This is a genomic window from Mycobacterium sp. DL99, from assembly GCF_004762045.1.
Classification (GTDB): Bacteria; Actinomycetota; Actinomycetes; order Mycobacteriales; family Mycobacteriaceae; genus Mycobacterium.
In genome coordinates this window covers 2945920-3003590 of record NZ_SJOM01000007.1, presented here as the reverse complement: position 1 = coordinate 3003590, position 57671 = coordinate 2945920, and the positions used below count along the sequence as shown (strand labels likewise).

Below are 57671 nucleotides of genomic sequence, written 5' to 3'. Positions count from 1 at the left end.
ATGAGCCCAACGACTTCTTCCCGTCGCTGACGGCGATCACCGACGTCGAGGGCACCACGTACGGGGTACCGTTCTATAACTACGCGCTGGGATACATCTACAACACCGGCGATCTCAAGTCGGCCGGCCTGACCGTCCCCACCGATCTGGACGCCCTGGTCTCCACCTCGCAGAAGCTCAAGACCGCCGATCGGGCCGGCATCGCGATGCAGCCCCAGCGCGGCTACAAGATCTTCGAAGAATGGGCCAACTGGCTGTTCGCCGCCGGCGGGTCGATCTACGGCGAGGACGGCAAGCCCACGCTGAACACCGAACAGGCTGCCCGCGCCCTGAACGCCTACATCGACACCTATCGCACCGCTGCCCCGGCCAACAGCCTGGCCTGGGGATTCGACGAGGCCTTCCGCTCGATCTCCAGCGGTAAGGCGGCTTCGATGATCGGCTACAACTGGAACCTGCCCGCACTCAACGACCCCGCCGGAGCTTCGGCGCAGCGTGCCGGCCAGTTCGCCCTGGCCCCCATCCCGGGCGGCAAATCGGCTCTGGGACTGTGGAGTTGGGCCATCCCGGCCAACTCCGGCGCAGCCGACGCAGCCTGGGCGTTCGCCTCCTGGGTGACCTCACCTGAGGTCGACGCGCAGCGGGTCGCCGACGGTGGTGCCGTGATCCGGAAGAGCTCGCTGACCAATCCGAAGGTGCTCGCCGACGGGTATGGCGCCGACTACTACAAGACCGTCGGTGAGATCCTGGCCGACGCGTCCCCCCTCACCCAGGGCAAGGGCGGCGAGGAGATGATCCAGGCGGTCGGCACCGAGCTCAACGACGCCGCCGCAGGCAACAAGAGCGTCACCGACGCACTGCGCGACGCGCAGGCAGCTGCGGAGCGGATCCAGCAGTGACCGTAGGGAATCCGGCGGCCACCATGGCGGGGGTGTCCAAATGAAGTTCAAGTACGGCATGCTCATGCCGTTGCTCGCCCTGTTCGCTGTGGCCGTCGGATTCCCGCTCTGCTACGCGGCCTACTTGTCGCTGACCAACTACAAGCTGACCGATCGTAAGCAGCCTGGTTTCGTCGGCGTGGCGAATTTCACCAACGCCCTGTCGAACTCGGCGTTCTGGGAGGCGTTCGCCACCACCGCGATCTACGTGGTGATCGCGGTGACCGCGGAGCTGGTGATCGGTTTCGCCCTGGCCCTGGCGCTGCATCAGCAGCGCTGGGCCAAGGACCTGTCCCGGGCCATCGTGCTCGCGCCCATGTTCATCACCCCGATCGCGGTCGGGTTGATCTTCCGGTTCCTGCTCAACGACCAAATCGGCGCCGTTCCGGCGCTGCTGCACGCGGTGGGGAGCGACTATGACTTCTTCGGCTCAGGCCGAGCGCTACTGACTCTGGCCTTCATCGATGTCTGGCAGTGGACACCGTTCATGGTCCTGCTGATCCTGGCCGGCCTGGAATCGATGCCCAAGCAACCCATGGAGGCCGCGCGCGTCGACGGTGCCGGGCCGGTCTACCGGTTGCGCCGGGTGCTGATCCCGATGCTCGCCCCGGTGCTCACCGTGGCGGTGCTGCTGCGCGGCCTGGACGCCCTGCGGGTCTTCGAATACGTCTACGCCACCACCCGCGGCGGACCGGGCACCGACACCCAGACGCTGCAGTACTACATGTATCTCGAAGGCATCCAGTTCTTCCGGCTCGCACAGGCCAGTGCCATGGCCTTCATCGTGCTGGCGGTCGTGCTGGTGGTGATCGTGGTGGCGTTTCGCACCATGGAACGCAGCCGGGCCTCGGAAAGGACTGTCCGATGACCCGACCCCGCGGGCTGGAGATCCTGCGTCTCACCGTGCTCACCGCCGCGTTCGTATTCGTCCTGTTTCCCATCGCCTGGGTAGCGCTGGCGAGTTTCAAGACGCCCGAACAGATGTCGGAGCCGTTCCTCATCGCTTTCTCCCCCAGCCTGGCCAACTGGCAGAACGTGCTGGATTCCGGCGTCTTCGCCGCCGCGGGCCGCAGCGCGCTGGTGGGCATCATCACGGTATCGATCAGCCTGGTGGTCGGCAGCATGGGCGCCTACGTCATCGCCAAGTACCGCGCCGGTGGCTCGCTGACCCGGTTCGGCATGCTGGCCGCCCAGGTGGTTCCGCCTGCGGTGATGGTGTTCCCGTTCCTGACCATGGCGCACGCGCTGCGGTTGACCGACACCCTGGCGCCGGTGATCTTCGCGCATCTGTCCTTCGTCCTGCCACTGGTCACCTGGTTTCTAATCGGCTTCTTCGAGGCCGTTCCCGCCTCGTTGGAGGAACAGGCCCGGGTCGACGGTTTCACCCGCTGGCAGGCGTTCCGGATGGTGGTGCTGCCGCAGGTGTACCCGGGTATCGGGGCCGCGGGCATCTTCGGGTTCACCCTGTCGTGGAACGACCTGTTCTACGGGCTGATCTTGGCGCCCGGCAATGCGGCGATCCTGCCGGTGGCGATCGCGAACTTCAACACCTTCCGCGGTGTGCAGATCGGCACCATGAGCGCCGCCATCATGATCGCGATCGTTCCGGTCGTGATCGCCAGCTTCTTCATCCAGCGACGCTTGGTCCAAGGGATCAGCGGCGGCGCGGTCAAGTACTAGACAAGCAAGGATTCGGATATGGCATCGGTGAAGTTCTCCAAGGTCGGAAAGTCTTACGGGACAACGACTGTGGTCTCCGATCTCGACCTGGAATTGACCGACGGCAGCCTGACCGTGCTGGTCGGCCCGTCCGGGTGCGGTAAGACCACATCGCTTCGGATGCTGGCCGGGCTGGAGGAGATCACCTCCGGCAGCATCCACATCGGCGACCGTGATGTGACGGCGCTGGAACCCAAGGAACGCGATATCGCCATGGTGTTCCAGAACTACGCTCTCTACCCGCACCTTACGGTCCGGGAGAACATCGCGTTCCCGTTGCGGGCCAAGCGAATTCCGCGCGCCGAGGCGTTGCGGCGGGCCGATGAGATCGCCGAATCACTCGGCCTGGGCAAGCTGGTCGAGCGTAAACCCAAGGATCTGTCCGGCGGGCAGCAGCAGCGGGTCGCGATCGGCCGGGCCATCATCCGCGAACCCGCGGTGTTCCTGTTCGACGAGCCGCTGAGCAACCTCGACGCCAAGCTGCGGGTGGAGACCCGCACAGAGCTGCTGCGGCTGCAGCGAAAGCTGGGCATCACCGCCCTGTACGTGACGCACGACCAGGAAGAGGCGATGACGCTGTCGGACCGCATCGTGGTGATGCGCGACGGGCACATCGCACAGGCCGGTCCGCCCGAGGAGGTTTACCGGCGCCCAGCCGACACCTTCGTGGCCACCTTCGTCGGCAGTCCGAAGATGAACCTGATCGACGGCTCGGTCAGCGGCGGTGAGCTGCGCACCTTGTCCGGCGTGCGGATGGCCGTTGGCGGACCGGACACGGCAGCGGTGACGATCGGTGTGCGCCCCGACGATGTCATCCTCACCCCGGCCACCGGCACCGGCACCGGGACCGGCGACGGCGTGGCCTCGGTCGAGCTCGTGGAACTACTGGGGCCGCGCGCCATCGTCACGGTACGGGCCTCCGACATGCTGCTCACCAGTGTGGTGGAAGCCGCTGCACTGCCCGACATCGAGCCGGGCGCGACCGTCGCGCTCTCGGCCCGCGAGGTGCACCGGTTCGACGTGGCCACGGGGTCCCGGCTCCCAGACTGACGCCCGCGCCGGTCCCTACCGCGGGTCAGAAACCCCGGTGTGACAGCGGGCCCAGCCCGAATCGCTCAAGGGCGTCCTCCACACCGACGGCGAACCGCCGCTCAGCGTCCTCCCGCGCGGTCTGATCGAGCTGCCGGAATCCCAGTCCAGGCTCGACCAGTTCGAGTTCGAGCAGGCGGGGATCGTCCGCGCCACCGATCACGTCGACCCGGGCGTACACCAGATCTTCGGGCTCAAGGTCGAACAATCGGGTCACCGCATCGATGGCCAGGCGGCCGACCCGCCAAACCTCGTCGTCAGGGTCGGCCGGCGACAGCGACTCCTGCGCGTAGGTACCGGTTTCCTCGAACTCGGGTGACTGTCCGGCCGGAGGCAGGATCGGCCCCTTGGTGAACGCGTGGGACTCCTTGCCGCCCAGGAACACCAGTGCGGTCTCGCCGTCGGCGATCCGCGGGTCGTACGGCTGCACCAACACGGCGCGACCCTTGGCCTGCAGGGCTGCCGCGTGGGCCAGGGCCTCGGAGGCGTCGACGAACCGCTGAGCCCCGGTCGAGCCGGCACCCACCGCGGGCTTCACCACGACTTCGCCATCTGGCACGCTGACCTTGTCCCCGACCGCGAAGTACCCGGTCGGCACGACCGGAACCCCCATGCGGTGCAGATCGTCGAGGTAGCGCTTGTCGGTGTTCCACTCCACGATCTGCGGCCGGTTGATCAAGTGGGGCACCGATCGCGTCCAGGCCAGGAACTCGTCGAGACGCTCGGTGTAGTCCCAGGTGGCCCGAAGGATGACCAGGTCGGCATCGAGGGTGGCCGGGTCGTCCCAGGACAGCCAGCGGGCGTGCAGACCGCGGTTACGCAGCGCCTTGAGCAGGCCGGCGTCGTCGCCGTCACCTTCCGGCAATGCCGCGCAACCGGCCAACACGATGCGGGGATGGAACACATCCGGACGGGCGAGCTTCACCCCCGCGATGATAGGTGTGGATGATGGATGGCGTGTATGCCATCGAAGTTGCAGAGACCGGCGGACCCGAAGTCCTGAGCTACGTCGAGCGGCCCGAGCCCTCCCCGGGCCCCGGCGAGGTACTGATCAAGGCCGAGGCGGTCGGCGTCAACTTCATCGACACGTACTTCCGGTCCGGGCTGTATCCACGAGACGTTCCGTTCATCGTCGGTTCCGAGGTGTGCGGCACCGTCGCCGCGGTCGGCGACGACGTGGCCGCGCTGGCCGTCGGCGACCGCGTGGTGACCGCCAACGCGACCGGCGCCTACGCCGACTTCTGTGTCGCCCCAGCCGATTTCGTCGCCTACGTACCCGACGGTGTGGCGCCCGACGCCATCGCATCGGCGCTGCTGAAAGGCATGACCGCGCACTATCTGATCAAGTCCACCTATGCCGTGCAGCCGAGCGACACCGTGCTGGTACACGCCGGCGCCGGCGGCGTCGGCCTGATCCTCACCCAGTGGGCCACCAGCATGGGCACCCGGGTGATCACCACTGCCTCGACGCCGGAGAAGGCCGAGCTGTCCCGGCAGGCCGGCGCGATCGAGGTGCTCGACTATCCCGAGGATCCGACCGAATTCGGGGACAAGATTCGCGATCTCACCGGCGGGGCGGGTGTGGCCGCCGTCTACGACGGGGTCGGTGCATCGACGTTCGACGCCAGCCTGGCCAGCCTCGCGATTCGCGGCACGCTGGCCTTGTTCGGTGCGGCCAGTGGTCCGGTGCCGCCGGTGGACCCGCAGCGGCTCAACGCGGCCGGCTCGGTGTTCCTGACCCGGCCGACGCTGGCCCACCACACCCGCACACCCGATGAATTCTCATGGCGTGCGGGAGAATTGATCAACGCCATCGCGGACGGGTCGATCACCATCACCGTCGGCGGTCGCTACCCGCTGGCCGAGGCGGCCCAGGCCCACACCGACCTGCAGGGCCGCAAGACCGTCGGCTCGATCGTGCTGGTGCCCTAGGCCGCACCCGGCAACCGCCGATTTCTACATCAGGGCTGCGGATCCGACCGACCGATCGACAGCCCTGATGTAGAAATCAGGCTCGACGCACAGGTCCCCTAAGCCGGCTCGGCGTCGGGGAACGTCCAGGAACCGTCGAGGATCTCGGGCCTCGGCCGGTACAGCCGCACGATGTAGTTCCAGCCCTCGGTGATCGGCAGCAGGTTGGCCGCGTCGCCCCCGCCGAACTGCACCGTGGTGGAGCCGTCGGCGTCCCTGACCGCGGTGACGTTGTTCAGCGAGTAGGCGTTCTGCGGGTTCGCGGTGAAGTAGCCGTCCTTGTTGTAGACCGTCACCGACCAGAACCCGTCCACCGGGACGTCTTTCACGGTCAGGCGGTGCACGGTGGTGCCGTCGTTGCGGGCCGGCACCACTGTGAGATAGAACGCATCGCGTGCGGGATTGCCGCCCCAGGCGAACGCCGAGCCGATCAGATGCCGGACCGGCTCCACTTCGTACTTGGGGCCGAACATTCCCCTGGTGTCGGCCACGGTGGTGGACAACGCGATGAGTGCATCGCGAACCGTCTTCTGACTGACCGGATCCCACTGCGGGATCTCGAAGAATCCCGGCTCGGCCTGCGAGACGGTGATCGCGTCCTGCAACGCATGCACCGCGGCCAGGTCCGCGGTATCGCCCGGATCGACCAGGGTGCGCACCGCCGCGATCGCGTAGCGGGTGTCGACGGAGTCGCGGCTGAACGTCACCTCGCCCGGCGCGTAGGCCACATTGGTGGTGTAGTGGTCCTCGCTGATGATCTGCAGCGACATGAACCGGCCCGCGTTCTCGGGCAGCGTGATGGTGACCGGCCCGCCGTCGAGATCGAACACCGCCGCGGAATAGAGCGTGTCCCGGTTCTGCCGGATGACGAGCTGGTGGTCGATGGGGGTCAGCTCGCGGTTGTGGAAGAACTTTCCGAAACCACCGTCCTTGACTGCATTGGCGAAGTACAGGTCGGATTCGGCACGCGCGAAGTTGTCAGGGCTCACCAGTTCGGTCATGCCCACAACGCTGCCACACCAACGGTGTCGGGGGCAGCTGGACCGGATAAGCGATGGCGCCTAGTGACCGAAGATCGTCGGCAGCGCGAGTGCCGAGTCGATTGCCAGCGCGCAGAACACCACGGCCAGGTAGTTGTTCGACTGAAGGAACAACCGCAGCGGCTTCACCGGCTCGCCGCGCTTCACCCCGGAGTACAGCTGGTGGGCCATCACCAGGAACCAGGCGCCTGCCAGCAGGGCCACGGCTCCGTAGAGCCATCCGGTGGCCAGTGCGAGCACCAGCGTGGTGAGCACCGTCACCCAGGTGTAGATCAAGATCTGACGGGTGACCTCACGCTCGGTGGCCACGGCGGGCAGCATGGGCACCCCGGCCGCCTTGTAGTCGTCCTTGTAACGCATCGCCAGCGCCCAGGTGTGCGGCGGTGTCCAGAAGAAGATGATCAGGAACATCACCAATGCGGGCCACTGGATGGTGCCGGTCACCGCGGACCAGCCGATCATCACCGGCATGCACCCGGCTGCCCCGCCCCACACCACGTTTTGTGAGGTGCGGCGTTTGAGCAGCAACGTGTAGACGAAGACATAGAACGCGATCGTGGCGACTGCCAGCACACCGGACAGCAGATTCGATGTCCACGTCAGCCAGCAGAACGCCGTCACCGACAGCACGAGTCCGAAGATCAACGCGTGCCGCGTGGGCACGGACGCCTGGGCCAGCGGCCGGCGCGCGGTCCGCTTCATCACCTTGTCGATGTCGGCGTCGGCCACACAGTTGAGCGTGTTGGCGCCGGCAGCGGCGAGCATGCCGCCGATCAGGGTGTTGAGGATCAGCAGCGGGTCAACGGTGCCTCGGTCCGCCAGCAACATCGCCGGAATGGTGGTGACCAGCAACAACTCGATCACACGCGGCTTGGTCAAAGCCAGATACGACAGGAAGGTGGACCGTACTCGGCTAGGCGCCCCATGAATGAGCCGGCGCTCGCGAATGCTCACGCAAATAACTCCTCGGGTGGCGTCACGCGGCTTCTACTACACACGATGGTAGACCGCCGCCCGAGTGGCTCGGCACTGCAGGGTCCGTTCCGGGGCAACAACGGGGTAAACGACCGGGTATCGGTGTGAGAACCAGTCTGCATCCGATGAGTCCGCCCCACTAGGGTGTTTGTCGTAGCAGCATGGCAACTGCGCGCACGTGCCGGCAGATAGATGACGAGGAAGTGAGCTTAGTGACCACCGCCGAAGAGATCACCGCTCTCACCCAGCCCAACCACCCAGATGACTGGACCGAACTCGACAGCGTTGCCGTCGACACCGTCCGGGTGCTCGCGGCTGACGCGGTGCAGAAGGTCGGCAACGGCCACCCGGGAACAGCGATGAGCCTGGCTCCCCTCGCTTACACGCTGTTCCAGCGGCAGCTTCGCCACGATCCCAGCGACACCGAGTGGATCGGCCGCGACCGTTTCGTCCTGTCCTGCGGGCATTCCAGCCTGACCCTGTACCTGCAGCTCTACCTCGGCGGGTTCGGCCTGGAGCTGGCCGACATCGAGGCACTGCGCACGTGGGGTTCGCTGACCCCCGGCCATCCCGAGTACCACCACACCAAGGGTGTGGAGATCACCACCGGTCCGCTCGGCCAGGGGCTGGCGTCGGCGGTCGGAATGGCCATGGCGGCTCGCTACGAGCGCGGCCTGTTCGATCCCGACACCGCGCCGGGCGAGAGCCCGTTCGACCACTACATCTACGTGGTGGCCTCGGACGGTGACATGGAGGAGGGCGTCACCAGCGAAGCGTCGTCACTCGCGGGCACCCAGCAGCTCGGCAATCTCATCGTGTTCTGGGATGACAACAAGATCTCCATCGAGCACAACACCGACATCGCGTTGAGCGAGGATGTGCCCGCGCGCTACCGCGCCTACGGCTGGCACGTCCAGGAGGTCGAGGGCGGCGAGAACGTCGTGGGGATCGAACAGGCGATCGCCGAGGCCAAGAAGGTCACCGACAAGCCCTCGTTCATCGCACTGCGGACCATCATCGGCTACCCCGCCCCCACCAAGATGAACACCGGTGGCGTGCACGGCTCGGCGCTGGGCGCCGACGAGGTGGCAGCCACCAAGAAGATCCTGGGCTTCGACCCCGACAAGAGCTTCGACGTGCGCGACGACGTGATCGCCCACACCCGTGAGCTGGTCACCCGCGGCAAGCAGGCGCACGCCGACTGGCAGCTGACCTTCGATGCCTGGGCCGAGCGTGAGCCCGAGCGCAAGGAGCTGCTGGACCGGCTGCAGGCGCAGAAGCTCCCCGAGGGCTGGGACGCCGACCTGCCGCACTGGGAGCTCGATTCCAAGCCGGTGGCCACCCGCGCCGCTTCCGGGGCCGTGCTGGCCGCCGTCGGGCAGACGCTGCCCGAGCTGTGGGGTGGTTCGGCCGATCTCGCCGGTAGCAACAACACCACGATCAAGGGCGCGAACTCGTTTGGGCCGCCGTCGATCTCGACCGAGGACTGGAATGCGACCTGGTACGGCCGCACCCTGCACTTCGGAATCCGCGAGCACGCGATGGGTGCCATCCTGTCCGGCATCGTGCTGCACGGCCCGACCCGCCCGTACGGTGGAACATTCCTCCAGTTCTCGGATTACATGCGGCCGGCCGTGCGTTTGGCCTCATTGATGAACATCGATCCGATCTACGTGTGGACGCATGATTCGATCGGTCTCGGCGAGGACGGCCCGACGCACCAGCCGATCGAGCACCTGGCGGCGTTGCGCGCGATCCCCAACCTGTCGGTGGTCCGCCCGGGTGATCCGAACGAAACTGCCTACGCGTGGAAGACCGTGCTGGAGCGCACCGCCAGCACCGGCCCGGTGGGGTTGATCCTGACCCGCCAGGGCGTCCCGGTGATCGAGGGAACCAGCGCCGATGGTGTGGCCCGCGGTGGCTACGTGCTCGGTGGAACCCCCGACGAGAACCCTGACGTGGTGATCATCGCCACGGGGTCCGAGCTCCAGCTTGCCGTCGCAGCGCAGAAGCTGTTGGCGGACAAGGAGATCAACGCCAGCGTGGTGTCGATGCCATGTGTCGAGTGGTTCGAATCGCAGCCCAAGGAGTACCGCGATTCAGTGCTGCCGCCGGCGGTTTCGGCCCGGGTGGCGGTCGAGGCCGGGGTGGCGCAGAGTTGGTACAGACTGGTCGGAGACACCGGCGAGATCGTTTCGATCGAGCATTACGGCGCCTCGGCCGACGACAAGACGCTGTTCCGTGAGTTCGGTTTCACCCCCGAGGCTGTGGCGGCCGCGGCGGAACGATCCCTAGACAACTGACAGACGACTGGCAGGAGAAGGCGAATATGACTCAGAACCCGAACCTCGCGGCGCTGAGTGCCGCGGGTGTATCCGTCTGGCTCGACGATCTGTCGCGCGAGCGGCTGCAGACCGGCAATCTGCAGAATCTGATCGATACCCGCAGCGTCGTGGGGGTGACCACCAACCCGTCGATCTTCCAGGCGGCGCTGTCGAAGGGCACCGCCTACGACGCTCAGGTCTCCGAACTCGCCGAGCAGGGCGCCGACGTCGACGACACCATCCGCACCGTCACCACCGACGACGTCCGCAACGCGTGCGACGTCCTGGCCAAGCAGTACGAGGCCTCCAACGGCGTCGACGGCCGGGTGTCGATCGAGGTCGACCCGCGGCTGGCCCACGACACCGACAAGACGATCCTGCAGGCGATCGACCTGTGGAAGATCGTCGACCGGCCCAACCTGTTGATCAAGATCCCCGCGACCCTTGCCGGCCTGCCCGCCATCACCGCGGTGATCGCGGAAGGCATCTCGGTCAACGTCACGCTGATCTTCTCGGTCGAGCGGCACCGCGCTGTCATGGACGCCTACCTGGCCGGCCTGGAGGCAGCCAAGGAAGCCGGCCACGATCTGTCCAAGATCCACTCGGTCGCATCGTTCTTCGTGTCCCGGGTGGACACCGAGATCGACAACCGGCTCGAGAAGATCGGCTCCGACGAGGCTTTGGCCCTGCGGGGCAAGGCCGGGGTGGCCAACTCGCGCCTGGCCTACGCGGCCTATGAGGAAGTCTTCGGCGGTGAGCGCTTCGCGGCGCTCAAGGGCGACGGCGCCCGTGTGCAGCGCGTGCTGTGGGCGTCCACCGGCGTCAAGAACCCGGAGTACTCCGACACGATGTATGTCACCGAGTTGGTCGCACCGCACACCGTGAACACCTTGCCGGAGAAGACGCTGGAAGCGGTCGCCGACCACGGCAAGATCACCGGCGACACCATCAGCGGGACCGCGGCGGCATCACAGGAAACCTTCGACAAACTCAGCGCCGTCGGCATCGACCTGGTCGATGTGTTCAAGGTGCTCGAAGACGAGGGTGTGGACAAGTTCGAAAAGTCGTGGCAGGAACTGCTCGACGCGACACAGGGCCAACTCGACGCCGCCAAGAAATGAGCCCGGCCAGCGGCAGGCTCGAAACCGCCTGGCGTAACCCGTTGCGGGACAAGCGCGACAAGCGCATGCCCCGCATCGCGGGGCCGTGCGCAGTGGTGATCTTCGGCGTCACCGGTGATCTGGCCCGCAAGAAGTTGATGCCGGCCATCTACGATCTGGCCAATCGCGGTTTGCTGCCACCCAGCTTCGCGCTGGTGGGCTTCGCCCGCCGCGATTGGGCGGACGAGGATTTCGGCAAGGTCGTCTACGACGCGGTCAAACAGCACGCCCGAACGCCGTTCCGCCAGGAGGTCTGGGATCGCCTGGCCGAGGGATTCCGGTTCGTACAGGGCACTTTCGACGATGACGCCTCGTTCGAACGACTCAAGGACACCCTGCACAAACTCGATGTCGAACGCGGCACCAGCGGTAATCACGCGTTCTACCTGTCGATCCCGCCGAAGGCGTTCCCCCAGGTCTGCGAACAGCTGTCGAAGTCCGGTTTGGCGGACAAGCCGGAGGGCAGCTGGAGCCGGGTGGTCATCGAAAAGCCGTTCGGTCACGACCTCAAGAGCGCCGAGGAACTCAACGCGGTGGTCAACAGCGTGTTCCCGGAGTCGTCGGTGTTCCGCATCGACCACTATCTGGGCAAGGAGACCGTCCAGAACCTCCTGGCACTGCGCTTCGCCAACGAGATGTTCGAGCCGGTGTTGAACTCGCACTACGTCGACAGTGTGCAGATCACGATGGCTGAGGACATCGGCCTCGGCGGGCGCGGCGGCTACTACGACGGGGTCGGTGCCGCCCGCGACGTCATCCAGAACCATCTGCTGCAGCTGCTGGCGCTGACCGCCATGGAGGAGCCGGTGAGTTTCTCCCCCGCAGAGCTGCAGGCCGAGAAGATCAAGGTGCTCTCGGCAACCCGGCTCGCCGAGCCGCTGGACGAGACCACTTCCCGGGGGCAGTACGCCGCAGGCTGGCAGGGCGGAGAGAAAGTAGTCGGTCTGCTGGACGAGGAAGGCTTCTCGAAGACATCGACCACTGAGACGTTCGCCGCCATCACCCTGGATGTGGACACTCGCCGCTGGGCCGGCGTGCCGTTCTATCTGCGCACCGGAAAACGCTTGGGCCGCAGAGTCACCGAGATCGCGCTGTTGTTCAAGCGTGCGCCACACCTGCCGTTCGATGCCACGATGACCGATGAGCTCGGCCAGAACGCACTCGTGATACGGGTGCAACCGGACGAAGGAATCACCCTGCGTTTCGGGTCCAAGGTTCCCGGCCACATCATGGAAGTCCGCGATGTCAGCATGGACTTCTCATATGGCTCGGCCTTCGCCGAGGAGTCACCGGAGGCCTACGAACGCCTCATCCTCGATGTCCTGCTGGGCGAGCCATCGCTGTTCCCGGTCAACGCCGAGGTCGAATTGTGCTGGAAGATCCTGGATCCCGCACTGGAGTACTGGGCTACGCACGGTAAGCCCGATTCGTACGAGTCCGGAACGTGGGGCCCCGATTCGGCGTTCGAGATGTTGCGCCGGTCGGGCCGGGAATGGAGGCGGCCGTAATGATCGTCGATCTGCCCGAGACCAATACCGGGGCAATCAACAAGAAGATCGTCGCTCTGCGTGAGGAGGGCGGTGCGATCACCCTCGGTCGGGTACTGACGCTGGTCATCGCCCCCGATACCGAAGCGGTGCTCGAGGAGTCGATCGAGGCGGCCAACTGGGCCAGCCGTGAGCATCCGTGCCGCGTGATCGTGGTGATTCCCGGGGACCGACTGACCACCGAGGCCCGGCTGGATGCTCAGCTGCGGGTGGGCCGCGACGCCGGCGCCAACGAGGTGGTGGTGCTGCGATTGTCCGGTCCACTGGCCAACCACGCCAGCAGTGTGGTGACGCCGTTCCTGCTGCCCGACACCCCGGTGGTGACCTGGTGGCCCGACCTCGCGCCTGCCGTCCCCGCACAGGACCCTCTGGGCAAGTTGGCGATTCGCCGGATCACCGACGCCACCAATGGCACTGATCCGCTGGCCTGCATCAAGAGCAGGCTCAACGGCTATACCGCCGGTGACACCGATCTTGCCTGGAGCCGCGTCACCTACTGGCGTGCCTTACTGGCCGCGGCGATCGACCAGCCGCCGCACGAACCCATCACTTCCGCGCTGGTGTCCGGGCTCAAGGACGAACCCGCACTTGACATCCTGGCCGGCTGGTTGGCCAACCGGATCGACGGACCCGTGACCCGGACGACCGGTGAACTGAAGGTGGAGCTGACCAGGCCGAGTGAAACCGTCGCCCTGGTACGTCCGCAGACCGGCGTCACCGCCGTACTGAGCCGTACCGGCAAGCCGGATGCGTTGGTGCCGCTGGCCCGCCGCGAGGCCAAGGAGTGCCTGGCCGAGGACCTACGCCGCCTCGATGCCGACGAAATCTACTACGACGCCCTCACGGGCATCGACAAGGTGAGTTATGTCTGAACGCATCATCGAGACCTACACCGACGCAGACGAATTGGCGAAAGCGGCGGGCGCGAGACTGGTCGGGGCGATCACCTCGGCCATCGCCACCCGCGGGGCGGCGGACATCGTGCTGACCGGCGGCACCGTCGGGATCGCGTTGCTGCGCCATGTCGCCGGGGCCGAGATCGAATGGTCGAACGTCCAGCTGTACTGGGGCGACGACCGCTACGTGCCGCAGGGCGATGCCGAACGTAACGACCAGCAGGCGCACGATGCGCTGTTGGAGAGCATCAACATTCCGCCGGCGAATGTGCACCGGATGGCTACCAGCGACGGCTTGTTCGGTGACGCCATCGACGATGCCGCCGCCGCATACGAACAGGAGCTGCCGGCCCAGTTCGATGTACACCTGCTGGGTATGGGTGGTGAAGGGCACATCAACTCGTTGTTCCCGGACACCCCGGCGGTGCGCGAGACCACCCGGTTGGTGGTCGCGGTGACGGACTCCCCCAAGCCGCCACCCCGCCGAATCAGCCTGACCCTGCCCGCGATTCGACGGTCTCGCGAGGTCTGGCTGGTGGTGTCCGGCGAGGCGAAGGCCGATGCGGTCGCCGCCGCGGTCGGCGGTGCGGATCCGGTCGATATTCCCGCCGCCGGCGCCATCGGTCAGGAGAAGACCATCTGGCTGCTCGACGAGGCTGCGGCCGGCAAGCTCTGAGCCGACCGCCTAGTCATCCGCGGCACCGCCGTGCCGCTCGCTCGTCGCGTCCGCCAAGGCCTCGGCATAACCGGCCAGATAATCGGCCACCACGCGGTTGGGGGTGACCCGGTCGGCCGCACCGGCCGACCGGGCTCGGTGTTCGCAGAATTGCCGCACAATCATTCAGACGCGGTTCGTCCACGTTTGGTTCCCTACCGGCCATACTTGCTGGCATGGCAGACAAAGGAGACGGCCCTGCCCGCCCGAACTCCGGACGGCAGCGAATACGAACCTTGACGCAGGCCGCGCTCAACGCCGACATGACGGTGGAACAGGTCGACACCCTGCTCACCGATCTGAGCAGCACACTGGTCGACCTGAACAAGACGACCGGGGGCCTGGATGCCACCCTGGACCGGTTCAACGACACCATCACCCGCATCGATGAACTCGCGCCCCGCCTCATCGGCGTCGTCGAACGTCTGGAGTCGATCGTGGACCGCGTCGAAGCCATCGTCGAGATCGGAGAAGCGGTGATGTCGCCGCTGGCAGCGACGGAGAGCGCGGTGCGCGGGATGATCAGCCGGGTCCGCAAGAGCACAGGTCTGTAGGTCCGGCCCGTTCGGCACCTCCGTTACAGTGGTTGCCATGGGTGCCGAATTCGATCGCGCAGACGCACATTCCGTGCGCGTCGCTGCGTCGTTCGCACCTAGTTTGCTGGCGTCGATCTGGAACCGGGCCCGTCTGGCGCCGCTGAAGAGGATCTCGGGTTAGCTCCGCTGCCCATTTGATCCCTGCTATCAGCTTCGAGGCGTCATGAAGCCGTCCCTATACGCCGTTGCGGCGTCGCTCTACCTGACCGAATACACCCTCTACTCCAACTCGTCGTCTGCTGTGCTGTTGAACTCAGCGGTTGCCGACCAGTTCGGCATCCCGTTCTCACAGGCCGCTTACATCGGTGTGGCATTCCTGGCCGGATTCTGTCTGGCGTTGCTGCCCGCGGGCGTGCTCTCGCACCGCTGCCGGCCCAAGCCCGCGTTCTTCGCCAGTTCGGCGGCGCTGGCCGTGCTAGGTATCGCGGCCGGTCTCAGTCCCGAGTTCTGGGTCCTCATCGCGTTGCGGTTCTTGCAGGGCATCGCCTCGGCTGTGCTCGCACCTCAGATCTTTCGGATCATCCGGGCGCAGTTCTATCCGGACCACCATTCGGCCGTCCTGGGCGCCTGGGGCCTGGTGGTGTCGGCATCTGCCTTGTGCTCACCACTGATCACCGCACTGCTCAACGATCTGTGGGGTTGGCGCTCGTTTCCGTACGAGACCGTGGTGACCACCATCGTGGCGATGGTGCTGCTGGGCCTGGCACCGGGGTACCCGGCTTCGCCCGAAGAGGGCGCCACGACTGACCGGGAGACGATCCCGGTCGTCGGCCTCGCCGTGGTGCAGTTGGCGATCTTCCTGGCGATCGGCTGGTCCACCACGCTGAACACCAAGGTGGTCCTGCTCTCGGTGGCGATGCTGCTCGGGCTTGCCGTGATCGTCCTGCGCGGCCGGTCACAGCCGCGCGTGCTGTCGGCAAGCCTGGTCGTGGTCTTCGTGGCCGGCATCGCGACGAACGTGTTCACGCTGTCGGTGGTGTATGTCCTGCAACAGGTGCGAGGGCTGAATTCCTATGGCTCAGCACTGTTTCTGTTGCCGATGGCGTTCTTCGCCGGGCTGATCCCGATGTTGGGGTTCGGCAGGCCCGGGGACAATCGGAAGAGCACCCGTCTCGTGTGTGTCGGCTCGGCATTCCTGATCGTGGCCGGGCTGAGCCTGACCGCACAGCTACTACTGGTCAGTGCGGCGCTGATGGGCGCCGCGATGGGATTCCTGTGGAGTTCGTTGGCCAGTAACGTGCTGACCAATTCGACGCACATCCCGTTCGATTCCAGCCTGTACCACTATCTTCGGGCGTTGGGCGCCGCGATCGGGGTGGCAGCGGGAGCGACGATGGTCGACGGCCTTGGCCCCACACTGTTCGGCGGGACGGCCGTGCTGGTGACGGTGACCGGGCTGGTCGCGACGCTGGCGGCCTTCTCTGCCTGGCGGGCAACACAATTGGCACGGGTGCGATGATGCGCGCCCTCACGTTCGGCTGGCCGACTCACCAGCTCACCGACGATCCGCGACTGGCGTACAACAGCATCTCGAAAACGTACTGCCGGCTGATCTATGAGAGCCTGCTCGACATCGACCCCGGCACCGGGAAACTGTTGCCGTGGCTGGCCACCTCGTGGAACTACCGCGACCCGCTCACCCTCGACCTGAGGATCCGGCCCGACAGGCGTTTCTCCGACGGAACACCGCTCACACCCGAGGCGGTGGCGCAGAGCTTCTCGGGCATCACTGCCCTGAAACAGGTTTCACCGCTGCCCGCTGCCGTCACGATGCTCACCGGACTCGACCGTATCGAGGCCGGGACCGGCACGGTGACATTTCACTTCGTGCGCCACAACGCGGCGTTCCTACGGTCGCTGGCCGGCGTGAACCTGGCGATCCGCAAGGCCCCCGGCTTGGGCACCGGCCGGTGGCGGTCGATCGAGGGTGGGGTGACGGACGGATCTCGCCGGTTGATTTTCCGCAAGGCCGACACCGGTGACCTGCACGCCGGGTTGACCGATGGCTACGTCGTCGCCGAACTCCACAACCCGGGCATCAGTTACGGGTTGTGTCCCAACGCATCCCGCGGCCCGCTCACCGACAACAGGATCCGGCGTGCACTGTCGTTGTTGATCGATCGTCAAGCACTGCGTCCGATCCTGGACGCCGCCGGGTACACGGTCGCGTCCTCGGTACTCACGCCGACGGCTGACTGCTACCGCGACTGCTCGGCCGAACTCGCCTACGACCCGGCGACCGCCCACCGACTACTCGCGACGACAGGCGCGCAGCGGCTGTCGTTCGACGTGGTGTTCAACAGCACCTTCTCCCCCGTCGACGCCGCAATTCTCACCGCGGTCGCCGCACAGTGGAAGCAACACGGCATCGAGCTCACCCTTGCCGATGTCGACTTCCCCGAATTGCGCAGCCGCCAGCAGTCCGGCGACTACGACTTCCGGTTCTTCTATTTCACGGGCAGTGACCCCGATCTGTTGCGATACCAGTTCGCCGTCGGCCAGCGGAACATGAACCGCCGCGCCCGGCCCGACGACCTCGACACACTGCTCGACGCCCAGCTCACCTGCACGGATCCCGACGCCCGACGGGCGATGGTGCACGACATCCAGGGTCGGATCCTCGCGGGCGGCCTGTGGCTGCCGCTCTGCAATGTCCGCACCGTCACCAGCTATCGGCCCGGCGCGCTGTCCGGTGTCCACCTCGACGCCGAGGCCCTGGCCCGAATCCCCTGAACCTGAAAGGCACATCATGGATATCGCCATCGTCGGCGCCGGCCTCGGTGGACTCGCCGCCGCCGTGGCCCTGCAGCACCACGGCCATCGTCCCGTCGTGTTCGACAAGACCCGTGAACTCGGCGAGGTCGGCGGCCCGCTGGGCATCTCACCGCAGACCCTGAGACTGCTGGACCAGTGGAACATCGTCGACGCCTTCAACGAGATTTCCTCGGCCACAAAGTACTTCGAGAACCGCGATCAGCAGGGGCGGGTCGAGAAGATCACCGATTACGCCGCGACACCCGAGGCAGGCGGGGAACACGGCCGATTCGGATACGCCGACGCCGAGGTGTCCCCACGCACCGTGCACCGCGCCGATCTGCACAGTCTGCTGGTGTCGACGGTGGGATCGGAGAATGTCCGGCTCAGCCACGAACTCGCCGGCATCATCGAGCGTGACGATCACGTCGACCTCAGCTTCAGCAACGGTGAGGTGCAGCGGGCCGGTTTGGTGATCGCGGCCGACGGCCTGCGCTCCAGAGTCCGGAAGATGTTCAGCACCGACGACATTCACTACTGCGGTTCGGTGATCTTCCGGGCCGTCAGCCCGGCCGAATGCCTCGATGCCCCCAATGACCGGCTCCGGTCCTGGCATTCCGCGGACTACGCCAAACACGTCATCTCCATGCCGGTGCGGGCCGGCCGACAGGTGGCGGTCGACGCCACGCTCGGCGTGGACGAGCCGCCCCTGCACTTGTGGTCGGCCCAGGCCGATCTGCAGGCACTGGCCCGCCAGTTCGACGAATTCGATCCGGCGATCGGGCGGATGCTGCGTGCCGCGACGAGCCCGGTCTACATGCACCCGGTGTACGACCGAGATCCGATCGACCGGTGGACCAGCGCACGGGTGGCGCTACTCGGGGACGCAGCCCACCCGATGACGCCGTTCGGCGGCCAGGGTGCCAACCAGGCCATCCAGGATGCCGCCGAGCTGGCCGCCCAGGTCGCCACTGCGCGCGACGGCGACTTCGCTCAGGCACTGCGGCGTTATCAGCGCGTCAGAACGGAGCAGACCGCCGAGATCCAGCGTGCCGCACGGAGTTACGCCGACCGCAGGGCCACCGTATCGCTCCGGCTCACCGACATCCTGGTGGGATAGCCACCGTTCAGCCACCGTTGCGGCAGCAACAAGTTCAGCCGCTGTTGCGCAACGCGGTCGCCAGACCGCTCATCGTGAGCAGGATTCCGCGCTGCACCAGTTCGTCGGTGTCCCCCGCGCGGAACCTGCGCAGCAGCTCGACCTGAAGATGATTCAGCGGTTCGAGGTACGGGAACCGGTTGAACACCGAGCGGGCCAACGCCGGGTTGTCGGCCAGCAGGTCGTCCTGACCGGTGATCAGTTTGTACATGGCGATGGTGCGATCATGTTCGGCGACGATCTTGTCGAATACCCGGGCCCGCAGTTCTGCGTCGTCGACCAACTCGGAATACCGTGCCGCCAGGCCCATATCCGACTTGGACAGCACCTGCGCCATGTTCGACAGCACGGTGCGGAAAAACGGCCAACGCTCGTAGAGGTCCTGCAGCACGGCGACTCGGGTCTCGTCGTCGCCGATCCATTGTTCGAACGCCGTGCCGGTGCCGTACCAGCCGGGCAGCATCACCCGGGACTGGCTCCAGGCCAGCACCCACGGGATGGCCCGCAGGTCGGCTATCGAGGTGGTCGGCTTGCGTGAGCTGGGTCGGCTGCCGATGTTGAGCGCACCGATCTCGCTGACCGGTGTCGACGCCTTGAAGTACTCGACGAATCCCGGTGTCTCGTGGACCAGTTCGGCGTAGGACCGCTGCGCCAGGGCCGCCAGCTCATCCAGCAGCTGGTAGGCGGGCTCGGCGTCATCACCCAGCCCCTCGACGTCGAGCAGGGTGGATTCCAGGGTCGCGGCCAACAACGTCTCCAGGTTGCGGTGCGCGATCCGCGGCTCCGCGTACTTCGCCGCGATCACCTCGCCCTGTTCGGTGATCCGGAGCGAACCATTCACCGCGCCAGGGGGCTGCGCCAGGATCGCGTCGTAGCTGGGTCCGCCACCACGGCCCACGGTGCCGCCCCGACCATGGAACAGGCGCAACCGAATCCCGGTCTTGCGCGCGGCTTCGACGAGGTCCAACTCGGCGCGGTACAGGGCCCAGTTCGCCGCCAGGTAGCCGCCGTCCTTGTTAGAGTCCGAGTACCCCAGCATCACTTCCTGGTGCTGCCCGCGCGCGGAGACGATGCTGCGGTAGACCGGCAGCGCGAGCGCCTCCTGCAGGATGGAGGATCCCCGCTGGAGGTCGTCGATGGTTTCGAACAGCGGCACGATCCCGACCGGCGCGTACACGTCATCGCCGTGGGCCGCGCCCGACACATCGAGCAGCCCTGCCTCTTTAAGCAAAATTGCGGCTTCGAGCAGATCGGACACCGACTGGCACATCGAGATGATGTAGTTGGGCACGGACTGCGGACCGAACACGCTGACCGCGCGCGCAGCGGCACCGACGATGTCGAGTTCTTTGCGAGCCAACTCGGACAGCTCGGCACCTTCCCCGATCAACGGTCGACGGGTCGAGATTTCCCCCGCGAGCAGTTCCACCCGCTGAGATTCGGGCAGCGAGGCGTAGTCGGGATGCACTCCGGCCCAGGCCAACAACTCGGCGACCACCTGCTCGTGCACCTCGGAGTTCTGCCTCATGTCCAGGCCGCACAGGTGAAAACCGAAGACCAGCACCGCTTCTCGCAGCCGAGCCAGCCGATCGTCGGCCAGCACCGCGCTGCCGTTGACACGCAGCGAGGCGTCCACCGCGTCGAGGTCGGCCAGGAACTCCTCCGGGGTGCGGTAGGGCTGGAGGCCGAGGTCGAGCTCGTGTTCGGGCTGCTCGTCGAGGATTTCGCGGCCGGTGGCGGTCAGGCGGGCATGGATCACCCGCAGTGCCCGCCGGTACGGTTCGTCGGCACGGGCCGGCTCGTGACAGACACTGGCCAGGGCCATGAGGCCCTCGGTGACCGTGACCAGCCGCGCCGACATCGACAGCTCTTCTTCCAGGGCGGTGATCTCGGTGAAGTAATGCTCGAATGCCACGTGGGCGGCACGCCCGGTGGCCAGTCGCACCACGCCGGCGTCCACGTTCGGATTCCCGTCACGGTCGCCGCCGATCCAGCTTCCCGGCCGCAGGATCGGCTGCTCCAGCAGATGTGCGCCGGGCCAGCGGGCCTGCAGCGCCTCGCGCACTTCGGCGTTGACCTGTGGGATCACCTCGAAGAACGCGGCCGGGTAGTACCGCAGCCCGGTCTCGATCTCATCGGAGATCTTCAGTCGCGACAACCGCACCAGCGCGGTCTGCCACAGCGTGAGGATGTGGCGGCGCAGCTCCACCTCGATATCGCGGCCGTCGGCGGTGCGGCTCAGCCCGTGCAGGCGCAGCCGCATCAATTCGGTGACCCGATGCTGGGTGTCGAACACGGTCCGGCGCCGGGTTTCGGTCGGGTGTGCAGTGATCACCGGTGCGACCAGGGCGCCGCTCAACGCATGGGCGACGGTGGCGGAATCAAGGCCGACGGACGAGATCGCCTGATCCAGCTTGCGATACGTCGCGGCCAGGCTGCTGTCCTGCGGCGGCTCACCGGCCGCCTCGTGCACCGCACGGCGACGCTCCCGGTGGATGTCCTCGGCGACGTTGGCCAGCAAGGCGAAGTGGGTAAAGGCGCGGATGACCGGGATGGCCTGGCGGACGTCGATGCCGGTGAACAGATCAGCCAGCTCGGCCCGGTCGATTTCCGACCGGCGGACCCGGAAGGATTCCACCCGGGCCCGCTCGACCAGGTCGAAGACGTCGGCACCGTTCTGCTCTCGCACGGTGTCGCCGAGAATCGCGCCGAGTAATCGGATGTCCTCGCGCATCGGCTCGGTGGCCTCGCGACCCACCGGGGTGCGCTGAACCGCACCGATCGGATCGAGCGCTGTGTCCAGGTGTCCACTCTCCGCCATGTGGTCAAGTATCGACGGCGCGGTTTGGCCGCGCATGCCAAGGCGACCCCGGGCGCAATCACCCAGCAGTGGATGTCACGATCGCCCCCGGCGCCCGTAACGTCGTTGAAGCCGGACCGATCCCGACGCACCGGCGTCTACCATGGCCCGGTGCTGGTCAGCCTCATCTCGTTCATCGGGGCGGCAGTCGTCGTGGTGCTGCTGCCCGGGCCGGACACCCTGGTGGTGGTGCGCAGTCTGGTGCGCGGCGGCATCCGGAGCGGGGTGCTGACGTCACTGGGTGTGCTGTGCGGTCTGGTGGTCTGGGTAGGCGCGGCCGCCATCGGACTGGCCGCAAGGCTGCGGGCCAGCGAGATCGGCTACGAGGTACTCAAGGTCGCAAGCGCCTGCTACCTGGTGTGGATGGGTGTGCAGTCACTGCGCTCATTGCGGCAGACGGTGACCGAGATGACCGAGCCGGGACCCGAGCGAATTGGCTTGATGCGGTCCGGCTTCACGGCCGGGTTCCTCACCGACATCCTCAACCCCAAGGTCGGGGTGTTCTTCCTGAGCTTCCTGCCGGGATTCGTGCCGCACGGCTATCCGGTGGGCTGGGCCACGCTTGCGCTGGGCGGGATCTTCATCGTGCTGACCGCGTTCTACTGCGCCGGCCTGGTGGCCGCCTCCGGCACCATCGCGGGCTGGATGCAGACGCCGCGGATACGCCGGCGGCTGGACACCCTAACCGGGCTGGTACTCGTCGGATTCGGAGTGCGTCTCGCGACGGAGGCGTGATCCGCGGCGCCACGGGCCAGCGGTACCTGCTCTTCAGAAGAGCTCCCCACACTCGCTCGTGCTCATATGAGCAAAGTTATGCGCATATGTTGACGGGCTCACTTCTCCGTTCCTAACGTGATCGTCGTCATGCGCGGCACCAAGTACCGACGCGCACAGCTAGGAGGAACAGTGAGACTCGCAAAAGCCTCGGGAATCGCGCTCGCAGCCGCAATGGCCGTAGCGTTCTCCGCGTGTTCAGTACCGGGTGACAACGCCGCCCAGGGCACGAACGCCGTGGTCGACGGACCGGTCAAGATCGGCTTCAGCCAGGCAACCCAGCAGAGCCCCTTCTACGTCGCGCTCACAGATGCGGCCAAGGCCGAGGCTCAAGCGCAGGGCAACGAGTTCTACTACGCCGATGCCAACGGCGATGTGACAAAGCAGAACAACGACGTCCAGGATCTGATCACCCGTGGGATCAACGTTCTAGTGATCAATCCGGTCGATCCGAAGGGCGTGACGCCTTCCCTGGCGGCTGCCAAGGCTGCGGGCATCAAGGTCGTCACCGTCGACCGGCCGGTCGAATCGGGCGCCGCGGCGTTTGTCGGCCGCGACAACAAAGCGATGGGCCAGCTCGTCGGCAAGGCAGCCGTTGACTCACTCGGGCCGGCCGGGGGCAAGATCATCCAGATTCAGGGCGACGCGGGTGGCGCGGTGGCGCGCGACCGCGGCGAAGGATTCAAGGCGGCGGTATCGGCCCAGCCCAACATCGCCATCGTCGATGGTCCGTATGCCGACTACACCAGGTCCAAAGCCGTCACCGCCATGCAGGACCTCCTGCAAGCCCATCCCGATCTCAAGGCCGTCTACGCCCAGAACGACGATATGGCGCTGGGCGCCCTGCAGGTGCTCACCGAGAACCACCGCACCGACGTCAAGGTTTTCGGCGTGGACGGCCTGATGGAGGCGGTGCACGCCATCGCAACCGGCGATCAATACATCGCCACCGCACTCAATGACCCCAATGCCGAAGGCCAGCGGGCCATCCAGACCGCGGTCAAGGCCGCCCGTGGAGAGTCGGTTCCCGAATTCGTCGATGCCGGAACGGGTCTGGTGAACAAGTCCAACGCGCAAGCGCTGGAAGGTGGAACAACTTTCGCCGCCGCCAAATAGCGCGTCGAGTTCCAGTCAGTCGTGACAACACACAAGGAGACAACGTCGATGACAATCGAGGCCCCCGCACCGACCAGTCGGTCAGTGTCACCGGCCCTGCCCGAGACGATGACCGCGGCGGTGATGTACGCGCCGGGCGACATCCGGGTCGAGCAGGCGCCGGTACCCAAACCCGGACCCGGTGAAGTGCTGCTCAAAGTGGCGGCCTGCGGAGTGTGCGGGTCCGACATCCCCAGGATGCTGCGCAACGGCGGATATGTCATGCCCATCATCTGCGGGCACGAGTTCTCCGGCTGGGTGGCCGAACTCGGCGAAGGCGTAGACGGATTCGGCGTCGGCGAACTGGTATCGGTCCCCCCACTGATCCCCTGCCGCAGCTGCGACTTCTGCGCCAAGGGCGCGTTCGGGCTCTGCGAGAACTACGACTACTTCGGTAGTAGATCCGATGGCGCCTACGCTCAGTACGTCGTCAGCCCGGTCGGAAACCTCCTGAAACTGCCCGCGGGCATCGATCCCCGCGCAGCCGCCATGCTGGACCCGGCCGCCATCGCGCTGCACGGACTGTGGAAGACCAACCTACGGGCCGGGCACCGCGTCCTCGTCATCGGCGCGGGGCCGATCGGGCTCTTCGCCGTTCAATGGGCAAAGCTGCACGGCGCCAGCCAGATCGTGGCGGTCGACCTCAGCGAGGAGAAGGCAGCCATGGCACGTGAAGCCGGCGCCACTCACGCGGTACAAGGCGTCGAGGAGGCCCGAGCCCTCGGTGGCCGGGGCTTCGACATCGTGCTCGAGTCCGCCGGTGTTCCCGCGACGGCCGATATGGCGGCGAATCTGACCGGCCCGCACGGCCACGCGGTCTTCGTCGGCATCCCGCACGCACCCGTCACGCTGGACAAGGACACCTTCAACCGGTTCATGCGGCTGGAGACCAGCCTCCACGGCTCGTGGAACTCCTTCTCGGCGCCATTCCCCGGCGACGAGTGGCGCACCTCGGCTCGGATGCTGGCCGAAGGAAAACTCAAGTGGGAGTTCATGATCACCCACGAACTGCCGCTGTCGGCATTACCGGAGATGATGCAGCAGCTGGGCGACCGCTCGGTCTTCTCCTCAAAAGTGCTGTTCCTGCCCAACAAGGACTGAATCATGGGAATCCTTCTGACGATCGATCTCGGCACCGAGGGCGCACGCATCGGCGCATTCACCGAGGACGGCACCCCACTGGGCACGGCGCACCGCCCCTACTCGACCCACCACCCCCGTCCGGGGTGGGCAGAGCAGGATCCGCGAGACTGGTGGGCCGCGATCACCGCCGCAACTCGTCAGCTGCTGGACAGTGAACCGTGCCGGGCGGCCGGCCAGGTCATCTCGATCGCCGCGTCGACCACCGCCTCAACGGTGGCGGTGGTCGACGCGGCGGGAACACCGCTCCGTCCGGCCATCCTGTGGATGGACGCCCGCGGCGCCGCGGAGTCGGAGCGCACCGCGCAACTGAGCGGGCAGCATCCGATCCTCGAGTGGTCCGGAGGATCCGACGCCTCGGAATGGCTACTGCCAAAGGCGATGTGGCTCAAAAAGCACGATCCGGATGCCTACCGGTCTGCCGCACGCATCGTGGAGGCCGTCGACTACCTGACCTTCCGACTCACCGGCCGATGGGTCGGTTCGCAGATGAACGCCGTCTGCAAGTACAACTACGACGCCCTCGCCGGGCGTTTCCCCGCCGAGCTCTATGCCGCGCTGGGAATGGAGGATCTGATCGCCAAACTGCCTGATGAGATCGTCGCCATAGGCGGTGTCGCGGGCACTCTCACCGACAGCGCCGCAGCCGATCTCGCCATCTCGGGCGCACCGGTCGTCGCCGTCGGCGGCATCGATGCGCACGTGTCCCTGCTGGCCTGCGGGGGCAAAACGGATGGACTGGTCTCCATCGTGTCCGGCACATCCTCGGCCATCGTCACCGAAGTGGACCGGCCGACCACCTCCAACGAGGTGTGGGGCCCGTATCCGAATGCGTTGACCCACAATAAGTGGCTGGTCGAGGGCGGCCAGGTGACCAGCGGTTCGGTACTCAAATGGACCGGGGAATCCATCATGGGGGTGCCCCGCGACGACCTGTCGGCATTGATCGACCAGGCCGCCACGGTCGACCCGGCAGCCCACGGTCTGCGGGCCCTCGACTACTTCATGGGCAACCGCACCCCGCACCGCGAGGCCCGGTTGCGCGGGGCCGTGGTCGGGCTGACGCTCGGCACCACGAAGGCCGAACTGTACCGGGCGATGGTCGAGGCGGTCGCCTGTGGCACCCGGAGCGTGATCGAGTCATTCGAACGGTCCGGGGTGCCCTGCGCGCGCCTGGTCTTCTCCGGCGGTATCGAGCGAAACTCGTTGTGGCAGAAGGTCACAATCGATGTGCTCGGACGGCCCGCCGAACTGGTGATCGGCGAGAACCTCACCCTCCGGGCCTGCGCGGTGATCGCGGCGACCGCCGCCGGGATCGTTCCCAGCTTGAGCGCGGGCTCGCAACTGTTCGCCCCCCGAGTACGACTGCTGGAACCCGATCCCAAGCGAATAGCGGTGTACGAGCAGACCTTTGGCGACTATCAGCGGTTGACCGCCGCGCTGCGCCCGTTCATGTGTGACACCGCTGACCGCGATTCCGACCCTACGGCGGGCGCCCGCGGACCCTTCCGGGTGGTGAGGTGATGAGTGCACCCGCCGACCGGAGCCACACCGACCTGCTGCTCTACGTGGCTCAGTGCTACTACGAGCAAGGCCGCACCCAGGAAGACATCGGGTCCGAACTCCACCTGACCCGATGGAAGGTGGGACGGCTGCTCGACGAGGCCCGTGGCGTCGGCCTCGTACAGATCAAGATCGTGCATCCACAGGCGCGCCGGACCGACCTCGAAGTGGAGATGCGTAGCCGATTCGGTCTTCGCGAATGCGTAGTCGTTCCTGGTCCGGACACCGCCGACACGGCAGGCGAGCACATCGCCACGGCCGCAGCCAATTACCTGAAGTCGAACTCCTCGTGGATCACGACCCTGGGAGTATCTTGGGGCAACACCCTTCAGCAGATCGCGGCGGTGCTGCCCAACGGATGGACAGCCGGAATCGAGGTCATCCAGGTCAACGGTGGGGTGAGCCGGTCGGTACACCCCACGAAGGCCGCCAACATCGTCACCAGTATCGCCCACAGCGGCAACGGGCAGGCCACCCTGCTGCCGGTGCCGGCAATCGTCGAACGAATCGAAACCCGTGATGCGCTCTACGCCGAGGGGTTCGTCGAAGACGTCCTGTCGCGTGCCCGCAAGGCAGACGCCATCCTGTTCTCGCTGGGAGCGCTCGGACCAACATCGGTTCTGGTCGAGTCAGGCGCGATCACGCCTGCCGAACTCGCCCAACTCGAATCAGCCGGGGCCTGCGGGGACGTCCTGGCCCACTACATCACCGCGAGCGGCGAGATCGCCTATGCCGACATCGACAGGCGCACAGTGGGTCTCAGCCTCGATGACGTCAAGAAAGCGAACTGCGCCATTGCCGTGGCGGCGGGAACGCACAAAGTCCCCGTCGTCATCGGCGCCCTGACCAGTGGACTGTGTTCGGTCCTGATCACCGACGAAACCACGGCACAGTCCGTGCTGGAGCAGCGACATGACCACTAGCCACAACGCGGAAGCGACGCTGCCCGCCCGGATCGCCGGCACCGGGCAGGTGCCCGCACTGCGGATGCGGGACATCGTGAAAACGTTCCCGGGAACCAGGGCCTGCGATGGCGCGACGCTCGAGGTCGCCCGGGGTGAGGTGCACTGCCTGCTCGGCGAAAACGGCGCGGGCAAAAGCACTCTGATGAAGATTCTGTCGGGTTCCTACACCCCGGATTCCGGAACAATCGCCCTCGATGGCGAGGACGTCTCGTTCGGCTCCCCCATCGACGGTGTCCGGGCCGGGATCAACACCATCTACCAGGAACTGGATCTCATCCCGGATATGACCGTGGCGCAGAACCTCTTCCTGGGCCACGAGCCGCGGCGCGGCCCATTCATCTCACGCCGAGAACGCGATCGCCGGGCGGCCGAGGCGATCGCCCGAGTCGGCGGCCGGTTCGCACCCTCCGATGCAGTCGCCAAGCTGTCTGTCTCGGATCAGCAACTGACCGCGATCGCGAAGGCGCTCACCACTGATGCCCGCATCGTCATCATGGACGAACCCAGCGCCACGCTCACCGATCACGATCTGGCCGAAGTGTTCCGCGTCATCGGCGAACTCACCGCCGCAGGCAAATCGGTGATCTACATTTCGCACCGGCTCGACGAAGTGAAGGCCATCGGCGACCGTGCCACCGTCATGCGCGACGGGGCGACCGTCGGCGTGTTCGACATCGCGACGGTCAGCAAGAACGAATTGGTCGAGGCGATGATCGGTCGCGGCCTCGAATCCCGCGTGCCCAGGCCGTCCCGTCCAGCCGGCGAGAGAGCCGCGTTACTGGATGTTCGCCGCGCCGTCATCCCAGGAACGATCGACGTATCGGGTATCACCGTCGGCCGTGGCGAGATCGTCGGGCTGGCGGGGTTGGGTGGCGCAGGACGTTCCACGCTGCTGGCCACCCTGTTCGGCGACCGCCGGGCCGCACTCGACATGACATTGAGCAGCTCCCGGATCACCCAGTTGACGCCGCGGGGCGCCGTGCTGGCCGGCATCGGCCTGGTGCCCGAAGACCGCAAGAGCCAAGGGCTGTTCCTGGACCAATCGATCCTGCGCAATGCCGGCATCGCAGCGCTGGCGCCATTCGGCATCAACCCAATGAAGACCGCCAGACGAATGGCCACACCGCCGCTTGCGCAGCTGGGCGTCAAGTTCTCGTCCATCGATCAGCCGGTCGGCCAGCTCTCCGGCGGCAATCAGCAGAAGGTGGTGCTGGCCAAGTGGATGGCCCGAGGGGTGGACCTGCTACTACTCGATGAACCCACCCGCGGATTGGACATCGGGGCGAAAGCCGATCTGTTCGAACAGGTTCACGAGTTGGCCGAAGCCGGCGTCGGGGTGTTGTTGGCGTCCAGCGAGATGAGCGAGCTCACCGAGAACTGCGACCTCATCTGGGTCATGCACGAGGGCAAGAACATCGCTGCATATGACCCGAGAACCACCTCACCGGCAGACATCGCCCGCTGCGTCGTCACAGGAAGAAACGACATTGACTGACCAAATCCAACGGTCCGCTCCTCCGGCGCCGTCCAGCCCGGCGGTCACCACCCGGACACGCCGCCAGAACATCATCGTGCGGTTCAATCTGCTGTTCATCTTCGTCGCGCTGTTCGTCGTCGCGTCCCTCACCGCCCCACAATTCCTCTCTTCGCAGAACCTGGCGAACCTGCTGCAGCAGTCGAGCCTCACCGGCATCGTCGCAATCGGGATGACGGTGGTGATCCTCACCTCTGGCATCGACCTGTCGGTGGGAAGCGTTGCGGCACTGTCAGGAATGCTGGTGGCGATCCTCATCGGAATGGGAATCGCCTGGCCTGTCGCCATGCTGCTGGCCATCATGAGCGGGCTGGTGCTCGGCGGGATCATGGGCGGATTGAGCGCCTACCTGGCCCTCCCGGCGTTCATGGTGACTCTCGCCGGGATGCAGAGCATCCGCGGCCTGACCTTCCTGACCACCAACGGCACCCCCACAACCGCGGAGATTCCCATCGGCCTGCGGTTTCTGGGTGCCGGAAGCGTGGCCGGTATCCCGGTCGTCGGGCTGATCTTCGTGATCACCACCGTGGTCGTCGGCCTGGTTCTGCGCCGCACCACATTTGGCGAACACATCTATGCGGTCGGCAGCAACGCCAAAGCGGCAAGGCTGTCCGGACTACCGGTGCAGCGCATCACCACCGCGGCGTATGTGATCTGCGGCGGTCTGGCCGCGTTGACCGGCGTACTGCTCACCGCACGGCTCACCATCGGCCAGCCCACGGCCCACACCGGACTGGAACTGGATGCCATCGCGGCAGTGGTGCTCGGAGGAACCAGCCTGTTCGGCGGAAAGGGCGGCGTGATGGGCACATTCATCGCCGTGCTGCTGCTGTCTGTGCTGCGCAACCTGTTCAACCTGCTGGGGTTGAGCTCGTTCTTCCAGATGCTCGTGACCGGACTGATCCTGATCGCGGCGCTGATCATGAACTACGTGCTCGACCGGCAGACCAAGACCGCCTGAAATCCGGGCGACAACAGAAGGGATCCCAATCCGATGACGCTCGACACCCGACCGACCGGGACACAGGTCGCCGCAATGATCGACCACACCCTGCTCAAGCCCGAAGCGACCGCATCCGACGTCGAAGCGCTGGTCGCCGAGGCACTGGAGCTGGGTACCTACTCGGTGTGCGTGTCACCATCGATGCTGCCGGTCGACGTACCGTCCGGCGCCACGCTGAAAGTTGCTGCGGTGTGCGGCTTCCCCAGCGGAAAACACAGCTCGCAAACCAAGGCCGCCGAGGCGGCCGAGGCGGTGCAGCAGGGCGCCGACGAGATCGACATGGTGATCGACATCGGTGCGGCCAAGGACGGCGCCTTCGACCGCGTCGAAGCCGACATCGCAGCGGTGCGAGCCGCTGCGCTGGCACCAGCGGTGCTGAAAGTGATCATCGAATCAGCCGCGCTGACCGACGACGAGATCGTCGGAGTGTGCCGCGCCGCGGTGGCGGCACACGCCGACTTCGTCAAGACCTCGACCGGTTTCCATCCCACCGGCGGCGCGACCGTTCACGCGGTCGAGCTGATGTACCGAACCGTCCACGACGCCGGATTGGCGGTAAAGGCATCCGGTGGTGTGCGCACTCTCGAGCAGGCGCAGGCCATGATCGCCGCTGGGGCCACAAGACTTGGGGTGTCAGGCTCGCGGGCTCTGCTGGGTGCGGCCGAATCCGAAGGGGATTCCGGCTACTGAAAGGGGGCGACCTAGTTGGTCTGTGGCGGTGCCTGGGGTTGGAACGGTTCGTACCACCACCAATCGGCGCGCTCACCGGTCGGTCCGGGACACGGTGCGACCGCGGGAGGACGGTTCTTCGGCGGACGGGCCAGCGATCCTGGGTGAAGTTGTTGCTTGCCGGCACTGTCGATCACGACCGGGTGGCTGGCCGGTCCGATGATGGTGATGCCGCCCCGGTGGTGCAACCGGTGGTGGTAGGGGCACAGCAGCACCAGGTTGTCCAGTTCGGTGAGACCGCCGTCCTCCCAGTGTTGGAGGTGATGGGCGTGCAGACCGCGGGTGGCCCCGCAGCCGGGCACCACACAGCAGCGGTCGCGATGCTCGAGCGCGCGGCGCAGCCGGCGGCTGATCTGCCGGGTCGTGCGGCCCGCGCCGATCACCTGGCCGTGCCGTTCGAGCCAGAGTTCGTAGGTGGCCTCACACAGCAGGAACCGACGCTCGTCGTCGGTCAGTACCGGACCCATGTGCAGTGAGGCGACCGGTTTCTCGACGTCAAGATGTACGACCACGGTGGTGTGCTGACCGTGCGGGCGGCGAGCCACGTCGGCGTCCCAGCCGGCCTCGACCAGGCTCATGAACGCATCGACATTGTTCGGAAGCCGGGATGCGTGCTCAGGCACCGGGGCACCGTCGCCGTCACTGTTGTGGTCGCGTTTCCAGTCGGCTATCAACCCGTCGTAGTGAGACTGCAGGCCCGACTCGAATTTCGCTGCTTCCAGGCGCGGCAATCGGATTCGCCAGGTGGTGTAGCCGTCCCCCTCGGTCTTGGTGACCTCCCGTTGCGGTTCGGGCTTCGGATCCGGTTCAGGTCGTGGTTCGAGTTTGACCGCGGTGCGCAGTTGGGTGACCGTAGCACTGGCCGCCAGTTCGGCGTAGTGCTCATCGGAACCATCGGCCGCGCGTTCGGCGATGACGCCGACCTGATCCAGCGACAAACGACCCTCCCGCATGCCGTCGGCGCAGCGAGGGAACTGATCGACCCGACGTGCAACCGCCACCACCGTGTCGGCATTGCGCGGTGACACTCCGGTCTTCCACGCGACCAGGGCCCCGATCGAACGGGCACCGGTAGCACCGCACAATTCGTCACGATCCAGCTCCGCGACGATCTCCACGATGCGTCCATCGATGGCGTTCCGTTGACCAGTCAACTCGGCCAGTTCGTCGAACAGCACCGCGAGACGTTCCGAAGGCAGCGCTTCGCCGCTCACCAACGTCGCGGTATCGAACATACGATCGACTATGCCACCGCGGTACGACAGTCCGCCAAAACAAAACCGCCCCGGTGGAAACCGGGGCGGCGGTTATCTGTCTCTACGGGGTGGCCGCGATATGTCAGCTGTATTTGATCAGCAGTGCGACGCCGATGATCGACACCAGCCAGATGCCGGTAACGAATAGCGTCAGCCGGTCGAGGTTCTTCTCGACCACAGTGGAGCCGGACAGGCTGGACTGGACACCGCCACCGAACAGGGTGGACAGACCGCCACCTTTGGCACGATGCAGCAGCACCAGGAGCACAACCAGCACGCTGGTCACGACCAGAGTGATCTGCAGAGCCAATTCCATGGTTGTAAGACTACCGGGTGCGGTATCCGGCCCAGGCCCCCGGGGTTACGGAAGCGGTCCGCCCGCGGCGATGGCCGACAGCGTCGCGAACTGCTCGCCGTCCAGCGAAGCACCACCGACCAGTGCACCATCAACGTCGCCCTGCGCCACGATCTCGCCGACGTTCTTGGCATTGACCGACCCGCCGTAGAGCACCCGCACTCCGGCGGCGAGCTGTGGCGAGGACAGGTTGCCCAACTCACCACGGATCGCCTTGCAGACCTCCTGCGCGTCAGCCGCGCTGGCCACCCGACCGGTGCCGATCGCCCACACCGGCTCGTAGGCGATAACCGCCTGGCCGATCTGCTCCTTGCTCAGACCGGCCAGGGAGCCGCGCAACGAGTTCACGTTGTACTCGACGTGGTTGCCCGCCTCACGCACCTCGAGTTGTTCGCCGATGCAGATGATCGGGGTGATGCCGTGCTTGAACGCCGCGGCGGCCTTGGCCGCCACGAGCTCATCGGTTTCGCCGTGGTAGGTGCGCCGCTCGGAGTGCCCCACCACCACGAAGCTGCATCCGAGCTTGGCCAGGAACGCCCCGCTGATCTCACCGGTGTAGGCACCCGAATCGTGCCGGGACACGTCCTGGGCGCCATAGGTGAGCCGCAACTTGTCCCCGTCGACCAGGGTCTGCACACTGCGCAGATCGGTGAACGGCGGGATGACCGTCACATCCACCTTGTCGAAGTACTTGTCCGGCAAGGCGAATGCGATCTTCTGCACAAGCGCGATGGCCTCGAAATGATTGAGGTTCATCTTCCAGTTGCCGGCGATGAGCGGCTTACGGGCCATGTTCTACGACTCCAGTACTTCGATGCCGGGCAGGGTCTTGCCCTCAAGGTATTCCAGCGACGCGCCGCCGCCGGTCGAGATGTGCGAGAAACCGTCCTCGGGCAGACCGAGCTGGCGCACCGCGGCGGCCGAGTCGCCGCCGCCGACGACGCTGAACGCACCCTTTTCCGTGGCACCGATGATCGCCTCAGCCACGCCCTTGGTGCCCGCCGCGAAGGCCGGGAATTCGAAGACACCCATCGGGCCGTTCCAGAACACCGTCTTGGCGTTGGACAGCAATGCGGTGAAGCGCTTGACCGACTCCGGGCCGATGTCCAGCCCCATCCTGCCCTCGGGGATGCGATCGGAGGCCACGGTCTCCGGCTCGGCGTCGGCGGCGAACTTGTCGGCCACCACGATGTCGACCGGAAGGTGGATCACGTCGGCGTAGGTGTCCAGCAGCCGCTTGCAGGTGTCGATCATCTCCTCCTGCAGCAGCGAGGTTCCGACCGAAACCCCTTGAGCAGCAAGGAACGTGAAGCACATACCACCGCCGATGACAATGCTGTCGGCTTTGGTGGCCAGGTTCTCGATCACCGCGAGTTTGTCGGAGACCTTGGACCCGCCGAGCACCACGGCGTAGGGCCGTTCGGTCGAGTTGGTCAGTTGCTCGAGCACCTGGACCTCGGTGGCCACCAGCGTGCCCGCGTAATGCGGCAGCAGGGTGGCGACGTCGTAGACCGAAGCCTGCTTGCGGTGGACCACGCCGAAGCCGTCGGAGACGAAGGCGCCCGGCGAGCCGTCGGCACCCTCGACCAGGGCGGCCAGCGCCTCGGCCAACGCCAGCCGCTCGGCGTCATCCTTGCTGGTCTCCCGCGGGTCGAAGCGGATGTTCTCCAGCAGCAGGACGTCACCGTCGGTGAGTCCCTCGGCGCGGGCCAGCGCGTCGGTGCCGACCACGTCCCCGGCCAACTGGACGTGGCGACCGAGCTTCTCCCCCAGCGCCGCGGCGACCGGGGCCAGTGAGAACTTGGGATCCGGGCCACCCTTCGGGCGGCCCAGGTGCGCGGTGACGACGACCTTGGCGCCGGCCTCGGCCAGCGCCGAGAGGGTGGGGACCGAGGCGATGATGCGACCCGGGTCGGTGATGTTGCCCTCGTCATCGAGGGGGACGTTGAGGTCGGAGCGGACCAGAACGCCGCGTCCTTCTACGCCCTCGGCCAACAGGTCAGCGAGTGTCTTAACAGTCATTGGTATTAGAGCGACTTCCCTACGAGTCCGACCAGATCGACGAGGCGGTTGGAATATCCCCACTCGTTGTCGTACCAGGAGACGACCTTGGCCTGGTTGTCGATGACCTTGGTCAGGCCCGAATCGAAGATCGAGCTGTGCGGGTCGGTGACGATGTCGCTGGACACGATCGGCGCGTCGTAGTACTTGAGGATGCCCTTCATCGGGCCCTCGGCGGCGGCCTTCATCGCAGCGTTGATCTCGTCGGCGGACCCCGGCTTGGCCAGCTCGGCGGTCAGGTCGGTGACCGAACCCGTGGGGATCGGGACCCGCAGGGCGTAGCCGTCCAGCTTGCCCTTGAGCTCGGGCAGCACCAGGCCGATGGCCTTGGCGGCACCGGTCGAGGTCGGCACGATGTTCAAGGCAGCAGCGCGGGCGCGACGCAGATCCTTGTGCGGGCCGTCCTGCAGATTCTGGTCCTGCGTGTAGGCGTGGATGGTCGTCATCAGGCCCTTGACGATGCCGAACTCGTCGTTGAGGACCTTGGCCAGCGGGCCGAGGCAGTTGGTGGTGCACGAGGCGTTGGAGATGATGTTCTGGCTGCCGTCGTACTTGTCGTCGTTGACGCCCAGCACGATGGTGATGTCCTCATCGCTGGCCGGCGCAGAGATGATGACCTTCTTGGCGCCGGCATCGAGGTGACCCTGCGCCTTGGCGCGGGCGGTGAAGATACCGGTGGACTCGACGACGACATCGACGCCCAGGTCACCCCAGGGCAACGCGGCCGGGCCTTCCTTCACTTCGAGCGCCTTGATCTTCTTGTCGCCGATGACGATGGTGTCTTCGCCCTCGAGGCTGACGTCTTGCGGCAGGCGACCAAGGATCGAGTCGAACTTGAGCAGGTGAGCCAGGGTGGCGTTGTCGGTGAGGTCGTTGACCGCCACGATCTCGATGTCAGTGTTCTGCCCCTCGGCCTGCTGCGTCGCCAGGGCCCGGTAGAAATTGCGCCCGATGCGGCCGAAGCCGTTAACGCCTACCCGGATAGTCACGTGATTCTCCCTACAGTTGCCGTTAACTGAACTGCCCGCAGCCAGCCTAGTGGGGATACGTCCCCGCCGTGCGGTCTGGTCAGTGCATCAGATGTCGCGCTCGTGCAGGGCGAGTTGATCGAGTTCGTGCGCATCCTGGCCGACCAAATCGGCGATCAACCCCTCGTCCGACAGGTCCATCGGCGCGGAGTGTTTCCAGTCGTGGTGGGCCACCTCGTTCAGCCGCTTGATGATGTGGTGATCAGTCACCTCGATGGCCAATTCGCGACGATGGTCGAAGCTGCCCGGGGAGAAGTTGATCGAGCCGACGATGGCCCGCGCGTGGTCGGCCAGAATCATCTTCGCGTGCAGCTTCATGTGCTTGAGCCGGTGGATCTTGATACCGACGTCGTCGAGGATGCGCATCCCGCTGACGCCTTCGAGGAGCTTGCCCGACTTGAGGTGGTGGGCCGCGCGGGCCATCACGTGAACCTTGACCCCGCGATGCGCCGCACGGACCAGGCGCTCGATGATCACCGGATCCTGATAGCGCTCGTTCTGGACGAACAACGTGTGTTTGGCGCTGTCGATGAACTCGGCGATGCGATGCCGACCATTGGTAGGGCACCAGATGAGGTGTGCCCCACCGCCGGGATCGAACTCCTCGCGCGCCCAGTCGGCTTCGAAGCAATCGACGATCTCGGCGACTTCATACGCGCTGGGAGTCACGACGGCGTAATCGCGCGTCACCGTGAAGTTCTCCTCGGTCCAGTTCAACGACTCGACAAACGCGTGGTCGTCGTCGACCACCATCGACTTCTCGTGTGTCAGATCGAAGGCCGGGTTGCTGGCCCGGACCTCGATGCCGAACCGCTCCAACGTCTCCCGCGCGACGTCGTTGTCGGTTTCCCCGTCGCGCCGCTCGGGGTTGAGCATGACCTTGACGTCTACGCCGCGCCGGTGGGCGGCCACCACCGCGTCCAGCAACGGCAGGTGGTTGAAGGCGAACATCTTGATCCGTACCGACCGGGTGGACGCACCGATCGCGTCGAGCACCGGCTGGGCCGAGTCGTCGGGCAGGATGATCAGCGAACGCGTCACGTTGTCTCGTCCTCAAATTGGATGCGGTGCAACTCGGCATATCTGCCGCCTGCGGTCAGGAGTTCGGTGTGTGATCCCTCTTCGACCACACGGCCCTCCTCGAGCACGACGATCTTGTCCGCATCGCGAATCGTGCTGAGGCGGTGGGCGATTGTGATCACCGTGCGTCCGTTCATCAGTCGCTGCAGCGCTGACATCACCAGATGCTCGGACTCCGCGTCCAAAGCGGCGGTCGGTTCGTCGAGGATGAGGATCGGGCTGTCCCGGATGAGGGCGCGGGCGATACCGATGCGCTGACGCTGACCGCCGGAGAGCGTCAGCCCACGCTCCCCCACCGGGCTGTCATAGCCCTGTGGCATCGCGGAGATGAACTCGTGGGCGTTGGCCAGTTTGGCCATCTCGATGATCTCGTCGTGATCGGCGTCGGGCCGTCCGAAGGCGATGTTGTCGCGGATGGTGCCCCGGAACAGGACCGTGTCCTGCAGGACATAGGCGATCTGGCGGCGGAGTTCGTGAAGTTTGTAGTCGCGCAGGTCAACGCCGTCGATGCGGACGGCGCCCTGATTCGGGTCGTAGAACCGGGGAATCAGGCTGACCAGACTGGATTTTCCGCTTCCGGTGTGCCCGACGACACCCACCAGCTGGCCCGGCTTCACCTCGAAGGTGACATCCCGCAGCACGGGAGTCTCACTGTCGTAACTGAACGCCACCCGCTCGAAGCTGATCGCACCCTTGATCTTCTCCGGTTCGACGGCCTCGGGCTTCTCCTGAACTGACGTCTCGGCGGTCAGCAGCGCGTTGACCCGGTCCACCCCGACCGAGGCCATGGCGATGGTGTTGGTGAGCTTGGCCAGATCCTGCACGGGTTTGAAGAACGACGCGAGGTACGAGATGAACACGGTCAGCGTGCCCGCCGTCATCGCACCGGCGAGGATGAGCGCCGAACCGCGCCACAGCACCACCGCGGTGCAGGCGGCCACCACGACGGTGACGATCGGTGACACCACCGACTTCACCCGCCTGGCGTTGAGCGCGGCATCCACGGCCTGCTGACCGGCCACCTCCAGTTGGCGCTCCTGCATCTCCTCGCGGTCGAACGCCTTGACCACACGGATCGACTGCAGACCTTCCTCGGCGACCGCGACGATGTCCGATTCCCGCTTGCGCACTTCGTGTGTCGCTGCCTTGACCGCCTTACGGATACGCGAGACGAACAACAGCAGCAGCGGCGCCACCGCCAGCGCGATGAGCGTGAAATCCCATTGCAGCCACAGCATCATGGCCAACATGCCGACGATGGTCAGCAGGTCGGTCGCGATACCCAGCGTGGAGGCCGACGCGAACCCCTGAATGGTGTCGACGTCATCGGTGAGCGTGCTCAGGATCGGCCCGACCCGGTGGGTGTCGAAATAGTTCAGCGACAACTGCTGAAGGTGATGGTAGGCGCGGGTGCGCAGATCGTTCCCGATGCGCTGACCGACCGTTTCGGTCAGGTAGTTGGCCACGTAGGACGCGATGGCTGCCACCACCGCGATGACGAACACCATGATCGCGGCCAGGCCGGCGATATGCATCTTGCCTTCGCCACCGAGCAGTGGCTGCAGCAGACCGTGCAACCATCCCGGCAGCGGGTGGTGGCCGACGACGCTGTCCAGCACCACCTTCAACGGCCAGGGCGCGGCCAGGCCCGTGGCGATCTGCACCAGCAGGACCGCGAAGATTCCGGCGACCAGCAACCGGTAGGGGCGGATCAGCTCAAGAATCAGTCTCATCGCGACTGCTGCCTCAATCGGGGGGTTGACGTCGAAGTTTGTCGCCACACACTACAACGTGAGGATGACGTCGGGGTGCCTCAAGACCGACGGTCCGGCAAGTGGCGGCGACGACGCACGACGGCGCGCCTAGCTCACCGTGCTCGGAACCGACAGCTTCTGCACCTCACGTTCGACAGTCGCTGCGGTATCGGCGTTTTCGCTCCAGCCGGGCGGCCCGAACAGGTAGCCGAACCGGCCGCGCCAGGTCTGTGCCCGCCAGACGTCGGTGAGCATGGCGGCGAACTCGTGGTAGTTCACCTTGATCGGGTTGTAGGTGTCGATGTTCTTGGTCAGGCCGTAGCGGACGGGTTCCCCCTCGGCGGCGAAGGTGCCGAGCATCCGGTCCCAGAGAATGAAGATGCCGGCGTAGTTCTTGTCGAGATAGGGATTGTTGGCTCCGTGGTGCACGCGGTGGTGCGACGGCGTGTTGAACACGTACTCGATCGCGCGGGGAAGCCGATCGATGCGCTCGGTGTGGATCGGGAACTGGTAGAGCAGCACGATCGCCTGCGACAGGAAGACCAACCATGCCGGGATGCCGATCAGCGCCAATCCGACGTACCCGATGGTGTTCAGAAACGAGCCGGGAATCAGCCAGGACAATCGCATGGCGGTGGACAGGTTGAAGTACTGGCTCGAGTGGTGCACGTTGTGCGCGGCCCAGAACATCCTGATCCGGTGCGACATCCGGTGCTGCAGGTAGTAGGCCAGGTCGGCCAGCACGATGGCCAGCACCCAGACCCACCAGTGCGATGCCGAGAGGTGCAGCGGCGTCAGCGATGCGGCGATAGCGACCATCGGAACCGCGATGAATCTGTCCAACGGCCGCAGGACGAAGCCCAGTGCGTAGATCGAGAGGTTCGTGGCGCTGTCTCGCCACGAGATCCCGGCCCGCGGCCGCGCTGAGCCGCTGTCGTCTTTGTCTTTGTCTTTGTCTTTGTCGAAGCGATAGCTGAGGAACTCGATCGCCATCAGGACGAAGTAGGCGGGCATGGCGTACAGCCCGATCCGCAGCGGGTCCACGGCGGTTACTTCCCTTCTACCGGTTCTCAGCCGACGCCGACTTGCGGCCCGACGCCTTCGGCATGCCTGCCAGTTGCCAGGCCAGCGCCTGCCCGAAAAGTTCGTCGGGCACCCGGTCGGGGTCGATGCGCCGTTGCCGGATCAATCCCTGGAAGAGCGCGAGAACCACCACCGCGAAGCCCTCCACGGAGACGCTGTCGTCGATGTTGTTGCGCTCCAACGCATCGGCGAGGATCTCGCGCAGCGAGGCCAACGTGCGCGACGACCGATCCTGCAGGATCTGCATGGCCTCGGGATTGCGCACGGCGTGCAACCAGAATTCAGCCTGGATGGCCTCGAACTCGATGTCGTTGTCGGCGATGTCAACGAGGACCCGACCCAGGGCGGTCAGCGGTCCGACTTCTGTGTCCTCGGAAATGGACTGCACCACCTGGTCGATCCGGCCGGAGGCGCGTTCGGTCATCAGCTCGGAGAACAACTGCTCCTTGCTGGAGAAGTTCGAGTAGACCGCACCGATTGAATACCCGGCCGTACGGGCGATCTCGTCCACCGATGCCGCGGCATAACCCTTCTGGGCGCAGGTCCGAGCGGCGGCATCCAGAAGCGCGGCGCGGGTCCGTGCCTGATTCTCGGCTCTGGTCAGCCGTACCGGCGCTAGGTCCGTGCCGCTTCGGTCATCGACCATATTTCAGATAGTATGTGCTATTCGAATAACAGTCACTATTTGAATACTGTGACCGGTCTCACCAGCCGGCGAATGGGCGGCCACGCCGGCATGGCAGTCGTCGCGGCAGTGATCGTCGCCCGCACGCTGGTGGCGATGAGGACAGGAAGGGTCTCGGCCATGTCGGCACGATCCGTGCACTCGCTACGGCCGGTCTGCCCGGAATCGCCACGCCGAGTGAGTCTCCCGGGCTGGCGCCAATCCTGGTCGGCCCGTGCATCTGGTGCACGTTCCTCGACCCGTTCATCCACCAATCGAACTCGATGGCCATTCGACGGAGCGTTTACGCCACGAGACCTTTTGTGGCATTTGACATCCCATTGACCTCGGGGTCCCCGACCACCGCATTCCGCGGCGGATGGGCCCCGCTGCCAGTGTGATGACTTGGAGCGTTTGCGATTTCGCTCGGATCAGGCGTCGTCGAGCAGGTCCGGGGTAACCGCCGACTCGGTGTCGGGAACCCCTTCCTGCTTGGCCTTGCGGTCCGCCATCGACAGCAGGCGCCGGATACGGCCGGCCACAGCATCTTTCGTCATCGGCGGATCGGCGAGCCGGCCCAACTCCTCCAGCGACGCCTGACGGTGTTCGACCCGCAGCTTGCCCGCCGCCGCCAGGTGATCGGGCACCCCGTCACCCAGGATGTCCAACGCACGTTCCACCCGGGCAGCCGCAGCCACCGCGGCACGCGCCGACCGGCGCAGGTTGGCATCGTCGAAATTGGCCAGACGATTGGCGGTGGCGCGGACCTCGCGGCGCATCCGCCGTTCCTCCCACGTCAGCCTGGTGTCCTGGGCTCCCATTCGGGTCAACAAGGCACCGATCGCCTCGCCGTCGCGCACCACGACCCGGTCGGCACCGCGTACCTCGCGGGCCTTGGCACTGACTCCGAGCCGCCTGGCCGCACCGACCAGGGCCAGTGCCGCCTCCGGACCGGGGCAGCTGACCTCCAGCGCCGACGACCGTCCCGGCTCGGTCAACGAGCCGTGGGCGAGGAACGCACCACGCCACGCGGCCTCGGCGTCCCCGACGCTGCCGCCGACCACCTGTGCCGGCAGGCCACGTACGGGGCGTCCACGAAGATCGAGCAGGCCCGTCTGCCGGGCCAGCGCTTCCCCGTCGGCGGCCACCCGCACCACATAGCGGGTGTTCTTCCGGATTCCGCTGGCCGAGAGCACGTGCACCACGGCGTTGTACCCGTACAGGTCGTAGATGTCCTTGCGCAGGCGGCGCGCGATGATCCCGAGATCCACCTCGGCCTCCACCACTACGCGGCCGGCCACGATGTGCAGGCCGCCGGCGAAACGCAACAACGACGCCACCTCCGCGCGGCGAGCGCTCACCGAGTTGACTACGAGACGGCTCAGCTCGTCTTTCACCTCGGCTGTCATCGCCACGGATCGTCCCCTCTCGGTGTGTTCGGCGCCGGTTCCTGGTGCGCCACGTCGACCGACCTCGCAGCGGGCGTGGGAACGGTGGCCTCCTGCACGGCCCCGGGCGCCATCGAGCGCAATCGGACACCCTCCAGCACCGCGGCCAACTTCGCCGGGTCATGTAAAGGTGTACCAGGTCGAGACACGTCAGCAAACTCAACTCGAGCGTTGAGGATGTTGGCAGTGCGGCTGAGTTGCTCCCGTTCACGGTCGCTCGGCACCCGGCTGGCATCGACGATGATGTCATGCACGCTGAAGTCCGGAGCATGCTGGGCCAGAACGTGGATGTGACGCTCCGCCGAGAACCCCGCCGTTTCACCCGGCTCCGCCGCCAGATTCAAGACGAGCGCACGCCGCGCCGTCGTCGCCCGCAATGCCGCCGCCAACTGCGGCACCAACACGTGCGGGATCACACTGGTGAACCACGACCCCGGCCCGAGCACCACGAGATCGGCGCTCATGATGGCCTCGACAGCCTGTCGGGTGGCCGGCGGATCTCCGGGCAGCAACCGCACCCGGCGCACCTTGCCCACCGTGGTGGCGATCGCCACCTGACCGCGGATCACCCGGCTCATCCGCGGATCGGTCTCCAGGCCCGCGACATCGGCCTCGATCTGCAGAGCGATCGGGCACATCGGCAGCACCCGGCCCTTCACACCGAGGATGCGCCCGAGCTCGTCGAGGGCAGCGACCGGATCGGCGAGCACCTCGCTGAGGCCGGCCAAGATCAGATTGCCGATCGGGTGACCGGCGAGCGCGCCGCTGCCACCGAACCGGTGCTGGATGATCGTCGCCCACAACCGACCATGCGGGCTGTCAGAGGCCAAGGCCGCCAACGCCATTCGCAGATCACCTGGTGGCACCACATCGAGTTCGCTGCGCAGCCGACCCGACGATCCACCGTCGTCGGCAACCGTCACCACGGCCGTCACGTGCGGGCTGAGCCGGCGCGCCGCGGACAAGGTGGCGTACAAACCGTGCCCTCCACCGAGGGCCACGATGCGCGGGGTCATTCGCGACCCAGATCCCGGTGCAGCACGCGGACGGTGAGCCCGTCACCGCCCTGCAACCGCTCCGCCAGCGCCTCCGCGATCGCCACGCTCCGATGTTTGCCACCCGTGCACCCGATGGCGACGGTCATATAACGCTTCCCCTCCCGGCGGTATCCGGCGATCACCACGTCCAACAGACGATGGTAGGTGTCGAGAAATTCTCTGGCGCCCGGTTGTCCGAGCACGTAGTCACGCACATCCGGATGCTGGCCGGTGTGCGGCCGCAATTCGTCGACCCAGTGCGGGTTCGGCAGGAACCGGACATCCATCACCGTGTCCGCGTCCATCGGCAGGCCGTACTTGTAGCCGAATGACTCCACAGTGACATTCGTGTAGGCGACGGTCTCACCGCCGAACGCACGCTCGATGCTCTCACGCAACGCCGGCACCGGGAGCGCAGACGTGTCGATCACCAGGTCGGCCGCAGCCCGCACCGGCGCCAGCAACGCCCGCTCGGCAGCGATCCCCTCGGCCAGGGTCTGGGTGCCCTGCAGCGGGTGGCTGCGCCGGTTCTGCTCATACCGGCGTACCAGGATGTCGTCGGACGCCTCAAGGAACAACACCCGCGGGGTGATGCTGCGGGCCGCCAATTCGTTGCGCACCCAGTCGAGATCGCCGGTGAAGCCACGCGACCGCACATCCATCACCACGGCAAGCTGGGTGATCCGTGATCCGGCGGCCAACCCCAACTCGACCATGCGCGCTATCAACTCCGGCGGCAGGTTGTCGGCGACATACCAGCCGAGGTCCTCCAACACCTTGGCAGCGGTGCCGCGCCCCGCCCCGGACAAGCCGGTGACCAGCACCACGTCGATTCCCGAATCCGCGTCCGCACCACCTACGATGCCGCCCTCGCGCAGATGTTCATTCATGCGCGAACCGCCTGGCTACTCATGTCCCCGTTACCCGTCATCCCGACACCCTGCGTCGATCATCCTCGATAACCGTTGCGGGCGCCCCTGAATCGCCCAGTCCGGCGCTGTTCTCACTTCGCGGGTCTTCGCCCTCGACCGGTGGCGGCGTGCTCGGCGGCTCACCGCTGTGCTCGATTGGCGGCTCACCGCCGTGCTCGATTGGCGGCTCACCGCCGAGCGCAGCCAGGACGGCCTTCGCCGTCGTCACACCGATCCCCGGCACCGCGGTGATCTCCTCGACCGTGGCCTCCTTGAGTCGCGCCACCGAGCCGAAATGCGTCACCAACGCCTTGCGGCGCTGCTCGCCCAAACCACGCACCGAGTCGAGCGCCGAGGCGGTCATCCGCTTGGACCGCTTGCTGCGGTGATAGCTGATCGCGAACCGGTGTGCCTCGTCGCGCACGCGTTGCAACAAATACAGCCCCTCACTGTTTCGCGGGAAGATCACCGGATCCGGCTCGGAAGGCACCCACACCTCCTCCAGCCGCTTGGCCAGCCCGATCACCGCGACATCGGTGACGCCGAGTTCGTCGAGCACCGCGGCCGCCGCATTGACCTGAGGGGCACCACCGTCCACGACGAACAGGTTTGGCGGATAGGCGAACCGGCGCGGACGCTGCTCGGTGCCTGCCTCGGGCTGCGCATCGCTCACGTGCCGCAGGAAACGACGCCGGGTCACCTCGGCGATCGAGGCGACGTCATCGGAGCGGCCGTCACCGGCAGCCTCACGGATCGCGTAGTGCCGGTAGTCCGACTTTCGCGGCAACCCATCCTCGAACACCACCAGTGAGGCGACCACATCGGTGCCCTGCACATGGCTGATATCCACACATTCGATCCGCAACGGCGCATCGGCCAGACCCAGCGAATCCTGAATGCTCTGTAGCGCTTCCGATCTCGCGTTGAAGTCGCCAGCACGCTTGAGCTTGTGTTGGGCCAGCGCCTCCTGTGCATTGCGCGCGACAGTCTCGGCCAGTGTGCGTTTGTCGCCGCGCACCGGCACCCGCAGGCTCACGCGCGAGCCACGAAGCCCGGACAACCATGCCGCCAGTTCATCGGCATTCGGCGGCAGCACCGGCACGAGGACCTCCCGCGGCACCGGGTTGGTCGCCTCATCGGCCGCGCCGCCCAATTCGGCCTGTTCGCCGTAGAACTGGGTGAGGAACTGTTCGACGAGGTGCTCCTGCCCGGATTGCTCTGGGTCACCGGACTTCTCGACGATCCAGCCGCGCTGGCCCCGCACCCGCCCCCCGCGCACGTGGAAGACCTGAACGGCCGCCTCGAGGTCGTCGTCGGCGAACGCCACCACGTCGGCGTCCGTGCCGTCGCCGAGGACCACTGCCTGTTTCTCCAGCGCACGCTTCAGTGCCGCGATATCGTCGCGCAACCGGGCCGCCCGTTCGAAGTCCAACTCCTCTGCGGCCGCGATCATCTGCTGCTCCATGTCGCGGGCCAGCCGGTCGGTCTTGCCCGACAGGAAATCGCAGAAGTCCAGCACGATGCGCCGGTGTTCCTCGGCGCTGACCCTACCGATGCACGGCGCCGAGCACTTGTCGATGTAGCCGAGCAGACACGGACGGTCGATCTGCCTGTGCCGCTTGAACACTCCCGCAGAACAGGTTCTGGCCGGAAACACCCGGGTCAGCAGATCGAGTGTCTCCCGGATCGCCCACGCATGCGAGTACGGGCCGAAATACCGCACGCCCTTGCGCCGCGGCCCGCGATACACCATCAGCCGCGGGTACTCCTCGTTGAGCGTGACCGCCAACACCGGGTACGTCTTGTCGTCGCGGTAGCGGATGTTGAAGCGTGGATCGAATTCCTTGATCCAGTTGTACTCCAGCTGCAGTGCCTCGACCTCGGTGGTGACCACCGTCCACTCGACACTGCCCGCCGTCATCACCATCTGCCGGGTGCGCGGCGCCAGGCTCGCGATATCGGCGAAGTACGACGTCAGCCGGCTGCGCAGGCTCTTGGCCTTGCCGACATAGATGACCCGACCGTGCGGGTCCCGGAACCGGTACACGCCCGGCTCTACTGGTATCGATCCGGGCGCCGGCCGGTACGTCGCTGGATCGGGCACGGTTTCCAGGTTACTGCCGCGATCCGACGGAACTCCGCTACCGTCGAACTGTGCGGTTGCTGGCGTCCACCCGTTCGGTCATCGCGCTGCTCAGTGTCGTCGCTATGATCCTTGCCGGATGCTCCGACGGCAGTCGGCGCCCCGCGAGGACCGATGCCGGGCCGTGCCAGATCATTTCCAACGGGACCCCGTTGCCCAAACCCCCTCAGGCACCCCCACCGCCGACCCCTGCTCAACCGTCGGCACCGCCGACAACCCGCAACCTCGCGACCAACCCCGAGATCGGCACCGGCTACCGCAGCGACATGACCGCGGTCCGCACGGCCACCTATGCGGTGGCCACCGCCAATCCACTGGCCACCGAAGCCGCCTGCAAAGTGCTGCGCGACGGTGGTACCGCTGCCGACGCACTGGTGACCGCACAGGCCGTGCTCGGCCTCGTCGAGCCCCAGTCCTCCGGGATCGGCGGCGGCGGCTTCCTGCTTTATTACGACGCGGCAGGCAACGCGGTGCGCGCCTATGACGGACGTGAGACCGCCCCGGCCGCGGCGACCGAGAACTACCTGCGCTGGGTGTCGGAGACAGACCGCTCGATCCCCAAACCCGACGCCCGGGCATCGGGCCGCTCCATCGGGGTGCCGGGGATCGTGCGACTGCTCGACGACGTGCACCATCAGTTCGGCAAGAAGGCCTGGCGCGATCTCTTCGACCCTGCCGTGTCGATGGCCGACAACGGATTCGACGTCAGCCCGCGCCTGGCTGCGGCCATCGACGATGCCGACGCCCAACTTCGGCTGGATCCCGCGTCGGCCGGCTACTTCCTCAACCCCGACGGCAGTCCCAAGCTGGTGGGCACCCGCATGACCAACCCCGCCTACGCGAAAACCTTGGGCGCCATCGCATCCGAGGGTGCTCAGGCCTTCTACACCGGCGACATCGCCCGCGCTGTGGTGGCGGCCGCGACCGATACCAGCGGCGGCCGCACGCCGAGCGCCATGACCGAACAGGATCTTGCCGGGTACACCGTCAAACACCGCGACCCCGTGTGCACCACCTACCGCGGTCGCGAGGTCTGCGGTATGCCACCGCCGTCGTCGGGCGGCATCGCGGTGGCTGCCACCCTCGGCATGCTCGAGCACTTCCCCATGAGCGATTACAAGCCGGTGCGCATCGACCTCAACGGCGGGCATCCCTCGGTGACCGGGGTGCACCTGACCTCGGAGGCCGAACGCCTCGCCTACGCCGACCGCGATCGCTACGTCGCCGACACCGATTTCGTCCCACTACCCGGCGGATCACCCGAGACACTGCTCGGCGGCGCCTACCTCACCGGCCGCGCCGCCCTGATCTCGCGGAACCACACGATGGGCACGGCCGCGCCCGGGGACTTCGCCCCACCGATGACCATTCCGCCGCCGCCTGAGCACGGCACAAGCCAGATCAGCGTGATCGACAGCCACGGCAATGCGGCGTCACTGACCACAACGATCGAGTCCGCCTTCGGTTCGTTCCACATGGTCGACGGCTTCCTGCTCAACAATCAGCTCACCGACTTCTCCGCCGAGCCGACCAGCACCGAAGGCCATCCCGTACCCAACCGGGTTCAGGCCGGCAAGCGCCCACGCAGCACCATGGCGCCGACGCTGGTGTTCGACAAGGCGGGGCCGCAACGGGGTCCCCTGTATGCGGTCGTGGGCTCCCCCGGCGGTGCGGTGATCATCCAGTTCGTCGTGAAAACCCTTGTCGGCATCATGGATTGGAACCTGGACCCGCAGCAGGCGGTGTCAATGATCGACTTCGGTGCGGCCAACACACCCGTGACCAACGTCGGCGGGGAGCATCCGTTGGTCGATACGGTCGCCAACGGGGACCGTGATCAACTGGTCGAGGGCCTGCGGGCACTCGGACATCAGGTGTCGCTGGCCGATCAGTCCAGTGGGCTCTCAGCCCTGGTGCGCACACCGTCGGGCTGGATCGGCGGGGCCGATCCGCGCCGCGAAGGGCTGGTACTCGGCGACGTCGGTTGACCCTGTGGTGTCAGACGAGATTCGAGCGGTAACGGTCGATCAGCTCCCGGACCTCGTCCATGGCCTCGACCGCACGCCCCTTGTCGATGGCCTGGATCGCCATCACCGGAATGTACTCGTCGTCGGGCAGGTCCAGCCGAGCCCAGCGGGCTCCGACCGGGAATGTCACGCCGAGGGCCTCAGACCAGGGAATCACCTTGAAGCTGACCAGATTCCGGACCGCCACGCCGGTCGGGCCGACCTTGAGCCGGGGCCGCGCGAACAACAGCACCACTCCGCCGATGATCGCTCCCAGCAAGGCGATCGCCACCTGATCGGAGGTCTGGAAGACCACACCGGTGGACCCCACCTTCAGCAGCACGCCGACCGCGACGTGCGCCAGAAAGATGATCAGTGCCGCCCCGTAGGCGAAATACGGTGTCCGGTAAGGCCGGATATCAAGGTCCCAGGTTTCTGCAGTCATCGGCCGGTCACGCCTTCGCGCGCAGTTCCCGCAGGGTCAGCGCGGTGGAAAGCGCCGCCGCCGCGGCCTGGGCACCCTTGTCCTCGGCGGAATCCGGCAGGCCGGCGCGATCCAGGGCCTGGGCCTCGTTGTCGGTGGTCAGCACACCGTTGGCGACCGGTGTGGACGCGTCGAGCGACACCCGGGTCAAGCCCTGCGTCACCGCGTCGCACACGTAGTCGAAGTGCGGGGTCTGCCCACGGATGACCACGCCCAACGCCACCACCGCGTCATGTGTGGCCGCCAATGCCTGTGCCACCACCGGGATTTCGATGGCGCCGAGCACGCGGACCACCGTCGGCTCGTCGATGCCGGCGTCGGCGGCAACCTTGCGCGCGCCATCCAGCAGCGCGTCGCAGATCTGGGTGTGCCAGGTGCTGGCCACGATCGCCAGCTTCACATTCGAAGCGTCGATCTGGGGCAGATCAGGGACTCCGTGGCCGCTCACAGGCTCGAGCCCGAGTCGGTCGCACTGGGCGGCCGGCGGTCGCCGAGCAGGTACACCGCCTCGTCGTAGTCGTCCATGCTCACCGCTTCGTCATAGTCTTCGAGTCCGACGAGGTCGTGGCCCATCCGGTCCCGCTTGGTCATCAGGTAGCGGATGTTCTCCGAGTTCGCTCGCACCGGCAGTGCTACCCGCTCGATGATGTGCAGCCCATATCCGTCGAGCCCCACCCGCTTGGCCGGGTTGTTGGTCAGCAGCCGCATGGACCGGATACCCAGGTCGACCAGAATCTGGGCGCCGATGCCGTAATCGCGGGCATCGGCAGGCAGGCCGAGTTTCAGATTTGCGTCGACGGTGTCCTCGCCCGCGTCCTGCAACTGATAGGCCTGCAGCTTGTGCATCAGACCGATGCCGCGGCCCTCATGACCGCGCATGTACAGCACCACGCCGCGGCCTTCACGGGCCACCATCGCCATCGCGGCGTCCAGCTGCGGGCCGCAGTCACATCGTCGGGAGCCGAACACGTCGCCGGTCAGGCATTCGGAGTGAACCCGGACCAGGACGTCGTGACCGTCGCTGGCCGGCCCGGCGATGTCGCCGCGAACCAGCGCGACATGCTCGACGTCCTCGTAGATGCTCTTGTAGCCGACCGCCACGAACTCGCCGTGCCGGGTCGGGATACGCGCCTCGGCGATCCGCTCGATGTGCTTCTCGTGCTTACGGCGCCACTCGATCAGGTCGGCGATCGAGATCAGCGCCAGATCGTGATCGTCGGCAAAGACGCGCAGCTCATCGGTGCGCGCCATGTCGCCTTCGTCCTTCTGGCTGACGATCTCGCAGATCGCGCCGGCGGGCTGAAGCCCGGCCAGGCGGGCCAGGTCGACGGCTGCCTCGGTGTGTCCGGGGCGGCGCAGCACGCCACCGTCCTTGGCCCGCAGCGGAACTACGTGGCCGGGCTTGGTGAAGTCGTCGGCGACGGTCGCCGGATCGGCCAGCGCCCGCATCGTGGTGGCCCGGTCGGAAGCCGAAATGCCGGTTCCCACATCCTTTTTGGCGTCCACCGTGACGGTGTAGGCGGTGCCGTGCTTGTCCTGGTTGACCGCGTACATCGGCAACAGGCCCAGCCGGTCACAGATCTCACCGTCCAGCGGCACACACAGATAGCCCGAGGTGTAGCGGACCATGAACGCCACGAGTTCGGGAGTCGCCTTCTCGGCGGCGAAGATGAGATCGCCCTCGTTCTCGCGATCCTCGTCGTCGATCACCACCACGGCTTTGCCCGCCGCGATATCGGCAATCGCCCTCTCGACGGAATCGAGCCTGGTCATCTGCGCCACCTTGCCTGTTCTAATGACAGGTCCCCCAATGCGGGACCAATCGCCGACTCCAGTATGAACCACCGAAATCCAGCGGTTATTGCCAGCTCTTACTCACCGGGACCGGCCATCAGCCGTTCCACGTACTTGGCGATGATGTCCACCTCAAGATTCACCGTCGTTCCGACGGCCGCCTGACCCAGCGTGGTGAGCTCACGCGTGGTGGGGATCAGCGACACCTCGAACCAGTCGTCACCCACTGCGGACACCGTCAACGAGACCCCGTCGACGGTGATCGAGCCCTTCTCCACGACGTAGCGCGACAGCGCGGTGGGCAGCCCGATGCGGACGACTTCCCAGTGGTCGAAGGGCGTGCGGGAAATCACAGTGCCGGTGCCGTCGACATGGCCCTGAACGATGTGGCCGCCGAGGCGGCTGTTGACCGCGGCGGCCCGCTCCAGGTTGACCTGGCTGCCCACCCCGACCCCGCCCAGGCTCGACCTGTTCAGCGTCTCCCCCATGACGTCGGCGGTGAACGCGCCGTCGGGCAGTACGTCCACCACAGTCAGGCAGACCCCGTTCACCGCGATCGAGTCGCCGTGACCGGCATCGGCGGTGACCACGGGGCCGCGGATGGTGAACCGGGCGGCATCCGTCAGCTCCGCCTTGTCGACCAGGACACCCAGCTCTTCAACGATTCCGGTGAACACGCCGACCAGACTATTCGCCTCGAGCATCAGTTGGAGAAAACGCCCGGGCACCGCGAGCCTCTACGATGCAGTAATGCAGACGCGCCCACGCTTCGCAGTCCAGTCCTTACTCGCAATTCTCTTCGCAGCGGCCGCCCTCGTCGCCGGCTGCTCGTCCTCTTCGTCCTCGGAGAAGTCGAACGCCCCGCTGCCCGATGCCGCCCAGCTGCTGCAGGAATCCTCGGCCGCCACCAAGGCCCAGCAGAGCGTGCATCTGCTGCTGACCGTGCAGGGCACGATCAAAGGCCTCCCCATCGAGAAGCTCGACGGGGACCTGACCAACACCCCCGAGGTGGCCGCTGAAGGCACCGCCGATCTGTTGTTCGCAGGCCAAAAGCTGGCCGACGCGAAGTTCGTGGTGGCCGGCGGCGACCTGTACGCGGCCCTGACCCCCGGCGATCCGCTGTCCAACTACGGGCCCGCCGCCAGCATCTACGACATCTCGGCGATCCTGAACCCCGACAACGGCCTGGCCAACGTGCTCGCGAACTTCAGTGATCCCAAGGCCGACGGCCGCGAATCCGTCAACGGCACCGAGGGAGTCCGGGTGACCGGCACGGTCAGCCCCGACGCGGTCAACAAGATCGCCCCGCAGCTCAAGGCTGAGGGCCCGGTCCCGGGAACCGCTTGGATCACCGAGGACGGGAACCACACCCTGCTGCAGGCCAAGCTCGAACCCACGCCCGGAAACAGCGTCACCATGACCCTGTCTGACTGGGGCAAGCAGGTCACCGTCACCAAGCCCGCTTCCTGATGTCCACCGCGGAGTCGGTGAGGTCCGGCCGCAGCCGCCACATCGCGATCAGCGCGGGCAGCCTTGCCGTGCTGCTCGGCGCCCTCGACACCTATGTCGTGATCACGGTGATGACCGACATCATGTCCGACGTCGGCATTGCGGTAAACGAGATCCAGAAGGTCACCCCGATCATTACGTGGTACCTGCTGGGGTACATCGCGGCCATGCCGCTTCTGGGCCGCGCCTCTGACCGGTTCGGCCGCAAGATGCTGATCCAGGTCGGTTTGGCCGGTTTCGCGGTCGGCTCGGTCATCACGGCGCTGTCCACCAATCTGGACATGTTGATCGTGGGCCGTGCGATCCAGGGCGTCGCGAGCGGTGCGTTACTCCCGGTCACCCTGGCGCTGGCCGCCGATCTGTGGGCAGCTCGCAGCCGGGCCGCGGTACTCGGCGGGGTCGGCGCCGCCCAGGAGTTCGGAAGCGTCCTGGGCCCGCTGTACGGCATCGGCGCGGTCGCGGTGTTCCATCACTGGCAGGCCGCGTTCTGGATCAACGTGCCGCTGGCCCTCATCGCCATGGTGATGATCCACTTCAGCCTGCCGGGCAAGGAACCGAGCGACCACCCCGAGAAGGTCGATGTCATCGGCGGCGTCCTGCTGGCGATCGCGTTGGGCCTGGCCGTCATGGGCCTGTACAACCCGAAACCGGACGGCAAGCAGGTTTTACCCGACTGGGGTCTTCCGGTCCTGATCGGTGCGCTGGTGGCGGCGATCGCATTCTTCGCCTGGGAAAGGGTCGCCCGCACCCGGTTGATCGAACCCGCGGGTGTGCGGTTCCGGCCGTTCCTGGCCGCGCTGGCCGCATCGTTGTGCACGGGTGCCGCCCTGATGGTCACGCTGGTCAATGTCGAGCTGTTCGGCCAGGGCGTGCTCGGTAAGGACAAGTACGACGCCGCATTCCTGCTGTTGCGGTTCCTGGTCGCCCTACCCATCGGCGCGCTGATCGGCGGCTGGATCGCCACCCGCGTCGGGGACCGCATCGTCAGCTTCTTCGGACTGATGATCGCGGCCGGCGGCTTCTGGTTGATCACCAACTGGTCGATCACCGTGCTCGACGAGTACCACGACCTGGTCCTGTTCCGGCTGCCGGTGCTGGATACCGATCTGGCGATCGTCGGATTCGGACTCGGGTTGGTGATCGCCCCGCTCACCTCGGCCACACTGCGAGTGGTACCTGCCGCACAACACGGCATCGCTTCCGCATTCGTCGTGGTGTCCCGGATGATCGGCATGCTGATCGGAATCGCGGCCCTGTCCGCGTGGGGCCTGTACCGCTTCAATCAGCATCTGGCCACGCCGAACCCGGATTGCGCCAGCCTCCCGCCGCTGGACCGGACCCTCTGTCGATACCGGGCTGCCTACGTGGCGCAGTATGCCGAGATCTTCGGGATCACCGCGATCGTCTGCGTGGTGGGTGCGGTGCTCGGTCTGCTGATCGCCGCACGCCACGTCCATGTCGACGAACCTGCCGGTCCTCCCGAGGACCTGCGCGCCGGTGACAGTGACGACACGTCGACCGGGCAGCTGTACCTGCCGACGCAGGTCCTGCCGGTCCAGTCAGCCGACCCGGCAGTCCAGGGCACCGACCAACCGCCGGGACGCCATCGGTCGAGTTGATCGGCTCAGCAGCGTTCGACCCCGGGGCTCAGCAAACGTGGTGCCCGGTCGGCCTCATCCGGCCGGCCGGGCAGCACGAGCCGTAACGGGACTCGGACCAACGCCCGGATCGTGCGGGGAGTCCATGGCGTGCTGGGGAGCCAATCCTGCAGTGCAGTCATGCTCGCGTCCTTTGCTCGTGTTCACCCGGCGCACATTCGGCAGCGAACGCGCTTTGGTACGAGTGTACCGATCATGACCGACAATGCCCGGCATTTCACGAGCGTAACTTAGGTCACCCTAACTAAAGCTGGCTACCTCCTGGGAGGCTGCTATCAGTTGGGCACCAGACTCAGGCGAACGTCCGGCCCGATGGCGGTGATGCCGTCGAACCGCCACCGCTGCGCGTGCATGATGCTGGGCACCCCGATGTCGTCGACCGCGGTGATCGGCCCACCCAGCATTATCGGCGCCACATAGGCCAGGATCCGGTTCACCACGCCGGCCCGCAGGAAGGCCCCGGCCAGGGTCGGCCCACCCTCCAGAAGCACGTCGGTCCGGTCACCCAGCGACCGCATCACCTCATGCGGATCATGGGTACGGATCAGCATCGTGTGCGAATCGTCGTTGAGCACCTTGGCGTCCGGCGACACCTCGCGCATCCCCACCACGACCCGCAGGGGCTGATGACCGGTCAGCGTGCCGTCGGCCCGGCGCGCCGTCAGCGTCGGATCGTCGACGAACACCGTCCCGGTACCGACCACGATGGCGTCGGCCGCGGCCCGCTTGCGATGAACGTCCGCCCGGGCGGCCTCACTGGTGATCCACTGGCTGGAACCGTCGGCGGCGGCGCTGCGGCCGTCCACGCTGGTGGCGAATTTCCATGTGACATGCGGCAATCCGGTGCGCTGCTTGTGCAACCACTCGCGCAGTGGCCCGTTCTCGACGTCGTCGGCCAGCAGCCCGGCAGTGACCGTGACACCAGCCTCGGCGAGCCGCTGCGCCCCGCCTTCCGCCGCCGGGTTGGGATCGGCCACCGCGAAGGTGACGGCCGAAATCCCCGATGCCAGAAGCGCATCCACGCACGGCGGGGTCCGCCCGTGGTGATTACACGGCTCGAGGGTGACTACGGCGGTGCCACCCTTGGCCCGGTCCCCTGCCGCCTGCAGCGCCATCACCTCGGCGTGCGGGCCTCCGACGGGCTGCGTCGCGCCGACGCCGGCGATCTGCCCGTCGCTGTCCAGGACCACCGCGCCGACCGGCGGGTTCGGGTAGGTCGAGCCCTTGACCGGTTCGGCCTGCTCGATGGCCAGCCGCATCGCGGCCTCGGGCGTCATAGCGTCAGATGTCTCGAGGCGCTCGCAGCCTGCTGACGCAGGGACTTCACCGCGGCGGCCGGATCGGCCGCGCTGTACACCGCGGAGCCGGCGACGAAGCAGTCCACGCCGGCCTCGGCGGCCTGCTCGATGGTGTCGGCGTTGATGCCGCCGTCGATCTCGACGACGATGGTCAGCTCGCCGGAGTCGACGAGGCGGCGCACGATGCTCACCTTGGAGAGCACCTCCGGCATGAACTTCTGTCCACCGAACCCGGGCTCGACCGACATCACCAGCAGGGTGTCGAACTCCTTGAGGATCTCCAAGTACGGCTCCAGCGGGGTGCCCGGCTTCACCGACAGGCCGGCCTTGGCGCCGGCGGCACGGATATCGCGGGCCACGCCGATCGGGTTGTCGGTGGCCTCGGCGTGGAACGTGACGTTGTAAGCACCCGCCTCGGCATACGGCGGCGCCCAGCGCTCGGGCTGGTCGATCATCAGATGGCAGTCCATCGGGATATCGGTGGCCTTGAGCAGGGACTCCACCACGGGCAGGCCCAGCGTGAGATTGGGCACGAAGTGGTTGTCCATCACGTCGACGTGCAGCCAGTCGGCCCCGGCCACCGCGGCGACCTCATCGGACAGCCGCGCGAAGTCAGCGGACAGGATGGAAGGGGCGATCAGGGGTTCTGCCATGGCGATCACCCTACTTTCAGAGCCGCCGCGAACATCGCATCGGTCCCGTGCCGGTGCGGCCACAGCTGGACGTGCGGTCCATCACCGAGGTCGTCGGCCGGGGCGAACAACTCCCGAGTGTCCAGTTGAGTCACCGGATGCCGGCGCACCGCATCGGCCACCACCCCGACCGTTTCGGCCAGGTGCGGCGAACAGGTCGCGTACAGGACCACGCCGCCAGGCCGGGTCAGCGCGATGGCCGCGGCGAGCAGTTCGCGCTGCAGTTTCGCCAGCCCGGGGACGTCGCCGGGCTGGCGACGCCAACGTGCCTCCGGGCGCCGGCGCAGCGCCCCCAACCCCGTGCAGGGCGCATCGACCAGGACCCGGTCGAAGCCGGAATCCAGGCCCGATTCCCGCCCGTCCACGCGCTCCACGTCGACGTCGAGCCCCCGGGTGTTCTCCTCGACGAGATCGGCACGGCGCGGCGCGGGTTCGACCGCGGTGACCCGGGCACCCGAGGCCGCACCGATGGCGGCCAGGAGTGCGGTCTTACCGCCGGGACCTGCGCACAGGTCCAGCCAGCGACCGTTGTCCGGGCCGTCGAGTTCGGCGAGGGTCAGGGCGCGGGCCACCAGCTGGCTGCCCTCGTCCTGGACCTGGGCGGCACCGTCGCGCACGGCCGCCAGCTGTCCGGGGTCGCCACCGGGCAGGTACACCGCGTACGGCGAGTAGCGGCCCACGGTGCCGTCGGCCTGCGCGGCCAGCTCGGCTGCGGTCATCGCGGTGGGCCGTGCTGCCAGGTGCACCAACGGACGCTCGTCATCGCTGGCCAACAGGGCGTCGAGTTCACCGGCGCGGGCTCCCAGTGCGTCGGTGAAGGCCTGGGCGATCCACCGCGGGTGGGCGTGCAGGAAGGCCGCGTGCCCGACCGGATCGGTGGCCGCCGGCGGCGCCAGCTGCTCCATCCATTCCTGCTCGGTGCTGCGGGAGATCGTCCGCAGCACACCGTTGACGAAACCTGCTCGGGCCGTATCGAATTCGATTCCGGCCTGTTCCACGGTGGTGGACACCGCGGCATGCGGTTCGACCCGGGTGCGCAGCAGCTGGTAGGTGCCCAACCGCAACAGGTCGAGCAGCACCGGATCGATCCGCTCGGGCGGGCGCCCGGCCGCCGCCTCGATGACCGCGTCGAGCATCCCCCTCGTCCGGCAGGCGCCGTAGGTCAGCTCGGTGGCGAAGGCAGCGTCGCGGCCCTCGATCCCCCGCTCCCGCAGCAGCGGCGGCAGGGCCAGGTTGGCGTAGGAGTCGCGCTCCGACACCGCGCGCAGCACATCGAACGCCGCCCGGCGGGCGGGATCCAGGGGTGTGCGCCGGTGCTGGCGGTTGCGTTGCGGTGCACGGTTGGGTCGGTTCGGCGAGTTACTCATGATGCGCGCACCGATTCCTCCAACCGCGCACCGCGGGCCCAGTCGGCGGCGTTCATGGGTTTCTTGCCGGGCGGTTGAATCTGCCCCAGCCGAACCGGTTGCGAGCCGGTACCGACCAATACGGCATTGCGGTCGACACGGATTTGACCGGGCGCCAACGAATCTTCCGACGGTTCCACCGTGACCGGACCGACCTTGACGCGCAGGTCCCCGATCATCGTCCAGGCACCAGGATTCGGGGTGACCGAACGGATCTGCCGGTCGATGACGTGGGCCGGCAGGTCCCAGCGCACCCGGGCGGACTCCACGGTGATCTTGGGCGCCAGGCTCACGCCGTCGGCCGGCTGGGGCACCGCGGTCAGCGCCCCCTCGGCGACGCCGTCCAACGTGGACTCCAGCAGTGCGGCACCCGAATCAGCAAGCCGCCCAAGCAGATCGCCCGCCGTGTCGGTGTCACGCACCCGCTCGGTGACCACGCCGTAGACCGGTCCGGAGTCGAGTGCCGGCTCGATCAGGAACGTCGTGGCCCCGGTCACCTCGTCACCGGCCGCGAGGGAGGCCTGCACCGGCGCTGCCCCGCGCCAGGCAGGCAGCAACGAGAAGTGCAGATTGATCCAGCCGTGTCGGGGCACCGCGAGCAGGCGTTCGCTCAGCAGCGCGCCGTAGGCGACGACGGCGCAGCAGTCCGGTGCCAGCTCGGACAGTTCGGCGACGAACTCGTCGGAGTTGGGCCGCGACGGGCGCAGCACCGGTATCTCGTGCTCGAGTGCCAGCTTCGCGACCGGTGACGGTGCGGGCTTGCCGCGGCGCCCGGCGGCCGCGTCGGGCCGGGTCAGCACCGCGACCACATCGTGACGAGGCGAGTCGATCAGCCGCTGCAACGACGGGAGGGCGGGCTCTGGAGTTCCGGCAAAGACGAGGCGCACCGAATCAGTCTAGGTATCCGGCCCGCTGCTTCCCTAATGTGGCGATTGGTAGTACTCCCGCTCGGATACCCCGGCCAACGGGGCCAGATATACCCACGGGATCGTTCCGACCAGCCGGTTGAGGGTGGCGACAGCGTCGTTGTAGTACCGCCGGGCGAACGCCAGCTTGTTCTCGGTGTCGGTCAGGTTCTCCTGCAGGTTCAGGAAGTTGTTCGACGAATTGAGTTGCGGATAGGACGATCCCAGCGCCAGCACCCCGGTCAGGGCCGAGTCGAGATCACGTTCGGCTGCGCTGCGCTGCACCACCGAGGCGCCGCCGGTCGCCGAGGTCAGCGCCGCCTGGGCACTGCTGACCCGGCCGAGGACCGCCGTCTCGTGCTTGGCGAACGTCGCCACGGTCTGCACCAGCGCCGGAATCAGCGCGGCCCGGCGGGTCAGCTCGACGTCGATGCCGCTCAACGCCTCGGCGACGTGCACGTCGGCCACCCGCAGTTTGTTGTAGCCGACGACG

Annotated in this window: 53 protein-coding genes (1 of these 53 running past the window's edge); 25 read left to right on the top strand and 28 right to left on the bottom strand. The window is 66.6% G+C overall.

The window, feature by feature from the left end; translation table 11 throughout:
* The 4 genes in view from EYZ64_RS14955 to EYZ64_RS14940 are tightly spaced (at most 40 nt apart) and all read left to right on the top strand, a layout consistent with a single transcriptional unit that may run on beyond the window.
* Window positions 1-899, top strand: partial view of an ABC transporter substrate-binding protein gene (locus EYZ64_RS14955; RefSeq protein ID WP_135454293.1) — the 3' portion only. It extends 439 nt beyond the left edge of the window; the window shows 899 of its 1338 coding nt (coding positions 440-1338); its start codon lies beyond the left edge, outside the window; it ends in the stop codon at window positions 897-899.
* Between the two features lie 40 nt (window positions 900-939).
* On the top strand, window positions 940-1806 hold the full coding sequence (locus tag EYZ64_RS14950) for a carbohydrate ABC transporter permease (RefSeq protein WP_135454290.1): 867 nt from the start codon (window positions 940-942) through the stop codon (window positions 1804-1806).
* Window positions 1803-2618, top strand: coding sequence for a carbohydrate ABC transporter permease (locus tag EYZ64_RS14945; RefSeq protein ID WP_135454288.1), 816 nt, complete (start codon window positions 1803-1805; stop codon window positions 2616-2618). The genes EYZ64_RS14950 and EYZ64_RS14945 overlap by 4 nt, the downstream gene beginning before the upstream one ends.
* Window positions 2619-2636: 18 nt before the next feature.
* Complete coding sequence (locus EYZ64_RS14940) at window positions 2637-3707, top strand: ABC transporter ATP-binding protein (RefSeq protein ID WP_135454286.1); 1071 nt, start codon at window positions 2637-2639, stop codon at window positions 3705-3707.
* Window positions 3708-3732: 25 nt separating this feature from the next.
* On the opposite strand, the gene EYZ64_RS14935 is transcribed toward EYZ64_RS14940, so the two are convergent.
* Window positions 3733-4671 (bottom strand): ATP-grasp domain-containing protein, encoded by a 939-nt coding sequence (locus tag EYZ64_RS14935; protein ID WP_167857838.1) that lies wholly within the window; start codon window positions 4669-4671, stop codon window positions 3733-3735.
* A gap of 32 nt (window positions 4672-4703) precedes the next feature.
* Between EYZ64_RS14935 and EYZ64_RS14930 the strand changes: the two genes are divergently transcribed.
* Complete coding sequence (locus EYZ64_RS14930) at window positions 4704-5678, top strand: quinone oxidoreductase family protein (RefSeq protein WP_135460018.1); 975 nt, start codon at window positions 4704-4706, stop codon at window positions 5676-5678.
* Between the two features lie 98 nt (window positions 5679-5776).
* Here EYZ64_RS14930 and EYZ64_RS14925 read toward each other — a convergent pair whose 3' ends face one another.
* Window positions 5777-6706 (bottom strand): DUF1254 domain-containing protein, encoded by a 930-nt coding sequence (locus EYZ64_RS14925; protein ID WP_210115653.1) that lies wholly within the window; start codon window positions 6704-6706, stop codon window positions 5777-5779.
* A 72-nt stretch (window positions 6707-6778) separates the two neighbouring features.
* A complete protein-coding gene (locus EYZ64_RS14920) occupies window positions 6779-7711 on the bottom strand; it encodes a heme o synthase (RefSeq protein WP_135454282.1) in 933 nt (310 codons plus the stop codon).
* Window positions 7712-7944: 233 nt separating this feature from the next.
* Between EYZ64_RS14920 and tkt the strand changes: the two genes are divergently transcribed.
* Genes tkt through pgl form a run of 5 tightly spaced genes read left to right on the top strand, consistent with a single transcriptional unit; the run spans window position 7945 to window position 14335 of the window.
* The gene (tkt, locus tag EYZ64_RS14915) at window positions 7945-10035 is read left to right on the top strand and encodes a transketolase (protein ID WP_135460017.1); all 2091 of its coding nucleotides are present in this window, start codon (window positions 7945-7947) and stop codon (window positions 10033-10035) included.
* Window positions 10036-10061: 26 nt separating this feature from the next.
* Window positions 10062-11177: a transaldolase gene (tal, locus tag EYZ64_RS14910; RefSeq protein WP_135454280.1), complete on the top strand. Its 1116-nt coding sequence runs from the start codon at window positions 10062-10064 to the stop codon at window positions 11175-11177.
* The gene (gene zwf, locus EYZ64_RS14905) at window positions 11174-12724 is read left to right on the top strand and encodes a glucose-6-phosphate dehydrogenase (protein WP_135454278.1); all 1551 of its coding nucleotides are present in this window, start codon (window positions 11174-11176) and stop codon (window positions 12722-12724) included. Before tal ends, zwf begins: the two co-directional genes overlap by 4 nt.
* Complete coding sequence (opcA, locus tag EYZ64_RS14900) at window positions 12724-13635, top strand: glucose-6-phosphate dehydrogenase assembly protein OpcA (protein WP_135454276.1); 912 nt, start codon at window positions 12724-12726, stop codon at window positions 13633-13635. The genes zwf and opcA overlap by 1 nt, the downstream gene beginning before the upstream one ends.
* A complete protein-coding gene (gene pgl, locus EYZ64_RS14895; RefSeq protein WP_135454274.1) occupies window positions 13628-14335 on the top strand; it encodes a 6-phosphogluconolactonase in 708 nt (235 codons plus the stop codon). The genes opcA and pgl overlap by 8 nt, the downstream gene beginning before the upstream one ends.
* Window positions 14336-14344: 9 nt before the next feature.
* On the opposite strand, the gene EYZ64_RS32050 is transcribed toward pgl, so the two are convergent.
* On the bottom strand, window positions 14345-14500 hold the full coding sequence (locus EYZ64_RS32050; protein WP_167857837.1) for a hypothetical protein: 156 nt from the start codon (window positions 14498-14500) through the stop codon (window positions 14345-14347).
* Window positions 14501-14550: 50 nt separating this feature from the next.
* On the opposite strand from EYZ64_RS32050, the gene EYZ64_RS14890 reads away from it, so the two are divergent.
* The 4 genes from EYZ64_RS14890 (at window position 14551) to EYZ64_RS14875 (ending at window position 18844) form a co-directional block, all read left to right on the top strand.
* Window positions 14551-14928: an ATPase gene (locus EYZ64_RS14890; protein WP_135454272.1), complete on the top strand. Its 378-nt coding sequence runs from the start codon at window positions 14551-14553 to the stop codon at window positions 14926-14928.
* Window positions 14929-15133: 205 nt separating this feature from the next.
* Complete coding sequence (locus EYZ64_RS14885) at window positions 15134-16429, top strand: MFS transporter (RefSeq protein WP_135454270.1); 1296 nt, start codon at window positions 15134-15136, stop codon at window positions 16427-16429.
* Window positions 16429-17703 (top strand): ABC transporter substrate-binding protein, encoded by a 1275-nt coding sequence (locus tag EYZ64_RS14880; RefSeq protein WP_167857836.1) that lies wholly within the window; start codon window positions 16429-16431, stop codon window positions 17701-17703. The genes EYZ64_RS14885 and EYZ64_RS14880 overlap by 1 nt, the downstream gene beginning before the upstream one ends.
* Before the next feature lie 16 nt (window positions 17704-17719).
* On the top strand, window positions 17720-18844 hold the full coding sequence (locus EYZ64_RS14875) for an FAD-dependent oxidoreductase (RefSeq protein WP_167857835.1): 1125 nt from the start codon (window positions 17720-17722) through the stop codon (window positions 18842-18844).
* A gap of 34 nt (window positions 18845-18878) precedes the next feature.
* Here EYZ64_RS14875 and ppc read toward each other — a convergent pair whose 3' ends face one another.
* Window positions 18879-21704 carry a phosphoenolpyruvate carboxylase gene (ppc, locus tag EYZ64_RS14870; protein WP_135454264.1) on the bottom strand — a complete coding sequence of 942 codons (2826 nt, stop codon included), beginning with the start codon at window positions 21702-21704 and terminating at the stop codon, window positions 18879-18881.
* Between the two features lie 150 nt (window positions 21705-21854).
* On the opposite strand from ppc, the gene EYZ64_RS14865 reads away from it, so the two are divergent.
* The 8 genes from EYZ64_RS14865 to deoC all read left to right on the top strand — a co-directional run bounded on the left by EYZ64_RS14865 (window position 21855) and on the right by deoC (window position 30567).
* Window positions 21855-22478, top strand: coding sequence for a LysE family translocator (locus EYZ64_RS14865; RefSeq protein ID WP_135454263.1), 624 nt, complete (start codon window positions 21855-21857; stop codon window positions 22476-22478).
* Between the two features lie 171 nt (window positions 22479-22649).
* Complete coding sequence (locus EYZ64_RS14860; protein WP_286174921.1) at window positions 22650-23633, top strand: substrate-binding domain-containing protein; 984 nt, start codon at window positions 22650-22652, stop codon at window positions 23631-23633.
* A gap of 48 nt (window positions 23634-23681) precedes the next feature.
* Window positions 23682-24773 (top strand): galactitol-1-phosphate 5-dehydrogenase, encoded by a 1092-nt coding sequence (locus EYZ64_RS14855; RefSeq protein WP_135454260.1) that lies wholly within the window; start codon window positions 23682-23684, stop codon window positions 24771-24773.
* 3 nt (window positions 24774-24776) lie between these two features.
* On the top strand, window positions 24777-26336 hold the full coding sequence (locus tag EYZ64_RS14850; RefSeq protein ID WP_135454258.1) for an FGGY-family carbohydrate kinase: 1560 nt from the start codon (window positions 24777-24779) through the stop codon (window positions 26334-26336).
* Window positions 26336-27298, top strand: coding sequence for a sugar-binding transcriptional regulator (locus tag EYZ64_RS14845; protein ID WP_135454257.1), 963 nt, complete (start codon window positions 26336-26338; stop codon window positions 27296-27298). Before EYZ64_RS14850 ends, EYZ64_RS14845 begins: the two co-directional genes overlap by 1 nt.
* Window positions 27288-28835 (top strand): sugar ABC transporter ATP-binding protein, encoded by a 1548-nt coding sequence (locus tag EYZ64_RS14840; protein WP_135454255.1) that lies wholly within the window; start codon window positions 27288-27290, stop codon window positions 28833-28835. The genes EYZ64_RS14845 and EYZ64_RS14840 overlap by 11 nt, the downstream gene beginning before the upstream one ends.
* Window positions 28828-29835: an ABC transporter permease gene (locus EYZ64_RS14835; protein ID WP_135454252.1), complete on the top strand. Its 1008-nt coding sequence runs from the start codon at window positions 28828-28830 to the stop codon at window positions 29833-29835. The genes EYZ64_RS14840 and EYZ64_RS14835 overlap by 8 nt, the downstream gene beginning before the upstream one ends.
* Window positions 29836-29868: 33 nt before the next feature.
* Window positions 29869-30567: a deoxyribose-phosphate aldolase gene (deoC, locus tag EYZ64_RS14830; RefSeq protein ID WP_135454250.1), complete on the top strand. Its 699-nt coding sequence runs from the start codon at window positions 29869-29871 to the stop codon at window positions 30565-30567.
* Between the two features lie 11 nt (window positions 30568-30578).
* On the opposite strand, the gene EYZ64_RS14825 is transcribed toward deoC, so the two are convergent.
* The 13 genes from EYZ64_RS14825 to uvrC all read right to left on the bottom strand — a co-directional run bounded on the left by EYZ64_RS14825 (window position 30579) and on the right by uvrC (window position 45387).
* Window positions 30579-31841, bottom strand: coding sequence for an HNH endonuclease signature motif containing protein (locus EYZ64_RS14825; protein WP_135454248.1), 1263 nt, complete (start codon window positions 31839-31841; stop codon window positions 30579-30581).
* Between the two features lie 103 nt (window positions 31842-31944).
* Entirely contained in the window at window positions 31945-32178 is a 234-nt protein-coding gene (gene secG, locus EYZ64_RS14820) for a preprotein translocase subunit SecG (protein ID WP_059164073.1), read from the bottom strand.
* A 45-nt stretch (window positions 32179-32223) separates the two neighbouring features.
* Window positions 32224-33009 (bottom strand): triose-phosphate isomerase, encoded by a 786-nt coding sequence (gene tpiA / locus EYZ64_RS14815; RefSeq protein WP_135454246.1) that lies wholly within the window; start codon window positions 33007-33009, stop codon window positions 32224-32226.
* A 3-nt stretch (window positions 33010-33012) separates the two neighbouring features.
* Window positions 33013-34239 (bottom strand): phosphoglycerate kinase, encoded by a 1227-nt coding sequence (locus tag EYZ64_RS14810; RefSeq protein WP_135454244.1) that lies wholly within the window; start codon window positions 34237-34239, stop codon window positions 33013-33015.
* A 5-nt stretch (window positions 34240-34244) separates the two neighbouring features.
* Complete coding sequence (gene gap / locus EYZ64_RS14805) at window positions 34245-35267, bottom strand: type I glyceraldehyde-3-phosphate dehydrogenase (RefSeq protein WP_135454242.1); 1023 nt, start codon at window positions 35265-35267, stop codon at window positions 34245-34247.
* A gap of 87 nt (window positions 35268-35354) precedes the next feature.
* Window positions 35355-36347 carry a phospholipase D-like domain-containing protein gene (locus tag EYZ64_RS14800; protein ID WP_135454239.1) on the bottom strand — a complete coding sequence of 331 codons (993 nt, stop codon included), beginning with the start codon at window positions 36345-36347 and terminating at the stop codon, window positions 35355-35357.
* On the bottom strand, window positions 36344-38119 hold the full coding sequence (locus EYZ64_RS14795) for an ABC transporter ATP-binding protein (protein WP_135454237.1): 1776 nt from the start codon (window positions 38117-38119) through the stop codon (window positions 36344-36346). The genes EYZ64_RS14800 and EYZ64_RS14795 overlap by 4 nt, the downstream gene beginning before the upstream one ends.
* A 129-nt stretch (window positions 38120-38248) precedes the next feature.
* A complete protein-coding gene (locus EYZ64_RS14790; protein WP_167858115.1) occupies window positions 38249-39154 on the bottom strand; it encodes a sterol desaturase family protein in 906 nt (301 codons plus the stop codon).
* Between the two features lie 46 nt (window positions 39155-39200).
* Entirely contained in the window at window positions 39201-39869 is a 669-nt protein-coding gene (locus EYZ64_RS14785) for a TetR/AcrR family transcriptional regulator (RefSeq protein WP_135454233.1), read from the bottom strand.
* 449 nt (window positions 39870-40318) lie between these two features.
* Window positions 40319-41296 carry a DNA-binding protein WhiA gene (whiA, locus tag EYZ64_RS14780; protein WP_077741723.1) on the bottom strand — a complete coding sequence of 326 codons (978 nt, stop codon included), beginning with the start codon at window positions 41294-41296 and terminating at the stop codon, window positions 40319-40321.
* Entirely contained in the window at window positions 41293-42351 is a 1059-nt protein-coding gene (yvcK, locus tag EYZ64_RS14775; protein WP_135454231.1) for a uridine diphosphate-N-acetylglucosamine-binding protein YvcK, read from the bottom strand. The genes whiA and yvcK overlap by 4 nt, the downstream gene beginning before the upstream one ends.
* Window positions 42348-43262: an RNase adapter RapZ gene (gene rapZ / locus EYZ64_RS14770; RefSeq protein WP_135454228.1), complete on the bottom strand. Its 915-nt coding sequence runs from the start codon at window positions 43260-43262 to the stop codon at window positions 42348-42350. The genes yvcK and rapZ overlap by 4 nt, the downstream gene beginning before the upstream one ends.
* A gap of 37 nt (window positions 43263-43299) precedes the next feature.
* A complete protein-coding gene (gene uvrC / locus EYZ64_RS14765) occupies window positions 43300-45387 on the bottom strand; it encodes an excinuclease ABC subunit UvrC (protein WP_135454226.1) in 2088 nt (695 codons plus the stop codon).
* A 104-nt stretch (window positions 45388-45491) separates the two neighbouring features.
* Here uvrC and ggt point away from each other — a divergent pair, with 104 nt between their 5' ends.
* A complete protein-coding gene (gene ggt, locus EYZ64_RS14755; RefSeq protein WP_135460015.1) occupies window positions 45492-47414 on the top strand; it encodes a gamma-glutamyltransferase in 1923 nt (640 codons plus the stop codon).
* A 10-nt stretch (window positions 47415-47424) separates the two neighbouring features.
* Here the strand turns inward: ggt and EYZ64_RS14750 are convergent, their stop codons facing one another.
* From EYZ64_RS14750 to EYZ64_RS14735, 4 genes are all read right to left on the bottom strand, one after another.
* Window positions 47425-47877, bottom strand: coding sequence for a PH domain-containing protein (locus EYZ64_RS14750; protein WP_135454222.1), 453 nt, complete (start codon window positions 47875-47877; stop codon window positions 47425-47427).
* Window positions 47878-47884: 7 nt separating this feature from the next.
* A complete protein-coding gene (gene ribH / locus EYZ64_RS14745) occupies window positions 47885-48364 on the bottom strand; it encodes a 6,7-dimethyl-8-ribityllumazine synthase (RefSeq protein WP_135454219.1) in 480 nt (159 codons plus the stop codon).
* Window positions 48361-49689 carry a bifunctional 3,4-dihydroxy-2-butanone-4-phosphate synthase/GTP cyclohydrolase II gene (locus EYZ64_RS14740; protein ID WP_135454217.1) on the bottom strand — a complete coding sequence of 443 codons (1329 nt, stop codon included), beginning with the start codon at window positions 49687-49689 and terminating at the stop codon, window positions 48361-48363. Before EYZ64_RS14740 ends, ribH begins: the two co-directional genes overlap by 4 nt.
* A gap of 98 nt (window positions 49690-49787) precedes the next feature.
* Window positions 49788-50387, bottom strand: coding sequence for a riboflavin synthase (locus tag EYZ64_RS14735; RefSeq protein ID WP_135460014.1), 600 nt, complete (start codon window positions 50385-50387; stop codon window positions 49788-49790).
* A gap of 73 nt (window positions 50388-50460) precedes the next feature.
* On the opposite strand from EYZ64_RS14735, the gene EYZ64_RS14730 reads away from it, so the two are divergent.
* Together EYZ64_RS14730 and EYZ64_RS14725 are read left to right on the top strand one after the other, a co-directional pair.
* Window positions 50461-51180 carry an LppX_LprAFG lipoprotein gene (locus EYZ64_RS14730; RefSeq protein ID WP_135454215.1) on the top strand — a complete coding sequence of 240 codons (720 nt, stop codon included), beginning with the start codon at window positions 50461-50463 and terminating at the stop codon, window positions 51178-51180.
* Window positions 51180-52838 (top strand): MFS transporter, encoded by a 1659-nt coding sequence (locus EYZ64_RS14725; protein ID WP_286174919.1) that lies wholly within the window; start codon window positions 51180-51182, stop codon window positions 52836-52838. Before EYZ64_RS14730 ends, EYZ64_RS14725 begins: the two co-directional genes overlap by 1 nt.
* 5 nt (window positions 52839-52843) lie before the next feature.
* On the opposite strand, the gene EYZ64_RS32045 is transcribed toward EYZ64_RS14725, so the two are convergent.
* The 6 genes from EYZ64_RS32045 to EYZ64_RS14700 all read right to left on the bottom strand — a co-directional run.
* Window positions 52844-52999, bottom strand: a complete 156-nt coding sequence (locus EYZ64_RS32045) for a hypothetical protein (protein ID WP_167857834.1) — start codon at window positions 52997-52999, stop codon at window positions 52844-52846.
* Window positions 53000-53152: 153 nt separating this feature from the next.
* Window positions 53153-54154 carry a bifunctional diaminohydroxyphosphoribosylaminopyrimidine deaminase/5-amino-6-(5-phosphoribosylamino)uracil reductase RibD gene (gene ribD, locus EYZ64_RS14720; RefSeq protein WP_135454211.1) on the bottom strand — a complete coding sequence of 334 codons (1002 nt, stop codon included), beginning with the start codon at window positions 54152-54154 and terminating at the stop codon, window positions 53153-53155.
* Entirely contained in the window at window positions 54151-54828 is a 678-nt protein-coding gene (gene rpe, locus EYZ64_RS14715) for a ribulose-phosphate 3-epimerase (RefSeq protein ID WP_135454209.1), read from the bottom strand. The genes ribD and rpe overlap by 4 nt, the downstream gene beginning before the upstream one ends.
* 5 nt (window positions 54829-54833) lie before the next feature.
* Window positions 54834-56234, bottom strand: a complete 1401-nt coding sequence (locus EYZ64_RS14710; protein WP_135454207.1) for an RsmB/NOP family class I SAM-dependent RNA methyltransferase — start codon at window positions 56232-56234, stop codon at window positions 54834-54836.
* Window positions 56231-57160, bottom strand: a complete 930-nt coding sequence (gene fmt / locus EYZ64_RS14705) for a methionyl-tRNA formyltransferase (RefSeq protein WP_135454204.1) — start codon at window positions 57158-57160, stop codon at window positions 56231-56233. Before fmt ends, EYZ64_RS14710 begins: the two co-directional genes overlap by 4 nt.
* A 33-nt stretch (window positions 57161-57193) precedes the next feature.
* Window positions 57194-57671, bottom strand: a 478-nt coding sequence (locus tag EYZ64_RS14700; RefSeq protein ID WP_135460013.1) for a LemA family protein, incomplete at its 5' end; no start/stop codon positions are given.

Bases quoted from the DNA above. Each gene is read 5' to 3' on its own strand.
- EYZ64_RS14950 (WP_135454290.1), top strand. From the start codon at position 940: ATGAAGTTCAAGTACGGCATGCTCATGCCGTTGCTCGCCCTGTTCGCT.
- EYZ64_RS14945 (WP_135454288.1), top strand. From the start codon at position 1,803: ATGACCCGACCCCGCGGGCTGGAGATCCTGCGTCTCACCGTGCTCACC.
- EYZ64_RS14940 (WP_135454286.1), top strand. From the start codon at position 2,637: ATGGCATCGGTGAAGTTCTCCAAGGTCGGAAAGTCTTACGGGACAACG.
- tal (WP_135454280.1), top strand. From the start codon at position 10,062: ATGACTCAGAACCCGAACCTCGCGGCGCTGAGTGCCGCGGGTGTATCC.
- zwf (WP_135454278.1), top strand. From the start codon at position 11,174: ATGAGCCCGGCCAGCGGCAGGCTCGAAACCGCCTGGCGTAACCCGTTG.
- opcA (WP_135454276.1), top strand. From the start codon at position 12,724: ATGATCGTCGATCTGCCCGAGACCAATACCGGGGCAATCAACAAGAAG.
- pgl (WP_135454274.1), top strand. From the start codon at position 13,628: ATGTCTGAACGCATCATCGAGACCTACACCGACGCAGACGAATTGGCG.
- EYZ64_RS32050 (WP_167857837.1), bottom strand. From the start codon at position 14,500: ATGATTGTGCGGCAATTCTGCGAACACCGAGCCCGGTCGGCCGGTGCG.
- EYZ64_RS14890 (WP_135454272.1), top strand. From the start codon at position 14,551: ATGGCAGACAAAGGAGACGGCCCTGCCCGCCCGAACTCCGGACGGCAG.
- EYZ64_RS14885 (WP_135454270.1), top strand. From the start codon at position 15,134: ATGAAGCCGTCCCTATACGCCGTTGCGGCGTCGCTCTACCTGACCGAA.
- EYZ64_RS14880 (WP_167857836.1), top strand. From the start codon at position 16,429: ATGCGCGCCCTCACGTTCGGCTGGCCGACTCACCAGCTCACCGACGAT.
- EYZ64_RS14875 (WP_167857835.1), top strand. From the start codon at position 17,720: ATGGATATCGCCATCGTCGGCGCCGGCCTCGGTGGACTCGCCGCCGCC.
- ppc (WP_135454264.1), bottom strand. From the start codon at position 21,704: ATGGCGGAGAGTGGACACCTGGACACAGCGCTCGATCCGATCGGTGCG.
- EYZ64_RS14855 (WP_135454260.1), top strand. From the start codon at position 23,682: ATGACAATCGAGGCCCCCGCACCGACCAGTCGGTCAGTGTCACCGGCC.
- EYZ64_RS14850 (WP_135454258.1), top strand. From the start codon at position 24,777: ATGGGAATCCTTCTGACGATCGATCTCGGCACCGAGGGCGCACGCATC.
- EYZ64_RS14845 (WP_135454257.1), top strand. From the start codon at position 26,336: ATGAGTGCACCCGCCGACCGGAGCCACACCGACCTGCTGCTCTACGTG.
- EYZ64_RS14840 (WP_135454255.1), top strand. From the start codon at position 27,288: ATGACCACTAGCCACAACGCGGAAGCGACGCTGCCCGCCCGGATCGCC.
- deoC (WP_135454250.1), top strand. From the start codon at position 29,869: ATGACGCTCGACACCCGACCGACCGGGACACAGGTCGCCGCAATGATC.
- EYZ64_RS14825 (WP_135454248.1), bottom strand. From the start codon at position 31,841: ATGTTCGATACCGCGACGTTGGTGAGCGGCGAAGCGCTGCCTTCGGAA.
- secG (WP_059164073.1), bottom strand. From the start codon at position 32,178: ATGGAATTGGCTCTGCAGATCACTCTGGTCGTGACCAGCGTGCTGGTT.
- tpiA (WP_135454246.1), bottom strand. From the start codon at position 33,009: ATGGCCCGTAAGCCGCTCATCGCCGGCAACTGGAAGATGAACCTCAAT.
- EYZ64_RS14810 (WP_135454244.1), bottom strand. From the start codon at position 34,239: ATGACTGTTAAGACACTCGCTGACCTGTTGGCCGAGGGCGTAGAAGGA.
- EYZ64_RS14795 (WP_135454237.1), bottom strand. From the start codon at position 38,119: ATGAGACTGATTCTTGAGCTGATCCGCCCCTACCGGTTGCTGGTCGCC.
- EYZ64_RS14790 (WP_167858115.1), bottom strand. From the start codon at position 39,154: ATGCCCGCCTACTTCGTCCTGATGGCGATCGAGTTCCTCAGCTATCGC.
- EYZ64_RS14785 (WP_135454233.1), bottom strand. From the start codon at position 39,869: ATGGTCGATGACCGAAGCGGCACGGACCTAGCGCCGGTACGGCTGACC.
- whiA (WP_077741723.1), bottom strand. From the start codon at position 41,296: ATGACAGCCGAGGTGAAAGACGAGCTGAGCCGTCTCGTAGTCAACTCG.
- yvcK (WP_135454231.1), bottom strand. From the start codon at position 42,351: ATGACCCCGCGCATCGTGGCCCTCGGTGGAGGGCACGGTTTGTACGCC.
- rapZ (WP_135454228.1), bottom strand. From the start codon at position 43,262: ATGAATGAACATCTGCGCGAGGGCGGCATCGTAGGTGGTGCGGACGCG.
- ggt (WP_135460015.1), top strand. From the start codon at position 45,492: ATGATCCTTGCCGGATGCTCCGACGGCAGTCGGCGCCCCGCGAGGACC.
- EYZ64_RS14750 (WP_135454222.1), bottom strand. From the start codon at position 47,877: ATGACTGCAGAAACCTGGGACCTTGATATCCGGCCTTACCGGACACCG.
- EYZ64_RS14740 (WP_135454217.1), bottom strand. From the start codon at position 49,689: ATGACCAGGCTCGATTCCGTCGAGAGGGCGATTGCCGATATCGCGGCG.
- EYZ64_RS14730 (WP_135454215.1), top strand. From the start codon at position 50,461: ATGCAGACGCGCCCACGCTTCGCAGTCCAGTCCTTACTCGCAATTCTC.
- EYZ64_RS14725 (WP_286174919.1), top strand. From the start codon at position 51,180: ATGTCCACCGCGGAGTCGGTGAGGTCCGGCCGCAGCCGCCACATCGCG.
- EYZ64_RS32045 (WP_167857834.1), bottom strand. From the start codon at position 52,999: ATGACTGCACTGCAGGATTGGCTCCCCAGCACGCCATGGACTCCCCGC.
- ribD (WP_135454211.1), bottom strand. From the start codon at position 54,154: ATGACGCCCGAGGCCGCGATGCGGCTGGCCATCGAGCAGGCCGAACCG.
- rpe (WP_135454209.1), bottom strand. From the start codon at position 54,828: ATGGCAGAACCCCTGATCGCCCCTTCCATCCTGTCCGCTGACTTCGCG.
- EYZ64_RS14710 (WP_135454207.1), bottom strand. From the start codon at position 56,234: ATGAGTAACTCGCCGAACCGACCCAACCGTGCACCGCAACGCAACCGC.